The sequence below is a fragment of the Streptomyces sp. NPDC039465 genome, assembly GCF_055639315.1.
The window spans coordinates 1-56,541 of sequence record NZ_JBVKAP010000016.1 but is presented as its reverse complement, the minus strand read 5'-3'; the positions used below and the strand labels follow the sequence as shown (position 1 = coordinate 56,541).

46 protein-coding genes, 1 tRNA gene and 7 pseudogenes (1 of these 54 only partly in view) are annotated in these 56,541 nt (G+C 69.8%); 31 read left to right on the top strand and 23 right to left on the bottom strand.

The annotated features are described in order from the left end of the window. Positions 1-698, bottom strand: partial view of an IS110 family RNA-guided transposase gene (locus ACZ7LT_RS33395; protein ID WP_471239847.1) — the 5' portion only. It extends 559 nt beyond the left edge of the window; 698 of the gene's 1,257 nt are visible here — the first part of the coding sequence; it begins with the start codon at positions 696-698; the stop codon falls past the left edge of the window. Positions 699-1,415: 717 nt separating this feature from the next. Between ACZ7LT_RS33395 and ACZ7LT_RS33390 the strand changes: the two genes are divergently transcribed. Both ACZ7LT_RS33390 and ACZ7LT_RS33385 read left to right on the top strand, forming a co-directional pair. Then, positions 1,416-1,934 carry an SMI1/KNR4 family protein gene (locus ACZ7LT_RS33390; RefSeq protein ID WP_471239846.1) on the top strand — a complete coding sequence of 173 codons (519 nt, stop codon included), beginning with the start codon at positions 1,416-1,418 and terminating at the stop codon, positions 1,932-1,934. Positions 1,935-2,363: 429 nt separating this feature from the next. Next, positions 2,364-2,747 (top strand): hypothetical protein, encoded by a 384-nt coding sequence (locus tag ACZ7LT_RS33385; RefSeq protein WP_471239845.1) that lies wholly within the window; start codon positions 2,364-2,366, stop codon positions 2,745-2,747. Between the two features lie 86 nt (positions 2,748-2,833). Here ACZ7LT_RS33385 and ACZ7LT_RS33380 read toward each other — a convergent pair whose 3' ends face one another. Together ACZ7LT_RS33380 and ACZ7LT_RS33375 are read right to left on the bottom strand one after the other, a co-directional pair. Beyond that, on the bottom strand, positions 2,834-2,971 hold the full coding sequence (locus ACZ7LT_RS33380; protein ID WP_471239844.1) for a hypothetical protein: 138 nt from the start codon (positions 2,969-2,971) through the stop codon (positions 2,834-2,836). Between the two features lie 128 nt (positions 2,972-3,099). Further along, a complete protein-coding gene (locus tag ACZ7LT_RS33375) occupies positions 3,100-4,527 on the bottom strand; it encodes an aminotransferase-like domain-containing protein (protein WP_471239843.1) in 1,428 nt (475 codons plus the stop codon). Between ACZ7LT_RS33375 and ACZ7LT_RS33370 the strand changes: the two genes are divergently transcribed. The 3 genes from ACZ7LT_RS33370 (at position 4,526) to ACZ7LT_RS33360 (ending at position 8,195) form a co-directional block, all read left to right on the top strand. Next, positions 4,526-5,764 carry an aminotransferase class V-fold PLP-dependent enzyme gene (locus ACZ7LT_RS33370; RefSeq protein ID WP_471239842.1) on the top strand — a complete coding sequence of 413 codons (1,239 nt, stop codon included), beginning with the start codon at positions 4,526-4,528 and terminating at the stop codon, positions 5,762-5,764. The genes ACZ7LT_RS33375 and ACZ7LT_RS33370 overlap by 2 nt on opposite strands. Next, entirely contained in the window at positions 5,761-7,131 is a 1,371-nt protein-coding gene (locus tag ACZ7LT_RS33365) for an MFS transporter (RefSeq protein WP_471239841.1), read from the top strand. The genes ACZ7LT_RS33370 and ACZ7LT_RS33365 overlap by 4 nt, the downstream gene beginning before the upstream one ends. A 596-nt stretch (positions 7,132-7,727) precedes the next feature. Then, complete coding sequence (locus tag ACZ7LT_RS33360) at positions 7,728-8,195, top strand: RDD family protein (RefSeq protein WP_471239840.1); 468 nt, start codon at positions 7,728-7,730, stop codon at positions 8,193-8,195. A 384-nt stretch (positions 8,196-8,579) separates the two neighbouring features. Here ACZ7LT_RS33360 and ACZ7LT_RS33355 read toward each other — a convergent pair whose 3' ends face one another. Beyond that, the gene (locus ACZ7LT_RS33355) at positions 8,580-9,080 is read right to left on the bottom strand and encodes an alpha/beta fold hydrolase (protein ID WP_471239839.1); all 501 of its coding nucleotides are present in this window, start codon (positions 9,078-9,080) and stop codon (positions 8,580-8,582) included. Between ACZ7LT_RS33355 and ACZ7LT_RS33350 the strand changes: the two genes are divergently transcribed. Together ACZ7LT_RS33350 and ACZ7LT_RS33345 are read left to right on the top strand one after the other, a co-directional pair. Continuing rightward, positions 9,042-9,476 (top strand): pentapeptide repeat-containing protein, encoded by a 435-nt coding sequence (locus ACZ7LT_RS33350; RefSeq protein ID WP_471239838.1) that lies wholly within the window; start codon positions 9,042-9,044, stop codon positions 9,474-9,476. The genes ACZ7LT_RS33355 and ACZ7LT_RS33350 overlap by 39 nt on opposite strands. A 155-nt stretch (positions 9,477-9,631) precedes the next feature. After that, positions 9,632-10,135 (top strand): annotated as a pseudogene (locus tag ACZ7LT_RS33345) (transposase); the annotation flags it as partial. 328 nt (positions 10,136-10,463) lie between these two features. Here ACZ7LT_RS33345 and ACZ7LT_RS33340 read toward each other — a convergent pair. Both ACZ7LT_RS33340 and ACZ7LT_RS33335 read right to left on the bottom strand, forming a co-directional pair. Then, positions 10,464-11,108 carry a LysE family translocator gene (locus ACZ7LT_RS33340; protein WP_471239837.1) on the bottom strand — a complete coding sequence of 215 codons (645 nt, stop codon included), beginning with the start codon at positions 11,106-11,108 and terminating at the stop codon, positions 10,464-10,466. Further along, entirely contained in the window at positions 11,105-12,700 is a 1,596-nt protein-coding gene (locus ACZ7LT_RS33335; protein WP_471239836.1) for a DUF885 family protein, read from the bottom strand. The genes ACZ7LT_RS33340 and ACZ7LT_RS33335 overlap by 4 nt, the downstream gene beginning before the upstream one ends. Positions 12,701-12,796: 96 nt before the next feature. On the opposite strand from ACZ7LT_RS33335, the gene ACZ7LT_RS33330 reads away from it, so the two are divergent. Then, positions 12,797-14,272, top strand: a complete 1,476-nt coding sequence (locus ACZ7LT_RS33330; protein WP_471239835.1) for an aminotransferase-like domain-containing protein — start codon at positions 12,797-12,799, stop codon at positions 14,270-14,272. 213 nt (positions 14,273-14,485) lie between these two features. Here ACZ7LT_RS33330 and ACZ7LT_RS33325 read toward each other — a convergent pair whose 3' ends face one another. The 3 genes from ACZ7LT_RS33325 to ACZ7LT_RS33315 all read right to left on the bottom strand — a co-directional run bounded on the left by ACZ7LT_RS33325 (position 14,486) and on the right by ACZ7LT_RS33315 (position 17,742). Continuing rightward, entirely contained in the window at positions 14,486-15,271 is a 786-nt protein-coding gene (locus ACZ7LT_RS33325) for a hypothetical protein (RefSeq protein WP_471239834.1), read from the bottom strand. 20 nt (positions 15,272-15,291) lie between these two features. Beyond that, on the bottom strand, positions 15,292-17,031 hold the full coding sequence (locus tag ACZ7LT_RS33320; protein ID WP_471239833.1) for a hypothetical protein: 1,740 nt from the start codon (positions 17,029-17,031) through the stop codon (positions 15,292-15,294). A gap of 123 nt (positions 17,032-17,154) precedes the next feature. Next, complete coding sequence (locus ACZ7LT_RS33315) at positions 17,155-17,742, bottom strand: TetR/AcrR family transcriptional regulator (RefSeq protein WP_471239832.1); 588 nt, start codon at positions 17,740-17,742, stop codon at positions 17,155-17,157. A 58-nt stretch (positions 17,743-17,800) separates the two neighbouring features. Between ACZ7LT_RS33315 and ACZ7LT_RS33310 the strand changes: the two genes are divergently transcribed. Beyond that, positions 17,801-18,271 carry an SRPBCC family protein gene (locus tag ACZ7LT_RS33310; RefSeq protein ID WP_471239831.1) on the top strand — a complete coding sequence of 157 codons (471 nt, stop codon included), beginning with the start codon at positions 17,801-17,803 and terminating at the stop codon, positions 18,269-18,271. 255 nt (positions 18,272-18,526) lie between these two features. On the opposite strand, the gene ACZ7LT_RS33305 is transcribed toward ACZ7LT_RS33310, so the two are convergent. Further along, complete coding sequence (locus ACZ7LT_RS33305) at positions 18,527-19,051, bottom strand: PadR family transcriptional regulator (protein ID WP_471239830.1); 525 nt, start codon at positions 19,049-19,051, stop codon at positions 18,527-18,529. 120 nt (positions 19,052-19,171) lie between these two features. Here ACZ7LT_RS33305 and ACZ7LT_RS33300 point away from each other — a divergent pair, with 120 nt between their 5' ends. Then, entirely contained in the window at positions 19,172-20,560 is a 1,389-nt protein-coding gene (locus ACZ7LT_RS33300; RefSeq protein WP_471239862.1) for an MATE family efflux transporter, read from the top strand. 119 nt (positions 20,561-20,679) lie between these two features. Here ACZ7LT_RS33300 and ACZ7LT_RS33295 read toward each other — a convergent pair whose 3' ends face one another. Beyond that, a complete protein-coding gene (locus tag ACZ7LT_RS33295; protein WP_471239829.1) occupies positions 20,680-21,252 on the bottom strand; it encodes a PEP-utilizing enzyme in 573 nt (190 codons plus the stop codon). 468 nt (positions 21,253-21,720) lie between these two features. Here ACZ7LT_RS33295 and ACZ7LT_RS33290 point away from each other — a divergent pair, with 468 nt between their 5' ends. Further along, positions 21,721-22,716 carry a trypsin-like serine peptidase gene (locus ACZ7LT_RS33290; RefSeq protein ID WP_471239828.1) on the top strand — a complete coding sequence of 332 codons (996 nt, stop codon included), beginning with the start codon at positions 21,721-21,723 and terminating at the stop codon, positions 22,714-22,716. Positions 22,717-22,866: 150 nt separating this feature from the next. Here the strand turns inward: ACZ7LT_RS33290 and ACZ7LT_RS33285 are convergent, their stop codons facing one another. Together ACZ7LT_RS33285 and ACZ7LT_RS33280 are read right to left on the bottom strand one after the other, a co-directional pair. Beyond that, a complete protein-coding gene (locus ACZ7LT_RS33285) occupies positions 22,867-23,157 on the bottom strand; it encodes a TetR-like C-terminal domain-containing protein (RefSeq protein WP_471239827.1) in 291 nt (96 codons plus the stop codon). Between the two features lie 232 nt (positions 23,158-23,389). Beyond that, complete coding sequence (locus ACZ7LT_RS33280) at positions 23,390-24,991, bottom strand: TROVE domain-containing protein (protein ID WP_471239861.1); 1,602 nt, start codon at positions 24,989-24,991, stop codon at positions 23,390-23,392. A 462-nt stretch (positions 24,992-25,453) separates the two neighbouring features. Between ACZ7LT_RS33280 and ACZ7LT_RS33275 the strand changes: the two genes are divergently transcribed. From ACZ7LT_RS33275 to ACZ7LT_RS33260, 4 genes and pseudogenes are all read left to right on the top strand, one after another. Further along, the gene (locus ACZ7LT_RS33275; RefSeq protein WP_471239826.1) at positions 25,454-26,194 is read left to right on the top strand and encodes a VanZ family protein; all 741 of its coding nucleotides are present in this window, start codon (positions 25,454-25,456) and stop codon (positions 26,192-26,194) included. A 79-nt stretch (positions 26,195-26,273) separates the two neighbouring features. Continuing rightward, positions 26,274-27,014, top strand: coding sequence for a response regulator transcription factor (locus ACZ7LT_RS33270; protein WP_471239825.1), 741 nt, complete (start codon positions 26,274-26,276; stop codon positions 27,012-27,014). Further along, complete coding sequence (locus ACZ7LT_RS33265) at positions 27,007-28,086, top strand: sensor histidine kinase (protein ID WP_471239824.1); 1,080 nt, start codon at positions 27,007-27,009, stop codon at positions 28,084-28,086. The genes ACZ7LT_RS33270 and ACZ7LT_RS33265 overlap by 8 nt, the downstream gene beginning before the upstream one ends. 150 nt (positions 28,087-28,236) lie before the next feature. Further along, positions 28,237-28,378 (top strand): annotated as a pseudogene (locus ACZ7LT_RS33260) (IS5/IS1182 family transposase); the annotation flags it as partial. A gap of 76 nt (positions 28,379-28,454) precedes the next feature. On the opposite strand, the pseudogene ACZ7LT_RS33255 reads toward ACZ7LT_RS33260, so the two are convergent. After that, positions 28,455-28,884 (bottom strand): annotated as a pseudogene (locus ACZ7LT_RS33255) (dihydrofolate reductase family protein); the annotation flags it as partial. 66 nt (positions 28,885-28,950) lie between these two features. After that, complete coding sequence (locus ACZ7LT_RS33250) at positions 28,951-29,346, bottom strand: hypothetical protein (RefSeq protein WP_471239823.1); 396 nt, start codon at positions 29,344-29,346, stop codon at positions 28,951-28,953. Positions 29,347-29,531: 185 nt separating this feature from the next. On the opposite strand from ACZ7LT_RS33250, the pseudogene ACZ7LT_RS33245 reads away from it, so the two are divergent. From ACZ7LT_RS33245 to ACZ7LT_RS33235, 3 genes and pseudogenes are all read left to right on the top strand, one after another. Next, positions 29,532-29,793, top strand: a pseudogene (locus ACZ7LT_RS33245) (hypothetical protein); the annotation flags it as partial. A 53-nt stretch (positions 29,794-29,846) separates the two neighbouring features. Continuing rightward, positions 29,847-30,320: a GNAT family N-acetyltransferase gene (locus ACZ7LT_RS33240; RefSeq protein WP_471239822.1), complete on the top strand. Its 474-nt coding sequence runs from the start codon at positions 29,847-29,849 to the stop codon at positions 30,318-30,320. 304 nt (positions 30,321-30,624) lie between these two features. After that, positions 30,625-30,927, top strand: a complete 303-nt coding sequence (locus ACZ7LT_RS33235) for a hypothetical protein (protein ID WP_471239821.1) — start codon at positions 30,625-30,627, stop codon at positions 30,925-30,927. Positions 30,928-31,018: 91 nt separating this feature from the next. Here ACZ7LT_RS33235 and ACZ7LT_RS33230 read toward each other — a convergent pair whose 3' ends face one another. Next, positions 31,019-33,355 carry a WD40/YVTN/BNR-like repeat-containing protein gene (locus ACZ7LT_RS33230; RefSeq protein ID WP_471239820.1) on the bottom strand — a complete coding sequence of 779 codons (2,337 nt, stop codon included), beginning with the start codon at positions 33,353-33,355 and terminating at the stop codon, positions 31,019-31,021. Positions 33,356-34,259: 904 nt separating this feature from the next. Between ACZ7LT_RS33230 and ACZ7LT_RS33225 the strand changes: the two genes are divergently transcribed. The 5 genes and pseudogenes from ACZ7LT_RS33225 (at position 34,260) to ACZ7LT_RS33205 (ending at position 39,415) form a co-directional block, all read left to right on the top strand. Continuing rightward, positions 34,260-35,297 carry a PP2C family protein-serine/threonine phosphatase gene (locus ACZ7LT_RS33225; protein ID WP_471239819.1) on the top strand — a complete coding sequence of 346 codons (1,038 nt, stop codon included), beginning with the start codon at positions 34,260-34,262 and terminating at the stop codon, positions 35,295-35,297. 315 nt (positions 35,298-35,612) lie between these two features. Then, positions 35,613-35,896: pseudogene (locus ACZ7LT_RS33220) on the top strand (ATP-binding protein); the annotation flags it as partial. Between the two features lie 1,457 nt (positions 35,897-37,353). After that, a complete protein-coding gene (locus ACZ7LT_RS33215; RefSeq protein ID WP_471239818.1) occupies positions 37,354-38,391 on the top strand; it encodes a winged helix-turn-helix domain-containing protein in 1,038 nt (345 codons plus the stop codon). Positions 38,392-38,688: 297 nt separating this feature from the next. Next, positions 38,689-39,348 carry a transposase family protein gene (locus ACZ7LT_RS33210; protein WP_471239817.1) on the top strand — a complete coding sequence of 220 codons (660 nt, stop codon included), beginning with the start codon at positions 38,689-38,691 and terminating at the stop codon, positions 39,346-39,348. Continuing rightward, a tRNA-Trp gene (locus ACZ7LT_RS33205) sits at positions 39,339-39,415 on the top strand. The genes ACZ7LT_RS33210 and ACZ7LT_RS33205 overlap by 10 nt, the downstream gene beginning before the upstream one ends. A 623-nt stretch (positions 39,416-40,038) precedes the next feature. Here the strand turns inward: ACZ7LT_RS33205 and ACZ7LT_RS33200 are convergent. Beyond that, positions 40,039-40,377: a thioredoxin family protein gene (locus ACZ7LT_RS33200; protein WP_471239816.1), complete on the bottom strand. Its 339-nt coding sequence runs from the start codon at positions 40,375-40,377 to the stop codon at positions 40,039-40,041. A gap of 200 nt (positions 40,378-40,577) precedes the next feature. Between ACZ7LT_RS33200 and ACZ7LT_RS33195 the strand changes: the two genes are divergently transcribed. The 5 genes and pseudogenes from ACZ7LT_RS33195 (at position 40,578) to ACZ7LT_RS33175 (ending at position 46,600) form a co-directional block, all read left to right on the top strand. Further along, positions 40,578-41,114 carry a hypothetical protein gene (locus ACZ7LT_RS33195; RefSeq protein ID WP_471239815.1) on the top strand — a complete coding sequence of 179 codons (537 nt, stop codon included), beginning with the start codon at positions 40,578-40,580 and terminating at the stop codon, positions 41,112-41,114. Positions 41,115-41,702: 588 nt separating this feature from the next. Next, positions 41,703-42,062 (top strand): hypothetical protein, encoded by a 360-nt coding sequence (locus tag ACZ7LT_RS33190; protein ID WP_471239814.1) that lies wholly within the window; start codon positions 41,703-41,705, stop codon positions 42,060-42,062. 142 nt (positions 42,063-42,204) lie between these two features. Next, entirely contained in the window at positions 42,205-45,882 is a 3,678-nt protein-coding gene (locus ACZ7LT_RS33185; RefSeq protein ID WP_471239813.1) for a hypothetical protein, read from the top strand. A gap of 17 nt (positions 45,883-45,899) precedes the next feature. Continuing rightward, positions 45,900-45,998, top strand: a pseudogene (locus ACZ7LT_RS33180) (transcriptional regulator, SarA/Rot family); the annotation flags it as partial. A gap of 155 nt (positions 45,999-46,153) precedes the next feature. After that, complete coding sequence (locus tag ACZ7LT_RS33175) at positions 46,154-46,600, top strand: hypothetical protein (protein WP_471239863.1); 447 nt, start codon at positions 46,154-46,156, stop codon at positions 46,598-46,600. Here the strand turns inward: ACZ7LT_RS33175 and ACZ7LT_RS33170 are convergent, their stop codons facing one another. From ACZ7LT_RS33170 to ACZ7LT_RS33145, 6 genes are all read right to left on the bottom strand, one after another. Beyond that, positions 46,601-48,460 (bottom strand): peroxidase family protein, encoded by a 1,860-nt coding sequence (locus tag ACZ7LT_RS33170; RefSeq protein ID WP_471239812.1) that lies wholly within the window; start codon positions 48,458-48,460, stop codon positions 46,601-46,603. 66 nt (positions 48,461-48,526) lie between these two features. Then, the gene (locus tag ACZ7LT_RS33165) at positions 48,527-48,898 is read right to left on the bottom strand and encodes a hypothetical protein (protein ID WP_471239811.1); all 372 of its coding nucleotides are present in this window, start codon (positions 48,896-48,898) and stop codon (positions 48,527-48,529) included. A gap of 98 nt (positions 48,899-48,996) precedes the next feature. Beyond that, positions 48,997-50,160 carry a catalase family protein gene (locus ACZ7LT_RS33160; RefSeq protein ID WP_471239810.1) on the bottom strand — a complete coding sequence of 388 codons (1,164 nt, stop codon included), beginning with the start codon at positions 50,158-50,160 and terminating at the stop codon, positions 48,997-48,999. Beyond that, positions 50,157-51,578, bottom strand: a complete 1,422-nt coding sequence (locus ACZ7LT_RS33155) for a Dyp-type peroxidase (RefSeq protein ID WP_471239809.1) — start codon at positions 51,576-51,578, stop codon at positions 50,157-50,159. Before ACZ7LT_RS33155 ends, ACZ7LT_RS33160 begins: the two co-directional genes overlap by 4 nt. 46 nt (positions 51,579-51,624) lie before the next feature. Further along, positions 51,625-52,896, bottom strand: a complete 1,272-nt coding sequence (locus tag ACZ7LT_RS33150; protein ID WP_471239808.1) for a hypothetical protein — start codon at positions 52,894-52,896, stop codon at positions 51,625-51,627. Positions 52,897-52,959: 63 nt separating this feature from the next. After that, entirely contained in the window at positions 52,960-53,418 is a 459-nt protein-coding gene (locus tag ACZ7LT_RS33145; RefSeq protein ID WP_471239807.1) for a hypothetical protein, read from the bottom strand. Positions 53,419-54,610: 1,192 nt separating this feature from the next. Here ACZ7LT_RS33145 and ACZ7LT_RS33140 point away from each other — a divergent pair. From ACZ7LT_RS33140 to ACZ7LT_RS33130, 3 genes and pseudogenes are all read left to right on the top strand, one after another. Next, positions 54,611-54,817, top strand: a complete 207-nt coding sequence (locus ACZ7LT_RS33140; protein ID WP_471239806.1) for a hypothetical protein — start codon at positions 54,611-54,613, stop codon at positions 54,815-54,817. 209 nt (positions 54,818-55,026) lie between these two features. Further along, positions 55,027-55,407: pseudogene (locus ACZ7LT_RS33135) on the top strand (transposase); the annotation flags it as partial. A gap of 263 nt (positions 55,408-55,670) precedes the next feature. Continuing rightward, positions 55,671-55,862, top strand: coding sequence for a hypothetical protein (locus ACZ7LT_RS33130; RefSeq protein ID WP_471239805.1), 192 nt, complete (start codon positions 55,671-55,673; stop codon positions 55,860-55,862). Positions 55,863-56,541 lie beyond the last annotated feature (679 nt).

The window sequence follows — 56,541 nt, the reverse complement described above, 5'->3', positions numbered from 1 at the left end:
GGAACGGTGACGGTCTGCTCGTCCAACGCGGCGAAGATCTCCTCGACCAGCCGCTCGGCCATCCTCGGAGCCTTCGGGCGTAACAGGGTGACCAGCCGTCGCCGTCCGGCCTTGCGGATCTGGGCCGGGGACCCGAACCGTTCCAGCAGCATCAGGACGGCCGGATGCTGCAACCGCGGCCCCAGCACCCGTTCCAGCGACGGGTGGATCTGGGTCAGCAGGCCGTGGAGCCGGTTGGCGACCCTGGTCGCTTCGCCGGCCAGGTCATCGTCGAAGCCGACGATCATCTCCAGCTCGGCGATCGTCTCGTCCTGGCCGTCGATCGCCCGCAGTGTGTGGGGCATCGCGCGGGCGGCGTCCGCGATGATGAACGCGTCTCTCGCGTCCGTCTTTGCCTCGCCCGGGTAGAGGTCGGCGATCCGTCGCATCGTCAGGCCCGGAAGATAGGCGACCGGGCAGCCCATGTCCCTCGCGACCGCCAGCGGCAGGGCACCGATCGAGGCCGGCTGGTCGACCACGACCAGCACCGTTCCGTGCTTGGCCTGGAGTTTCGCGAACAGTTCGCGGAGCTTGGGTTCGGTGTTGGGCAGGCGCTTGTCGAAGGCTTTCTTCCCGGCCGGGGTGACGGCGGTGGCGTGGTGTTCGCCCTTGCCGACGTCCAGGCCGAGGAAGACGTCGATGTCGCCGGTGTCGATCACGTGCAGGCCCCTCCATCACGCTTTCGTCCGGCCTTGCCACGGCATCGAGCTGCCACATCCACGTTACGGAGAGCTCTTCTGGCCTGGGTGAAGCCGGTGCTCAAGCCCCTCATCAGCGGTCCGTCGATGCCTCCGGACCCGGTGACACCACCCCCCGGATCATCAACAACAAGGGGGGAAGTCATACCGGACCCGAAGGCCGGAGGCCCCATTGCGGAGCCATGGAAAAGGTAACCGGGGGGGCCATCTAAGGGCGCCGACGAGGTCGTGGCGGGGCAGGACCCAGCCGGCTCAGCCATGGGGCCGACGGTCGTGCCGAACCGGTCAGGGATCCCGGTGTGCGTGGCCTGCCTCCGGCCGGAGGACTACCCCGACACCCCGCCGCCGCGGGATGCCCCATCGGCTCCGGCAGTGTTCACGTCACACCGGGTCCCTCCGGTCGGACACGCCGATGCTGAGCTGCCTGCTACGACCGGCCGTCGGTCAACTGGCTGGCGGTGTTCTCGATCCACAGCAGCGTCCACTCGACCCTCGGCTTGCCACCCGGGCCCCTCGCCGGCGTACCGGCCTTCCGCGTTGGCCCGGATGTTGGCCGCGAGGGTGCACACGTCCTTTTGCGGGCCCCGCTGCTGAGCTTGGACACCGGAGAATACGAACCCTGGGCGCCGACCGGGTCACCCTCTCCGTCTGAAAGGTTGCTGTATGTGGGTTCAGCGAGTGCTCGAACTGACCGGGTGGGAGCCGCTCGGGATCTCCGTCGACTGGGCGGCGATCGAGGCAGAGCTGGGGGTTCCGCTGCCGGCGGACTACAAGGAGCTCTACGAGGCGTTCGGTGGCGGCGTCTTCAGTGATTCCGTCTACTTTCTGGGGCGCGGCGAGGACGTCTCGTTCGACTTTCTGACACAGTGGCGGGTCTCCCTGTCGGTCGACCAGGACAGCAAGCTCGGAAGCGTCTCCGCCGTCGATCCCTATGCGATCTACGCGCCGGGCGGCAAGGGGCTGGTCGAGTGGGCCTCCACCGAATGGGCCGACGAGTACTGCTGGCTGATCGATGCCGAGCGGCCCGGCGATTACCCCGTCCTTGCGCGGTCCGATGGCGGCGAGTGGCGCCGGTACGACATGTCCACCTCTGAGTTCCTCTACCGCATCCTTGCCGATGCCGATTTCCGGCCTTTCGGGATCGCGCAGTACGACCTCGGCACGACGTTCAAGCCCGGCTCCAGCAACGGTGAGTGACGGTGCGTTAGGCGGGCGGCAAGGCGACGGTGGACCTTGACGGCGCACTCGTCGTCGCGCACTCGGAGAAGCAGGACGCGGCCCGACCTGGAAGAAGACCGGCGTTCGCTCAGAGCGGCGAGTCGGCTTCCACCGCCGGAGAGCAGCAGGCCGGCGGCGGGCCATCCGAGGCCGTAGCCGACGACGCGCAGGACGCCGAAGGCCGCGGCGTTCGGGTCGCCGGTGGAGCCGATCTGGAAGCGGGCCACCTAAAGGGGATTGACAGATTTGTCCATCGGCGGAGGCACCATCCCGCGCCGAAGGTCAGACTGCCGACCGAGACCGGCAGAGCTCAGCGGACATTGCGGTTGCCTTCGTCTTCCTTCAAGGTCCTTTCCAGCGATCCCGACAACGAACCGGTCGAGGTCAGAGTCATGATGAGGAGACGACATGCGCGTCCGGCAGTTCTCGTACCTGCTCACCACGGGAGCCATATGCCTGCTACTCGGTGCCTGCGGATCCGACGATGGGCAGGAACAGAGACCCAAGAAGGCCACGGACATGATGCCCTGCACCCTCACGGTGATCGACATCAAGCAAGGCGACGATCTTCGAGGCGGTAACCACAGCTACTTCGTGCGCTATCGCGTGCACGTTCCCGGCAAGCCGGACCGCGAGGGCTCGCGAGAACCGGTACTGAACCCCATTCAGGTCGCCCAGATCGTCGCGGTATCCAAGAACTATCCGTGCCAAGTCAGTCGTAGCGACCCAGATCAGGTGCGGATCAACTGGGACAAGCCCCTCCCTGCTTCTCCGTCCCCTACACCCAAGTGACCGCGGTAGCACCGCACTCGGCGTTGGTCCCACACCAGGTCGGGATGGTTTGAGGGCCCGAAGGCGCTACGGCTGGTTCAGGGGGATCAGTCGTGCGGCAGGCCGCCGGACCGGTCATGGCCCGGCAGCTCGGCGAGATGCTCGAGGTGGACGTCAGCGCGGGCCAGGCTGGAACCGCTGCGCGGGAAGCTGATCAGGCTGGCCGACCGCGGCTGGCTGCGCAAACAGCCCGACGCCCGGTTCACCACCCGCCTACGGCAGGCAGAAGTCTCCGCCCAGCTCGCTGAGCGACGGCCGGGGAATCAGCCGTGCCGCCGAGGGGCGGGGGACGGACCATCATGCGGCTCACGCCTCACCCGTCCTGTGGGCCCAGGTCGGCAAGCGCGGCTCCCAGCCGACGCGCACCCTCCGTCAGCTCGGCGTGATCGGCGGTCGCCGCGAACCCGATGCGCAGGTGAGCCGCCGGCGGCTCGGTGGCGAAGTAGCGACTGCCGGCGCTCACGGCGACGCCGCGTTGCCGGGCGGCGCCGGTGAGGATCGTGTCGTCCACGCCCGACGGCAGGCGAACCCACAGGTGCAGTCCGCCCGTAGGCAGCCCGGTCAAGGTCGCACCAGGGACCTCCCGCGTGACCGCGGTGGCCAGTACGGCGCACCGCTCCCGCAGCGCCGTACCGAGAGCGCGGACGTGCCGGTCCCAGGACGGGGAGCTGAGCACTTCCAACGCGGCCTCCTGGAGTGGGCGCGTGACGAAGAAGTCGTCGACCAGGCGCACCGCCCGCATGCGCTCCATGACCGGTCCGCGGGCCACCAGCGCCCCGATCCGCAGGCTCGGTGCGGCGGGCTTGGTGAGTGAGGTGATGTGGACGACCGTGCCGTCGCGGTCGTCGGCGACCAGCGGTCGCGGTACGGCGCCGCCGTGTCCCAGATGCCGCGCGAAGTCGTCCTCGAGCACGAACGCGCCCGAGGCGCGCGCCACATCGAGGATCTGGCGGCGCCGGTCGTGCGCCAGCACGGTGCCGGTCGGGTTCTGGAAGGTCGGCTGGCAGTACAGCAGTCGCGCGCCGCTCATCGCGAACGCGTCGGCCAGCATGTCGGGCCGCAGGCCGTCGGCGTCGAGCGGTACGGGGACGGGCCGCAGCCCGGCGGCGCGGGCGGCGGCCAGGGCCCGGGGATAGGTGGGGGACTCGACCAGGACCGGGCTGCCGGGCCCGGCGATGGCGCGGAACGCGATCGACAGGGCGCTCTGCCCGCCCGCGGTGACCAGTACGTCGTCCGGCGCGACGCTGCCGCCGACGATCCGGGCGAAGACGGTGCGCAGCGCCATCAGGCCGCCGGCCGGGGCGCGGTCCCAGGCGTCCGGACGGCGCGCCGCTCGCGCGAGTGCCGCGCTCAGGGCCCGGGTGGGCTGGAGCGAGCGGTGTACGTAGCCGCCGTCCATCGTGATCGTCCCGGCCGGTGGCGGGCCGAGCGGGTCGGCGATCAGGTGGGTGTCGACGGCGCGGTCGGTGAGGGCGACCGTCTGCCAGTCGGTGTCCGCGTCGCTGCCGCCGACCGTGTCGCGGAGCCGGGTGCGCTGCGCCGCGAACGTACCGCTGCCCGGACGGGTCACCACCGCGCCCTCGGCGGCCAGTGCGGCGATGGCCCGCGCCACGGTCGCCGGGCCGACCCGGTACTGCTTGATCAGTTCCCGGCTGCTCGGCAGCCGGTCGCCGGGCGACAGCCGGGAGACCAGCGCACGGAGACTGTCGGTCAGCTCGACAGAAGTGCTACTGTCATTCATGAGAGACAACAGTAGCGCTTTTGGTCCTGGTCGGGAAGCACTTCAGCTGGACGTCGCCGCCCTGCGCGCCGACACCCCGGGCTGCCGCCAGGTCATCCACTTCAACAACGCCGGCTGTGGACTGCTGGCAGCGCCCGTGACGGACGCGATGGTCGGCCATCTGAACCTCGAAGCCCGGATCGGTGGCTACGAGGCGTCGGCCGCCCGGGCCGCCGAAGTCCGGGAGTTCTACACGGAGATCGCCGCCCTCATCAACACCAGGCCCGACAACATCGCCTTCGCGGGCAGCGCCACCCACGCCTATGCCAACGCCCTGTCCTCGATCCCGTTCGAGCCCGACGACGTCATCCTCACCACCCGCGACGACTTCGTCTCCAACCAGATCGCCTTCCTCTCCCTGCGCAAGCGATTCGGCGTACGCATCGTCCACGCGCCCAACACCCCGGAAGGCGGGGTCGACGTGGAGGCGATGGCCGCGCTGATGCGTACCCACCGCCCCCGCCTGGTGTCCGCCACCCATGTCCCCACCAACTCGGGTCTCGTCTCGCCTGTGGCCGAAATCGGTCGCCACTGCCGTGAGTTGGACCTGCTCTACCTGGTCGACGCCTGCCAGTCGGTGGGCCAGTTCGTCATCGACGTGGAGGAGATCGGCTGCGATTTCCTCACCGCCACCTGCCGCAAGTTCCTCCGCGGCCCGCGCGGCTCCGGATTCCTGTACGTATCCGATCGCGTCCTGCGCGCAGGCTACGAACCGCTGTTCATCGACATGCACGGCGCCCGCTGGACCGAGCCGGGCGGCTACGAGCCCGTAGGGACGGCGGCCCGGTTCGAGGAGTGGGAGTTCCCGTACGCCACGGTGCTCGGCAGCGCCGCCGCGACGCGCTATGCCCGCAAGGTCGGCATCGAGGCCATCGAGCAGCGCACCCCGGCGCTCGCGGCCCGGCTCCGCGACCGGCTCGCACCGATCCCGGGGGTGCGCGTGCTCGACCGCGGCCCGCGTCTCGCCGCGCTCGTCACCTTCGGCATAGCGGGCTGGCAGCCGCAGCCGTTCAAGGCGGCCATGGACGCCCGCGGCATCAACTCGGCGCTCAGTTTCCGTGAGTTCGCACAGTTCGACTTCGGGGACAAGGACGTCGACTGGTGCCTGCGTCTGTCGCCGCACTACTACAACACCGAGGAGGAAGTGGACCACGTCGCGGACGCGGTCGCGGACCTCGCCCGCCAAGGACGGCGATGACCGCCACGCAGACACGGACCGACGAGCCGTCCATGGAGTCCAAGGAACCCACGGAGTCCAAGGAGTCCAAGGAGTCCGAGGAGTCCAAGGAGAGCCTCTGGCGCAATGGCGACTTCCTCAAGTTCTGGCTCGGCGAGACCCTCTCGCTCCTCGGCACCCAGGTCACCAACCTCGCCCTGCCCCTCACCGCCATCATCGCCTTCAACGCCACCGACGAGCAGGTCGGCATCCTGCGCTTCCTGCAGCTCGTCCCGTACCTCGGGCTCGCCCTGGTCTTCGGGGTGTGGGTGGATCGGGCCCGACGGCGGCGGATCATGCTCGGAGCCAACCTCGTCCGCATGATCCTGCTGGCTCTCGTCCCCGTCCTGTACTGGACGGACGCGCTCGGCATGGGCTCGCTGCTGGTGATCGCCTGCGCCGTCGGCGTCGCCTCGGTGCTGTTCGACGTGAGCTGGATGTCGTACGTACCCACGCTCGTACGCGACCCCAAGCACTATGTGGAAGCCGGCGCCAAGATGGGGGTGAGCTCATCGGCGGCGGATGTGGCGGGACCCGGACTGGCGGGCGTCCTGATCGGCGCCCTGACCGCGCCCATCGCGCTGATCGTCGACGCCTGCTCCTATCTGGTGTCCATGATCTCGCTGCTGCTCATCCGCACGCCCGAGCCCCGTCCCGAACCGCCGGCCGCACGGCGGCACCTGCCGACCGAACTCCGGGACGGCTTGCGATGGGTGCTGAAGAACCCGGTCCTGCGGTCGCTGGCCCTGATCGGGTTCTGCTGCAACTTCTCCATGATCACCGTATGGACGATGTTCCTGCTGTACGGAACACGCGACCTGCACCTGGACTCGACGACCCTGGGCGGCATCTTCGCCACCGCCTCCGTGGGCGGCCTGATCGGCGCGGCGATCTCCCGCAAGGTCATCCGGCGCTTCCGGCTCGGCCTTGTCTATCTCGTCGCGCAGTCGGCCCTCCTCATCGGCCCGACGCTGATCGTCCTGGCCACCGGCCCCCGGCCGGTGATGGTGGGGATGTTCGTGCTCTCCTTCTTCACCACCTACCTCGGACTCGGCGTCGCAGGCGTCGTCATTGTCAGCCTGCGCCAGGCCAGTACCCCGCAGTCGATGATGGGCCGGATGACGGCGGTCTTCCGCACCCTGCTGTTCGGCGGCGGTGCACTCGGCGGCCTGTTCGCAGGCCTGCTGTCCGGCTGGATCGGCGCCCGGGGGGCACTGACGGTGGCGGCGATCGGCTCCGCCGCCGTGCTGATCGCGCTCGTCCTGTCTCCGGTGAGCCGACTACGTGACCTGCCGTCGGCACCGGACGAGCCCGTCACGGCGCCAGCGGGCCGGCCGGCCGCCGGCTGACACGGAGAACGTCGAAGGGTCCCACCCCTGTAAGCGGTGGGGCCCTTCGACAGAGTGCGACGCCGCCGAGGAGTGACCGGCCGCCGCCGGGGCAGCCAGCCCCGGCGGCGTCCTCGCTCAGCGACGCCGCGCCGTCCGCTGGACGCCGGGGGTCGGGCACCGGACCCTGCCCCATCCTCGACGCGAGCTCCGGCCCGACGGGTTACGCCCGCCGTTGAGCACGCGGCCGCCACCGACGTCCACTCGGCCAAGCCCCTTACCCCAGGAGGCAGGCCCGCTGGTGACCTCGGTACCGGGGCCTGTGCGCTCGACCTTCCCAACATCAGACGGACGTTCTGTAGGCTCAGGCCCCGGGCCCGTCTGGCTCCGGCGCGGCATCGGCGCAGCTGGGGCGGCCGATGCGGCATCATGCAGGCATGAACACGTCACGGGGGAACCAGTCTTACCCGTCCTACCAGCAGCCGCAGCAGTATCCGCCTCAGGCGCCGCAGCCGCAATCGCCGTACAGCCAGGGTGCGTACGGGGGTCCGTATCCGCAGCAAGCCCCGTACGGAACGCAGCCCCCGCCGTACGGTCACCCGCCCACAGCGCCCACCGTGCACGGGCATGCCTGGGTGCGGGTTCCGCGGCCCGCAGGGGAGGGACGACGCCTCCTCGCCGTCACGGTAGACCTGTTCGCCGTGGTCGCTCCGGCCTATGTGGTCATGCGCGGTGAGGACGGCCGCCCGCTCACCGCGCTCGTACTCCTTCTCGGCCTGTCCTTCGTCAACCAGGTGCTGCTGACGTACGCGCTCCGGGCCAGCATCGGCAAGCTGGTCACGGGGATCCGGGTGATCCGTGCTGCCGACGGCAGGCGGCCCGGGTTCTGGCGGACGGTGTACCGGTGGCTGTCGGGGCTGTGCTGGCTGCCGCTCCAGCCGTACTACGGGCTACGGGCATTCTTCCGCGGCGTGGGCGGCGGCGGCCCCGCCCGCGGCACGGTGGTCGACAACGACGACGGCGAGCTCTACCACGGCGACCTGGCCGGACTCCGGTACGCCCGCCGCAGGGATCTGGCCGGCTGAACCCCGTGCGGCTGGGAGCGGCTTGCCGAGCCGGTCCAGATGCCGGCGGGTGAAGCCGGGACCGTTGGAATCGTCGGGGGCGCCGAAGCCGCCCAGGCGCCGGCCGTCACCGCCGGATGCAAGCTCACCGGCGGGGCCTGGGTCGGCAGGACAGGGTTGGCCGCGGCATGCAGTGCCGAGCCGGGGATCGTGAGCCGGCGGAGGAGCTCCTCGGAGGGCAGCCGAGGGTCTCGTAGCACCATGTGCCCACGTGCGGCCTCCGGCTCATGGGCCCGAGGCGTTGCACAACGCCGGGGGCCTGTCGGCCGGTTCTCAGGTCGAAGCGCGCGATCCTCCAGCGGAATATCGCACGGTCATTGTTGTGAATCGTTGATGGTCCGCGTGTCAGGGCAGGTGTGACAGCAGTAGCTTGGTGAGACGTTCGGGTGTACGGAGTGGCAGGTAGTGGTCGGCGTCCGGGATCGTCTCGCCGCAGGCGCCGGGGATGTCGGTGACAAGTCGTTCGGCGATCACCGCAATCTCTGGGTGGTCGTGGTCGCCGTGGATGACCAGCGTCGGCGCGGCGATGTCTCCGAGGTGTGGTTCGGCATCACGGCCCGCGGAGACAACGCAGTGCTGTTCGCTCACAAGTCGCCGCTCGGCGTTCGAGGCGACCATCGTCTCGATGAGCTCTCCTCCGGGAGCCGTACGGCCCATGGCTGCCCAGATCGTCAGTTCCAGCTCGGCCAGAGTGGCCGTCTCACGCTCGCGCCGGGCCGCGGCATAGGCCGACAACTCGGGACTGTGCGGCCAGACGTGACCGCTGACCGAGGCACCGACCAGGGCCAGTGCGGTGACGCGCTCCGGGTGGGCGAGGGCGAAGTCCAGGGCGGTCTCCCCGCCCATGCTCAACCCGACCAGGGAACTTCGATCCTGCGCCAAGTCCGCTGCATCGAGGCCGACCTGCGGGGCGCACGCCTGGTCAAGGCCGACTTGCGTGAGGGGGATTTCTCCCGCACGGACCTGCGGGAGGCAAATCTGCGTAAGGCTCGTGACCAGGGCGCTGTATTCGTCGGTGCGGATCTGCGGTTGGCCGACCTGCGGGGACGCGACCTCAGCGGTGCCGACTTGCGGCAGACGAAGCTGGAAGGGGCGCTGGCGAGCGATCGCACGGTCTGGCCGGTCGGCTTCGATGTCCAGGGGGCCGGCATCGTCATCACCGCCGATCCTGGCGCCGAACCGGACAATCTGCTGCCGGCTGCCGCGATCACCAGGGACGTGCCGCCTCTGCAATCTGCCTGATGCCTTGACTGGACAGGCACGCCGATGTGATCAGTCAGGCTGCGTGGACGATGGACGTCCTCCCCGGCGGACGCGTTCCACGCATGTGGGCGTGCTCGCGGTGTTGGGCGGCCAGCGCACGGGCTGACCGGCCCCAGCACTAGGGCGTGTCCGATGGGTCCGTGGCCCGACGCCCACCTGCCCTGCTGGTCACCCCGGGTCAGTGGGGTGACGGCCCGCAGATGATTTCCGTTCTGGGACAGCTGCGCGTGCCGAGACCTGCTGGCGGACACCCGCGCACCCGCCCCGACTCCCTGAGCGCAAACATGGCGTATTCGTCGCGTCTCAACCGGCGTTACCTGCGACGACGCCAGATCCGGCACATCATTCCCGAGCGTCGCGACCAGCGGACTCACCGCCGCAACCGCCGCAACCGCCGCAACCGCGGCAGCGCAGGCGGCAGGCCCGCTGGCTTCGACCGTGAGGTGTACGCACGCAGGAACGAAGTCGAGAGGTGCGTCAACGCACTCAAGAACTTCAGGGCCGTAGCAACCAGGTACGACAAAAGAGCGTACGTATTTCAAGGAACGGTCACGGTCGCAGCGATTCGTCACCCGGCTGCGCCTGGCCCATTGAACACGCCCCCGGGAACCGAGGGGGCGGACCCGCCCCCACCGTGACCTCGCAGCACCACCACACAGCCCCCGCCGGCACGGCCCAGCAACGGTGCCGCCGCCTCCAGCTCACGCGCCGCCGAGACACTCCGAGATGTCTGGTGAACCCATTGGAGGCGAGAGCGACCGCCGTGGGAAGGTCCCCTTCCGCGTGTGCAGCCCACACGGCCTCCCCCTGCTCCCGGTACTCCTTGGTTGCGAGGGTGGCAGACAGGCCTGCGGACTCCGGGGCCGGCTCGCGGGTCAGGGGCGACGGTGGTGCGCTCGGGGTGGCGAGCGTGTAGTGGACGGGGAGGCCGGGTCCGGGCGCTGTGTTGGCGCCCGACGGCTGCCGTCAGCTGAACACGGCGGCGGCCGCGAGCCCGAGGTAGACCAGGGCGACGAGGTACCGGGCCCTGCCTCGGCCCGGCTCTGCGCGGCCGCGCAGCCTTCTCGCGAGTGCGCCGGCGGTAGCCGCGTACCCCAAGTCCATAGCCAGCGCGACCGTGAAGGTGATCGCGGCGAGTATCAGCAGTTCCGTGCGGGCCTGTGCACCGCTGGCATCCTGGCTCACCCACTGTGGCAGGAAGGCCAGGAAGAAGAGCATGACCTTCGGGTTGAGGACATTGACGAGGATCCCTTCGCGGTAGACGCTCCAGAGCCTCCTGGGGACGGGCTGGGCCGAGTTGCCGGGCGGGCCGGTGCCAGTGCCGGTGAGGGAACGGATTCCGAGGTAGAGAAGGTAGGCGGCGCCGAGCAGGGTGAGGGCTTTCAGTGCTGCCGGTTCGGCGGAGACGAGTGCCGCGACTCCGAAGGCGGTGGCGAGGGCGTGTATCAGGGTGCCGGTCTCCACCCCGAGTGCCGAGACCATCCCGGCGCTGGTGCCTTGGGCGATGCTGCGCGTGCAGATGTAGACGAGGTTCGGTCCGGGTAGGCCTACGAGGGCGGCGGACGCGCCCACGAAGAGCAGCAGCTGCTGTGGGTCGGAGAGGACGCTCATCGCTGGTCCGCTTCGAGCAAGGCCGGCAGCAAAGTCAGTGGTGGCGCGCCCAGGTTGAGCAGCGCCGTGTGGAAGCGCGTGTGGGTGAATCCGGGCCCCCAGCGCTGTCGGGCCTGGTCACGCAGGTCGAGGATCGCGAACTTCCCCCGGGTGTAGTCGCCTGCCTGGGGGTCGAGCAGGCAGCGCGTGGCCTGCTGCGTGGCGAGTGCCGGAGGGGTGTGCGCCTCTGCTTCGAACCGGGCGGCCGCCTGTCGGTGGGTGAGTTCTCCGGTGTGCAGCCCGATGACGCAGGCCAGGCGTGTCAGGCGCAGCAGTGCGTCGCGGGCGACGGCCGCGGTGTGCCGGGGGTCGCCGTCACCGAAGCCCGCCTCCAGGACCATCTCCTCGCTGTAGTGTGCCCAGCCTTCGCTGGTCGCGTACGACTGCAGGCTGCGGCGCACTTCACTCGGGACGTGGCGCAGGATCCGGCGGTGTGCCAGGTGTCCTGGGGCGACCTCGTGCACGGCGATGTTCAGCAGCTGGTGGCGGCTGTACGTGCGCAGCCAGGCGTCGCGGTCCCGGGCCGGCCAGTGCTCTGGGGGAAGGCGGACCCGGAACCAGCCCGGCCTGTCCGGCTCCCCTGGGGCGGCGGTCGTCATGGTCGCGACCTCGTGACTCTGTGACTCGGGGAGAAGGCCGACCCGGCATGTGAAGTGCCCGCCGGGTATCAGTTGGGTCCTGTCGGCCCAGTCGGTGACGGTCTTGACCGCCTCGCGGGTGGCGGCCAGCAGGTCGAAGGCGGTGGGGTGGTCGTCGTCCAGGTGGTGCAGTGTCGTGGCCACGTCGGCGCTGGGGTCGATGCGGCGGCAGGCCTCCTCCAGCAGCTGTGTGAGGCGCTCTCGTTCCGTTTCGGCGCGTACGGCCAGGCTCTCGAGGTCGACCTCGCTGCCTTCGGTGGCCGCCAGCATCCGGGTGAGGCCGTCCTTGCCCAGTACCTGTGAGGCGCGCTCGGCCTGAGTCGTTGTCCGCAGGTGGGCTTCGAGGCGCTCGAGCGCTTCAGCGGCCCGCCGTTCTCGGGAGGTCGTCTCCTGTTCGGGGCGGGTCAGCTGGTGCCGCAGGCCCTGGACTGCGGGCAGGGCGGCGCGGGCCTGCTCCGCGGGGACGAGGTCGAGTGTGGTCACGGCGGCGGCCACCAGGTCGGGCCAGGCATCGAGGTGGTCCCGTCGGGCGCGCGCCCGCTCGGTCTTGGGCGCGTAGTCGTTCTCGTAGCCGCTCAGGTCCAGGTTGTCGATGTGCAGGTACGGGTCTCGGCGGTGCATTTGGAGGTCGCCGAAGCGTAGCGACAGTGCGTACTCGAAGGCCTGGAGCGTCGCCTCGTCGAGCGGGTCGTGCGCCTGTGCCGGGGTGTCCGGGCGGTTGGGCTGCGGTGCGCTGGGGTGGGCGGCGGCGGCGATGGCCGACAGTGCGCGGCGTATGCCTGCCTCGGTGAGGTCTTGGGGGCGGCCGTCGTATTCGTGGCGTCCGGCGTCGTTGCGTGCGGCCGGCACGGACGCGTCGAGGACGGCACGGAGGCGGGCCGAGGTGGCCGGAGTGACTGAGGTGACTGGCGGCATCGGGGCGTTCTCCTCGGGGCGGATAGGGTCAAGTGGTAGGCCTGGGACCAGCCAATCCGGGGTTGGGGAAGGCCACACGATCCAATGGGGGCTGAAGTGGACCTTTCGCGGAATCCGGAACTGCTGGTGGAGCTCTTGCCGGACGGGTGGGCGGGGAGCGGGGCCCTGTTCCGCGGGCTCGCCGCCGCGCTGCGCCGCCTCGTCGACGAAGGTGAGCTGGCGCCAGGCGTCCGACTGCCTTCGGAGCGCGGGCTCGCTGCCGCGCTCGCGTTGAGCCGCTCGACCGTCGTGGCCGCCTACGACGAGCTGCGGGCCGACGGCACCCTTGCCAGCAGGCGGGGCAGTGGCACCCGAGTGGCCAGAAGGGCGGGGGGCGGGCGCCGCTTGGGGCACGAACTGCGGCGGGGGCAGGCCGATTCGGTCTTCGCACGGCTCTCTCACGGTCCGGGCAGCGTGATTTCCATGGCGTACGCCGCGGATGCGGGCGCACCCGAACTCGCCGAGGCTCTGCGCGACGTGGCGGCGGATGACCTCCCCCACCTGCTCTCCGACGCCGGCTATCACCCGCGGGGGCTGTACGCGCTGCGTGAGCAGATCGCCGTCCACATCAGCATGCTGGGGCTGCCCACCTCGCCCGACGAGGTGGTGGTGACGACGGGGGCGCACCAGGCCATCGCCCTGACCGCCCAGATGTATCTGCGGCCGGGCAGTACTGTCGTGGTCGAGTCCCCCAGCTGGCCCGGCTGCTTCGACCTGTTCTCCGCGCACGGCGCCCGGACGGTCGGTGTGCCGCTCGACGAGGAGGGAATGCGGCCGGACCTGCTGGCCGCCGCTCTGGCCGAGCACGAGCCGGACCTGTTGTTCGTCATGCCGAGCTTTCACAACCCCACCGGCGGGCTGATGAGCGCGTCCCGTCGCCGCCGCATCGCCGAGCTGGCCCGGCAGCACGAGGTGGCCGTCGTGGAGGACCTCGCCTACTCGGGGCGCATCGGCACCCGGGGCGAGCTGCCGCCCCCTCTGGGGGCCTTCGTTCCCCGGGACGGTGAGGTACTGACCATCGGTTCACTGTCGAAGTCGGTGTGGGGCGGGCTGCGGGTGGGCTGGCTGCGCGCGGAGGAACCCGTCGCAGCGCGGTTCGCCCGCCACAAGGCGCTGGCCGATCTCGGCACCCCCGTCCTCGACCAGGCCGTCGCCGTCCGGCTGCTGCCCCGCCTCGCCGAACTCGAGCAGACACAGGCCCAGTCCGCCGCCCGCCGGCTGCGCCACCTGACCGGACTGCTGGAGCAGTCGCTGCCGGACTGGAGGTGGGAGCCTCCCGTCGGGGGGTCAGCTCTGTGGATCGAGCTTCCCGGAGCCGATGCCGGCGCGTTCGCGCAGGTCGCGCTGCGCCACGAGGTCGAGGTGGTGGCGGGACGGACCACCGACCCCAGTGGCCGCCACGACTCCTTCATCCGTCTCCCCTTCACCTACCCGCCGGACGTCCTGACCGAAGCGGTCCACCGGCTGACCCGGGCCTGGGCCGACTTCCGCCGACACGGCCCCGCCCCTGAACAGGGAGCCCCGCTGGTCTGAACCCGTTCCCTGGAGCCTGGAGCCTGGAGCCGGTCGAGCAGCGCTTGATGTAGCCATGCCGAACGCGCCGGCGCTGAACGCCAGCTGTAGCGCCCCACAAACGTATGGGGACGTCGCTGCCCCCTCCCCCGCCTCCGCTGCCGAACACCGTGTGGATGGTGGCTGGTGCGCGCGGGCTCGGACAGCGAGCCACGCATGCGCTGCCGCCTGCCCTCACAGCGCCACGACGATGACAGCGTGCTCGTCGGGTACGCGGTCGCGGTGCCAGGTGGCCGCGCGGACGGCGGCTCGCAGTCGGTCTGATTCCCAGGTTCGAAGCGACGCCCCGGACACGGCCATCCACCAGCCGCTGAGGGTCGGCGACGGAAGCCTCGGGATCTCGTCAAGGATCTTCACCCGTATCAGCCGCTCGACCGCCGCCCGATCGCGGTCGTCGAGCGCGTCGGCGCCGCCGCCCGCCACCAGCGCCGCCATCGCGCCCCGCCGGATCCTCGGGGACGCGGCCGGGTCGCGGCGCAGGGAGCGCAGCCGCGGTCGGAAGGAGTCGTGCAGCAGGCGGGCGTAGTCGGATGCCTTGTAAGGAATGAGGCGGCCGCCGGCGAAGCGGCCCACCAGGGCCGTCAGTCCGGCGTCGGAGTCCACCCGCAGCCTGACGAGCCCCTGGAAGCCGTCGCCCGACTTCCCGTAGTTCGGATCGGCCGCCAGGGCCGCGTACTGGTCGGCGGAACGCTCGTCGAACACCCCCAGGAGCCGGCCCGCCGCCCAGTCCCGCACCTCCTTCCGACGCCAGGCCGCCAGTAGGGCGTCGAAGGCCGGCGGGCCGATGCGCCTCAACACCCGCATGACCGGCTCCAGATCAGCGGTCCGCTGCGTATCGGCCAGACCCCGCAGCAGCGTCGGCACCACGCTGTCGGCCTGCTCCGCCAGCCGTGCGGCGGCTGCCTCCACGCGCACGTCGTCGTCGCTGTCCAGGTCCTCGAGAAGGGATTCGATCTTCATGCGTTGCTCGCCCCACGCCGTCACAGACCCAGCGGCGGCAGCTCGCGGGAGGAGTCCGCGGGGTCGTCGCGGAGCGACTCGCGCAGAGCCGAGCGCAGGGAGCGCTTGGCGACGACTCGCGCCTTGGGCACGCCGGCCAGGATCTCGTACCCCTCGCCGTACTCCGCGGGCAGCGCCGGCAGGCCGAGCGCCGCGAGAGTGGCGTCGAGCGGGGCGCGGTCCGTGCCGGGGTTGCGCAGTGCGGCACAGACGAGCCGCTCGTCGGCCTTGGGAAAGGCCGACGAGAGGACGGCGGCGGTCTCGGCGGCCTCCTGCTGTGCCGGGATTCCCTCAGGTCCTTGCCACGAGTGCGTCGTCAGCACTTTGCGGTTGCGCACCAGACTCAGGCCGTACCGGTCGACGTACCGGGACACAACGAGTACGGGCCAGGGCTCGCCGGTCGTGAACGACCGGGCGAGACGCACGAGGTCGCCCTCACCGAGCAGGGCGCGGCGCAGGCCGCGCCGCCCGCCGCGCTCGCTGACGTCCGGTTCCTGCGAGGGGGCGGTCTCGACGAGCGTGATGCCGGTGCCGGGCAGCGGCGCCATGCGGTAGGCGACGCCGGTGAGCAGCACGGCCTCGGCGACCTGGGCGACCGTCGCCGGCACCAAGGCGAGCTCCCGGCGCGCGCCGCCCGCGTCCGCGGCGGTGACGGCGGCCTCGGGCTGGGGCACCGTGCCGCCGAAGAAGGGGGTGTCCTGGGCCACTTGGGCGCGGACACCCTTGCGGAACTCCAGGAACGCCGGCAGTCCGCCGAGGTACGCCCACGGGAAGGCGGTGACGTGCCGTCCGATGGCCCGGAAAACCTCCAGGATCTCGTCGGCGGGCCGGCCATCACGGATCAACGCCCAGGCCAGGTGGTTGCGTACGGAGGCCAGGTGTGGATCGCCGGCGGGGTGCGCCGCCGAGAGGGCGCGGGAAGCGGCTATGGCGGCGTCCACGCGGTCTTGGCCGATCGGGCCGTACTTGGTTGCCGCGTCGCCGTCCAGGCTTTCGTCCAGAATGAGTTCGGAGAGGGCCACGACCGTCAGCCCGCGCAGCCGGTGGCCCTCCGGACTCGCGGCCGCGACGCGCTCGGCGTACGCGAACATCTCCTCGTGGGAGCCGTACCACTTCGCGGCGAGGAACTGCACGGCGCGTGCGTGGGCTGACCAGTTGTGGGGGTCGATCGCCAGGGCGCTCGCGAGATGGTCCTCGAAGTCCTCACGGGCCGCCGCGGCCCCGGTGTCGTGCGCGAGGACGGCGGCCCACGGCGTGGGGTCACCCTGGTTCAGAGCGACCGCCTCCTCCAGGACCGGCACGGCGTCGGCGAGGAGCGCGCGGAAGCCGGCGAACTGCTCGGCCGAAACCTCCGAGGCCCGCGCCGCGGTCCGTACCGACCAGGCCCGGGCGACGGCCGCCTCGGCGCGGACGAGAGCCAGGTCGCGGTCGCCGGGTTTCCGAGCGGACCAATCCTCCAGCTGGCCGGGGCTGTCGAGCAGGACGTCCGCGAGCGCCCGGGCGGCCTCGGCCCTGGCGCTCCAGTCAGCCTCCGCGCGCGTGGCCGCGAGCAGCTCCTCCGCGGGGGCGTACCGGCCCTGGCGGACGGCATCGCAGGCCGCCCGCACACGCGGGCCCGGGGCGTCGAGCGCCACCTCGTCGTCGGCCGGAAGACCGACCGCGGTCGCGCCGTAGTGCCGCAGCATCCGAGGCACTGCCAGCAGACCGGGAAGACGTCCCATTGAGGTTCCTCACAAGATCGGACACGACGATCCGGCAAGGGTACGGGGCCGCCAGCTGCGGATGCGGATGCGGATGGGGATGGAGGGAGGGGCTCGGCGCCCAGACCGCCCTCGGCAGGGCCGCTACCCGGTGTGGAGCATGCTCGCGGTGGATTCCTCGGCGAGATCCTCGGCGTGCGGCGGCAGTGGCTGTCCGGCGCGCAGGTGGCGGCGGATCACGGCGAGCGGCAGGTCGATCAGTGCGAGGGCGATCAGGTCCGCGTCCTTGGGCCCGCTGAGGCCGAGTGCTTCGCCGAGCTCGCCGAGGCGCGCGAAGACGCGCTGGTTCCCCTGGTCGGCGCGGTTTCGGTGCTCCTCGGACCAGTTGGCGCGGCCGAACTCCTCGGGGCCGTGCAGGAGTAGCGCGGCCTCCTGCGGATGGGCCCGGCTCCAGGCGACGACGTGCCGGGCGGCGGCGCAGGCGGCCCGGCGGGGGTCGGGATCGGCGTCGAGCGCGTCGAGGTAGCTGTGCTGGAAGCCCTCGACAGTACGTAGCCACACCTCGGCGAGCAGGGCGGGGCGCCCCGGGAAGCGGTGGTAGACGGATCCGCTGGGCGCGCCGACCGCTTGGGCGACGGCGGACATGGTCACTGTGGCCGGGCCGCCGGAGGCGGCGAGGCGGACGGCGGCGTCGAGGAGCAGTTCGGCGTCGAAGCGGGGTGGTCTCGGCATGAATCAGAGAGTACTCTCCATATCAATTAGAGATTGTTCTCCAATTGAAGGAGCGGCTATGCCCGTCCACAACGTGCACGAACGCCTGCTGCCGATGAAAGCGGCCGAGGTCGGCAGCCTCCTCGACACACTGGCGGACGGAGACTTGGACCGACTCTGGCCGCACGAGACATGGCCCGCGATGACGTTCGACCGCCCTCTGTCGGCGGGCGCGACCGGCGGCCACGGCCCGGTCCGCTACACGGTCGCCGCGTACGTGCCGGGCACCTGGATCCGATTCACCTTCAGCGGACCGCGGGGCTTCCACGGCTTCCACGAGTACGCCGTGCTGCCGGTCGACGAGGAGCACACGATGCTGCGGCACACCCTCTCGATGCGTGTCACCGGAATCGCCCGCCTCAGCTGGCCCTTGGCCTTCCGCTGGTTCCACGACGCCCTCCTGGAAGACAGCCTGGACCGCGCCGATCCCCGCCCCGAGCGGGCCCACTGGTCCACGTACGTCCGCCTCTTGCGCGCCCTGGCCCGCTAAGGGCTGCGCCCCAACACCCCCGGAACACCACCTCATGGGCGACGCCGGATGGCCGCCCAACCTCTACGTCGTCCAGAGCGCGAGCGACTTCCCGCCAGGAGCTGACGTCCGGGCCATACCCGGGGGAGGGTTACTGACGTCGCCGGGAAGAAATCGACCAGTCCGGGAACGTCATCCGTCTTCCCTGCCCCGCGCCGACGGACCTCTCGTCGTTGACCATCCTTTAGCGGGATGGGCGCCGCCATCGGTCCGCGCTTAGCGCTCCAGGCTGTCGATGGCCTCGGCCAGCCACTTCTTCTCCTCGGTGCCGGTGGCGCGAGCGATGCGCAGCATGCCCTGCCGGAAGACGCTGGGCGCCGCCTCGGCTCGCACGGGCTCGCCATCGCGGTAGAAGAAGCTCGCCGGGATGTCGAGGAAGGTCTGCCGGCGACGCAGCACCGCAGCCTGCTCGGCGCGGTCCGGGAGATGGTGCAGGAACGCCAGCAGAGTGAAGAAGCGCTGCCCGTCGGTGATTTCGGCCTCCTTGGGGTGCCGCAATCGGGCCAGCAGTTCAGTGCGGCCCGCCTCGGTGAGGGACAGGATCCGGCGGGGCGCGGCACCGCTTCCAGGCTCGGTGCGCTGCTCGACCAGACCTGCTTTCACCAGCCGGGAGATGGCCGGATACAGCGCTCCGTCACTTACCGGGCGGATGTGGCCACTGAGGCCCTGAATACGGGCTTTCACCTCGTATCCGTGCAGGGGCTCCTCGAAGAGGAAACCCAGAATCGACAGCTCCAGCATGCCCCGACCTCCTTCCTGCGCCTGTCGGCGCGCTTGCCCGTCCCGTCCCGTCATGCTATCTCTTTTCGCTGTACCTCGATTAGAGGTACAGCGAAAAGAGGGGCAGTCATGGGGGCGGTCATGGGGGCAGCGGAACACCGGCGCAGGCTGGTGTCGCTCGCGTATCCGGTCTACTTCGAGCTTCTCGCGGGGGTCGCGGCCGGGATCATCAACATGGCCTGGGTGGCGCGGCTCGGCGGGGGCGCCGTCGCCGCGGTGGCTGTCGCCACGAATGTCGAGAACCTGCTGCTCGGCGTCATCCTCGTCGCCGGCTCGGGCACGACTGTGCTCGTCGCGCGAGCCAGGGGAGCGGAGGATCCGGCAGCGATGCGCTCCGCCGTGCGCGGCGGATGGGTCCTGTGGGTGCTCGTCACCCCCTTGGTCGCCATCGGTGGATACCTGTGCCGCGACCCGCTCGCCCACCTCGTACTCGGCGGCAGCGGCAGCGACTCGCTTCCCCTCGCCACTGGCTATTTCTCGATCGCGTTGCCGGGAATCGCGGTGTTCTTCGCCACCAACGTCGTCGACGGCATTCTCAAAGGTGCGGGCGACACCCGCACCCCGATGAAGCTCGCGATCCTTGCGAACGGACTGATTCTCGGGCTGGATCCCTTGTTCATCCTGGGATTCGACCTCGGGGTGCGTGGGGCGGCGATCGCCACAGTGCTGGGCCGGGCGGTCGCGCTCATGTGCGGTTTCGTGGCGCTGCACCGCAACGGCGTGCTGCGACAGGCAGCCCAGGCGGCCCCGCACCGGGCCGGTTCGCTCAGTGCCGATGCGCGCAGGACGGCTGCGACCGGGCTTCCCATGTCGGCTGACTTCGTCGTACGGATGGCAGGGGCGCTCGCACTCGTCGCCATCGTCGCCCGGATCGGCGTCAGCGAGGTCGCCGCGTACGGGATCGCGACGAAGGCGATGTACGTCGCGACCATGGCCTTCTACGCGATTCGCCAGGCTGCCGCCATCCGCACCGCCCATCTGCTCGGTGCCGGACGCGACGAGCGGCGGGCCATCGGACGACAGGTGTTGCTCCTCGCCGGATCGCTGGGGCTCACGGCTCTGCTGACACTGCTCACCGTCGGGCCGTGGATCATGCGGGCCTTCGGCAGCGAGGGAGAGGTGGCCGAGGCGGGGGTACTCTATCTGCGCTGCCTGGGGCCGTACTTGGTGCTTCTCGCTTGCTTCATCGCGCTGGGCGGGGTGTTCGAGGGCAGTGGTGGCAGCGCCGCCCTTGCACGGATCACCGCGTGCGGCGTGGCACTCCAACTCGTGCTTGCATACTGTCTGTCGGGTTCGGGGCTGCCTGGCATCTGCCTGGCCCTGGCGCTGTCCATGGCACTTCAGTGCGCAGCCATCGCCAGGATGTATCGGCGCACGGAACATCCGACAGCCACTGACTGCGACAACAGTGGGCTGAAGATCTCCGTCACAGAGCTCAAGAGCCCTTCACCCGACAATCGACTTGCCTAATGAACCGCCAAGGCGTGCCAGGTGTTCCCGGCGTAGGCGGAATCCGGATGTCTCAGTCCGAGCAGGACCCGCCCGTCGCGCTCCAGCTAGAGGTGGATGCACGTCAGCGTCGGGGCAGGTCACGCGTCGGGTGCGGGTGCGGGTGCGGGTGCGGGTGCGGGTGCGGGTGCGGGTGCGGGCTTGGGCTCGGGTTCGGGCTCGGCGAGAGTGACCGTGCCCGCCGCGCCGTCGACGGTGATCAGCTGGCCCGTGTGGAGGCGCTCCGTGGCGCCTGGGACGCAGATGACGGCGGGGATGCCGTACTCGCGGGCCACCGTCGGTCCGTGTGCCATCACGGCGCCCGTCGCCGTGACAAGTCCACCCGCCGTGAGGAACAGCGGCGTCCAGCCCGGGTCGGTCGTCGGGGCGACGAGGATCTCGCCCGGTTCGATCGACGCGCTCGCCGGGTCGCGGACCACGCGGGCGCGGCCCGTGACCCGGCCGGACGCGGCTCCCATGCCCGTGAGCGTCTGCCGTTCGGAGGACTGGGCCGGCAGGAGTGTCTCCACGTCCGTACCGTCCGAGAGGTGGGCGACCGGGACGGTGCGGCGGCGCAGCTCGCGTTCGTACTCCGCGCGCCGGCCGGCGACCGTGGCGCGCCGGCCGGCGGCGGTCTCGACTGCCCTGCGCAGCTCGGGCAGTTCGAGGAACATGACGTCGTCGGGGCGGTCGACGAGCCCCTTCGCGTGCAGCTCAGCGCCGATCAGGAGGAGGCGGCGACGACGGTCGCGCAGCGTTCACGTCCCCGGCCCCGCCTTGGCAGTGGTCGTACGCAAAGGCGGCAGCCGTCGGGGCGGGAGCGTCGAACTTCTCAGCCCAGCGGGTGAAGTCCATGGCCTCAGTGGTCACGCGATCAACTACATGCCGGCCGGACGGGTTCGTTCCCTGGCCGAAGCCGCATAGCTTCTTGCCGTCACCCGTCTTCGCTGGCGACAGGCGGCCAGGATCCCAAGCCGGCCTTGCCTGGCCGATCCTTGGCGCTCAGAAGTCCACGATCTCCGTGTAGGGGCGCCTCGCCACCGACGTGCGAGGTTCGCTCGTCGGTGGTCTCATCGAATGAGGGGGCGGTCTCGGCCTACTGATAGGCCAACGCGATTCCACCCCAATGCAGGGACACACTCATGTCGCACGCCGAAATCCACAGCCACCGATCTGCGGAGCTTCCCTTCAGCTGGGAGGAGCGACGGCGCCAGCCGGACGAGCTGGCCTCGGCAGAGGTGCCAGCAGAGCTCGCCGCGATCGGACACCTCAATGATGAACCGCCAACGAAGAAGATCAGCCTTCTGGACCGGAAGGCCGTAGCCCAGGAGTTCGCGGACGTCGTCGAGACTGAACCGTACCGTCCCCCCTGGGTCAGCGAGCTTCGAACCCCTCAACGGGCTGTCCGTACACCGCCGCTCCGGGTGACACACCACGACGCCGACTTGAGGCCGCTCACCGTATGGGGGGCTGAAGACCGCAAGACGTACAACGACCCTGGTTCGAATCCCTGGGGACTGGTATGCCTCATCACCAACGCCAACGGTGGGGCGGGCTCGGGGGTAATCATCGGACCTCGGCATGTCCTGACAGCCAGTCATGTAGTGGCATGGAACACCACCGCTGCGGAGCGGATTGAAGTCCACCGAGCCGGTACCACGCAGTCCGCCACGACGTTCAGCACCCTGGCCATGGCCTTCACCCAAGTTCACGGCTCACCCACCGTCACCACGTTGGACGAGGACTATGCCGTCCTGGTGACCCGAGACCGCATCGGCGACCGGTTCAGCTGGCTCGGTGCCAAGACGTACGACAGTGCCTGGGACGGTGACAACATCTGGGACACCATGGGCTACGCCGGTGACATAGCCGGTGGCGTCTTCCCGACCTTCCAGCAGCGCAAGAATCTGGATGAGGACGAGTGGGATGTGGGCAGCGCCCGCGCGATGACGACCTCAGCCGACGTCATGGCCAGGCAGTCCGGATCCCCCATCTTCGCCAAATGGGCCGACGGGAACTACGTGGTGGCCGTCGTCTGCGCCGAGGGGACGGTATGGGCCTCTGGCCTGGAGAACTGGTGCTCCGGCGGCAGCGATCTCCCTCGCCTGGTGAACATCGCGCGGGCCGAAAACCCCTGACACCCTCGCGGCACATCCGCCTCTCTCCGTCGCAAGCGTGGCCTTCGGGCGCAGCCGGCGGGTAGTGAAGTCGGCTTCGTCGCCATCGAATGCAAGGGGCCGCGAGACCGGCTCTGCCTCACAGAAGCGCCGGCGTTGCCCGGCAACGAACTACCGGCCAGACCGGCCCGGCCGGAAGGTCCCGGCCTCCATGCAGGCGGTCACTGCGGCGACCGAGGCGTCGAACGCCGTCTCGGCGACAGCAAGGGACTCGGTGCTCGGCCGGAAGCCCGCAACGGTCTGCTCGAACATCACCCGGTAGTAGGCCGGCTCAGCCAGCGCGTGCTTCCGATAGGCCATCCCCAGATTCGACAGATGTGTCAACGGGTCGTCCACGCACAGGACGTGCTCCTGCACCCGGCGCAGCCGCGCGAAGCCCTCCCGGTACAAAGCGTCGATCACCCCTTCCTTCCCCCGAACATGGTGTAAAGGACCTTGGTCGACAAGCCGACGTCGGCGGCGATCCGCCGCATGGTCAACACGGCGGGCCCTCAGCGACCAGCAACTTGATGGCGCAATCGAGGATCACGGTGCGCACGGCGTCTTGGTAGCGCGTACTCATGGTGGTAACGACGTATTCCGCAGGAAACACTGTTAAGCATTACCCGCCCGAGCGCGCGCCGTGTCTTTCGGATCAGGCCGGATCGGCGGTCCACGGCCAAGCTGCCTCGCGGCCGGCCTCGATGAGGCCGACCATCCGGAACGCGGCGTCCGTGAGGCCAGCGAACGTGTGCCGGTGCGGGCCCGTGGGGCCTTGGGCGGGCCGGTAACCCGCCAGGTTCCACGTGTAGACGGGGATGTCGGCCGGGACTGGTTCGGCAGGCCCGCCAGGGCCGGAGGGGGCGGTCTGCTCGTCGGTGACGATCAGGACCCGGTCGTGCTGCTGGTAATGGGTCCGTACGGCCTTCGCGGTGTGGGTGCCTCCGAGACTGTGGAACCGTTTCAGCACCTCGAGCACCGGCTCGCCCGGCTCGAACGGCACCTCCGCGCTGCGCCAGCCGAACTCCACCAGATCCGCCTGCTCGGCACGCATGGCCAGCGCGGTGCCGAACACGGCCGCCGCGTCCGCCCGGGTCAGCTTGGACCGCTCGGAGACGGTGTCCCAGAACATGGAGTCGGACCGGTCCACCAGGATCAGGGTCCGGCCGGGCAGGGGCGGTACGTTGGCCAGGGAGTGGCCCAAGGCCCGTTCCAGCGCGGCCGCCCAGCGCTGCGACGGCGCGTGCCGGTGGGCGGCAAGGTAGCGGAAGGGGAACTGCCGGGACCGAGCCACCTCCGAGGCGTCCGCGAGCCGTGCGGCGACCCGGGCAGCGACTTGGTCCGAGACCCCCGCTTCGTCGAAATTCCGCAGGTTCCGCAGGAGCGCCATCGGCGCCATCGAGGGGATCACGGCTTCCCAGATGGCGGCGTCCATCGGTCCGTGGAGCCAGCCCGCCAGGGCCTCCCATGTCATGCCCGCCGCGGCCAGCCGCTCGGGGCCGCCCGGCCCGGTCACCACCGCCCGCCGCTCGTCCGCCGCCGACTCCATCAGCGCACGGTGGGCGGTCAGCAGGTGGTCGGAGGCCGGCGGAACGGCCTGCTCCGGGTGGTGGCGGCGGTCCAGGGCGTACCGGAAGAGCGCGCCCTGCCAGGGCTTGTCCGGGTCGGGGGAGGCGTGCACCAGGTTGAGTACGTCGCCGAAGCGGAAGCCCTTGGACGCGGTGTCGTACTTGAGCAGGGACCGGGACGTGTACAGCCGGCGTACGCCGTCGGCGATGCCGCGCTTCACGGGCTGCGGCACGTTCCGCCCGTACGCCGAGATCCAGTGGGCGAGCAGTTCGCCGGGTTCGTCGGCGCGCTGGAGCACAGAGTCGATCACGGACCGGTTGGAGGGGCCTCCGGACGCCCCGGCCTCGAGCCGGTCCCGCACGTACGCGGCGGCGCCCACCAGGGACGCCGTGCGCATGTTGCCCTCGCCGCGAAGCCAGCGCAGCAGGCCGGCTGTCCACACGGGGTCCTGGACAGCGAGTTCACCGACGAGACGGGCGTACCGGTCGTCCCGCTCCTCACCGCTCTCGTAAAAGGTGCGCTGAGAGACGAAGTTGCCGACGGCAAGGAGGAAGAGCTCCTCGCGGGGCTCCCGGACGAAGGCCGCGCCGCCTTGGTAGGTGCGAAAGCCCGGCCGGGCGGGTCCGTGGTGGAGTCGTGGCGGGGGCAGGGAGCGGGCGGCCGCCGAGACGTGCGGCGCCACGAGCATCTGGGACCAAATCTTGGACACGCGCGGGGTGTAACGAGGCAGCGAATCCCCCCGGATTCAAAGGATGGGACGGCCCCGGCCAAAAGGCCCTACGGGGCGAAGACGCCCGCGCCTGCCGAGATCAAAGGGGCGGCGGCGTCACTTGGTTGTCGGAAGGAAGTAGCCGCTGCCGGGCGCATCGGAGGCGCGGTCGCGAGGCGAATCTACAAGGGCCACCGGGCCGCACGCCAGCGATTAACGCAGGCCCGCTCTTGGACTCCGACGTGGGTGGGTCGTGGGCCGGGGGCCGGGGGAGGGAGTACGCGCCGGTTGCCGCCGGCCGGGAAGGTACGAGCCAGAGCCGTGCGCCGATCCAGGCCGCACCCAGCGCTGGGAATCTGTGCGGACAAAGAATTCCGCGTATCGCGAGCGTATCGAAAATCGCATACGCCGCCGCAACGGCCCTCCGTCTCCAATAGGGGCATGAACCGCAACGCATCCCTGTCGGCACCGCCCCGCCGCACGCGCAGGATCGTGCTTCTCAGCCTGGCCATCCTCGGCCTGGCGAGCGCCCTGTTCGTCGTGCGGGGGCCGCTCATGATGTCCGCTCCGAGGTGCATGGCCGGGCGGTGGCACGGCTGCTTCGACACGTTCAACGGTGTGGTGCTCATGACGTTGGTCGCGCTGCCGTTGGCCGGGCTGGTGGTGTGGGCTCTGGCGCGCCGTCGGCGTGCCTCCCGCGTCACATCGGCGTGGCGGATGTCGCTGGCCGAGGTGGGCATGGTCCACGGGACGGTGCCGTTCCTATGGATGACCATGATGCCGGGCGCCGGGGCCGGCATCGTCCCCGGCCGGGTGAGCCTGGTGCCGCTGCGGGACCTGGTCACGATGGGGCCGCTCGGGATCGTCGGCAACCTGCTGGTCTTCGCGGCGCTGGGGTTCTTCGCCCCGATGCGGTTCGCGGCGCTGGCGTCCGTGCCGCGGATACTGGCGCTCGGGGCGGGCTGCTCGGTCCTGGTCGAAATCGCACAGTACGTCCTGCGGCTGGACCGGGTGTCCTCCGTGGACGACGTACTGGTCAACGCCGCCGGCGCCGTGCTGGCCGGGCTGGCGTCGCGCCGCTGGTGGCGCACTACGGCGGAAGCGCCGTCGGACCGGCCGTCGGACCAGCTGTCGGACGAGCCGTCGGATCAGCCTCGCCCCGCGCCGGCACCGGCAGGCTGAGTCGCGTATCCGGTGTGCACTGTCTATGCGCACGTCTTCGCATACGTCGGCGATATGTTGTGCTGCTTAGGCTTCAGACATGCGCGTACTGATCGTGGAGGACGAGCCGTACCTGGCCGAAGCCGTCCGTGACGGCCTTCGGCTGGAGGCGATCGCCGCCGACATCGCCGGCGACGGCGACTCCGCCCTGGAACTGCTCAGCGTCCACTCCTACGACCTCGCGGTCCTCGACCGCGACATCCCCAGCCCCTCCGGAGACGAGGTCGCCCGGCGCATCGTCGCCTCCGGCAGCGGCATCCCGATCCTCATGCTCACCGCTGCCGACCGGATCGACGACAAGGTTTCCGGGTTCGAGCTCGGCGCCGACGACTACCTCACCAAACCGTTCGAGCTGCGGGAGCTCGTCCTGCGGCTGAGGGCGCTCGATCGTAGACGCGCGTACGCCCGGCCCCCGGTCCGCGAAATCGCGGGCCTGCGGCTCGACCCCTTCCGCCGGGAGGTCTTCCGCGACGGACGCTACGTCGCGCTCACCCGCAAACAGTTCGCCGTGCTGGAAGTCCTGGTCGCCGCCGAGGGAGGGGTCGTCAGCGCCGAAGAGCTGCTGGAACGGGCCTGGGACGAGAACACCGACCCCCTCACCAACGCTGTCCGCATCACCGTCTCCGCACTGCGCAAACGGCTCGGCGAACCATGGATCATCGCCACGGTGCCCGGCGTCGGCTACCGCATCGACACCGGGAGGGACACCATCGCCCCCGGCAGGGACACCACAGGCGCCTCCGGCAGGGACACCACCCGCCCCGGCAGTACGCATGCGTAGACGCCCAGGGCTCAGCGCCCGACTGAAACTCACCCTCAGCTACGCCGGATTCCTCGCCGTAGCCGGCGCTCTCCTGCTCGCCGTCGTGTGGGTCTTCCTGCTGCGCTACGTACCCGACAACCCCCAGGGCCTTCTCGGGATTGCGCCCAACCGCTACCTCCTCGTGCGTACCTTCGCCCCCGCCGCGGCCGTGGCGATGGGCTTCCTGCTCGTGTTCGGCCTCGTCGGGGGATGGATCCTCGCCGGCCGGATGCTTGCACCGCTCACACAGATCACGGCCGCGGCACGGATGGCCGGGAACGGATCGCTGGCCCACCGGATCCGCATGGATGGCCGCCAGGACGAATTCCGTGAACTCGCCGACGCGTTCGACACCATGCTCGAACAACTCGAGTCGCACGTCGCCGAGCAGCAGAGGTTCGCCGCGAACGCCTCCCACGAACTGCGCACACCGCTGGCCATCTCGCAGACTCTGCTCGACGTCGCGCGCAAGGACCCCACGCGGGACCAAAGCGAACTCTTCGAACGCCTGCAGGCCGTCAATACGCGCGCGATCGACCTCACCGAGGCCCTCCTGCTGCTCAGCCGCAGCGACCGCGGGAACTCCACCAGCGAGAGTGTCGACCTCTCCCTCGTCGCCGAAGAGGCCGCCGAAACCCTTCTCCCCCTGGCCGAACAGCGCGGGATCACGCTCGACGTCACCGGCGGAGCGACACGGACCAGCGGCTCCGCGGAGCTCCTGCTGCGGATGACGACGAACCTCGTCCAGAACGCCATCGTCCACAACGTCCCCGCCGGTGGCACCGTGACGGTCCGCACCGAAGCGCAGGGCGACGCGAGCGTGCTGAGGGTCGAGAACACGGGCCATCCGCTCCCACCGGAACTGGTACCGACCCTCACCGAACCCTTCCAGCGCGGAACGGAACGCGTACGCACCGACGAGCACGCCGGCGTCGGCCTCGGCCTCGCCATCGTGCACAGCATCGTCCGCGCCCACGACGGCACCCTCGACCTCGCCCCCCGCCCCGCCGGCGGCCTCCTCGTCACGGTCCGGCTTCCCGGCACGCCGTAGGCCTCGTCCCCGAGCGGTGCCCACTGAGGGCTGTCCCGTAAATGATCTTCGGGTACGGCCTGGACGTAGCCGTTAGTGCGGCCTGTCCGCCTATCCGGCGAGGGCTTCGAGGCGATCGCGGGCATGCCTGACATCGTCGAGGGAGTGCGCGTCGAGCCCGGTTCCATCCGATATCACCGCCGCCCGGCGCCACGCGCTACCCGCGCTGTACAAGGCACCCGCCGAGGGGATGCCGACGTTGGCGGACAAGGGCTATATCGGTGCGGGCATCGGTGTCTGGGTCCCCGTCCGCCCTCCCAAGGGCCAGTCCGAGCAAGCCCTGCACGCCAAAACCCGCACAATGTCGGACTCGGCGGACGAGCCGGCAAACGCACCGCGCGGTAGCGGAGGTAGACGACTCTCGAGCTGAAGGTGCGTGTCTCGACGAGCTCGAGATCCACCCGGCGCTCGCTTTGGGGGAAGAACGGAATGCCACCGCCGACCAACACCGGGTAGACCATGGCCCGGTACTCGTCGATCAGACCCAACGCGGCTGCCTCCGCGGCGAGAGTCCCGCCACCGATCGCGATCTCGCCCTCCCCCCGGCTCGGCTCGCAAACGCTCGATCTCCTCAGCCAGGCCGCCGGAGGCCAGGCGGGCATGGCCCTGCACCGCCGACAGCGTGGTGGAGAACACCACCTTCGGCAGCGGCTTCCAGAGCGCGGTCCACTCGCGCATTGAGTCGTCGAGCGATGGATCCTGGTCGGCGGTCTCCCAGTACAGCATCGTCTCGTAGAGCCGTCGTCCCAACACGTGCAGCCTCGGCGTCGTTTGCCAACGAGTGTGCAGATTGGCCAACTGTGATGCGTTGCCACGTACGTCAGCTCAATTCGTGAGGTGCCGTCGGACAAAAGGCGCTGTTCCCAGGACAAGTGCGGTGAAGGCGACCAGTCGCTGGAGGCCGGGCTGCGCGGCGAGGCTGCTTTGCTGGATTTCGTAGGTCGCGTACCAGTTGGCGGCAAGGTCGGTCGTCATGATGGCGCAGGCGAGGTCCGTCCCTCGGCGCTTGCCACTGATCAGAAGCGCCGCTGCGAGCGGGTCGAGGATCGCCAGCGAGGACCAGTAGAGGTTGAGCCACCTCGGTGCCCAGTCGTAAGGCTGAAGGCCGTGGTGAAGAAGGTCGGTGACATGGGCGACGGCGCCAACGAGGAGCAGGCCGGCTGCAATAGCGCACACCACTATCACCACCCGGAGTGGGGTGCGGTGCATCCAAGCGATCACGTCACGGATCGTCCCAGCCACTGGTGCATCCCGTCAGGCAGTCTGCCGAGAGATGGTCTCCCTTCGTCAGCCGTGGGGACCTGACCGATGCTCGGTCGGCCCGGCTGGAGCCGTTGTTGCCCACGGGCAGGAGGCCGGGACGGCCGCCGATATGGACCCGGCGGCAGCTGATCAACGGCATACGGTGCCGGGCCCACCAGCACGCCGCCGGAGCGCGGCGGGCAGCGTGGGGACTCCCCACAGTGTGAGCCCGTACCCAAGCGGATCCGGGTACGGCGTCTGGGGCCCGGCAAGCCCCGCACCCGCCCCGACCGAGTGCGGGCCGACGAGGCGTACGCCTCCCGCAAGAACCGTACCTACCTGCGCACGGTAGTCCCCCGCTACGAGAAACGCGCCGTCCGCTACGAAGCCACCGTCCTCGTCGCGGCCATCAAGGAATGGCCGTGACCAGTTCGGAAATCAATTCGCCCCCGCCGCGGTGCAGTCGGGAGACTCGCCCCATGACCACAGACTTCACCGTGCGCCCGGCCCGGCCCGCCGATGCGCGTCGCCTGGCCGAACTGCGCTGGACGTTCAAGCAAGAGGACTACGAAGGGCGGCCACCGGCTCCGGCGCGGCCTCTGGAAGAGGCCGAGCACTGGATTCATGACCGGCTCAGCAAAGGCCACTGGCTGGCCTGGGTCACGGAGACCGGAGACGATATCTGCGGCCACGTCTTCCTCTGCCTGGTGGAGCGGATGCCGGATCCCTACAGCGACAACAATCCGATCGGCTACGTCACGAACTTCTACGTCACACCGTCGCAACGCAACAAAGGAGCAGGCTCGGCGCTCCTTGAGGCGCTCGAACAGCACTCACGCGACGCCGGATTCGACGCTCTGATCGTCTGGCCGTCAGACCGCAGCAGCCCCCTCTACCAGCGCTCCGGTTTCCAGCCACCCGAAGAACTGTTGGAACTACCGCTCGACATCTGATGAGCTCCACTTCCGACACACGCTCTGCATCGATGACGGGAATCGGTGCAGGCAGGCCAGGGTGACCCGTGGCAGCGATTGGTCAGCGGAGCTTGGAGAGGCTTTTTGGGTTCGTTCCGCAGTTTCGGAACGGCCTGAACGATCTCGTGCATGGTTGGGGGTCGGGCATCGTGTCGAGTACGCCCTGTTCCGGATGGCTGCTCCGAATGGCTGCTCCGATGTGCCCGGCCGGCCTGACCTGCTTAGCGTCGTACTGCCGTGCCGCACAGGCTGCGGCGCACCGCGGCGATTGAGAGGAACTCCCATGGCAGTCGTGATGACCTTTGTGTGGCCCGAGATCACGCGAGAGGTGTACGACGCGGCGCGTAACCAGGTGGGCTGGGAAGACGACGCTCCGGACGGGTTCGTGATGCATATGGGCTGGTTCGCCGACGACGGCTTCCACGTGGCCGACGTCTGGGAGACGGAGGATCACTTCAGGCGGTTCATCGCCGACAGGGTCGCACCCGTGGTCAAGGGGCAATTGGGCATCACGACTGAGCCCCAGGTGACGTTCGCCCCCCTCTACCGCCGCTTCATCGCCCCGGACGCCAGCGGCGCCGCCTGAACGGACCTCGAACTTGTCCGGGCGACGCGTTCGAAGCTAGTCATGCCCGTCAGACCCTGCTGGCCGCCCGGACTCGTTGGTCGCGGCGGGCTCAGTCGACGGGGATCTCCCAGACGCCGCGGTTGCGGGTTCCGGCCCGCAGTACGCGGGCGGTCGGGTGCAGCACGATGTCGCCGACGAGCACGTTGGGCAGCCGGTCGGCGAAGGTCTGCCAGGTGGCACCGCCGTCGGTGCTCCGGTAGACGCCCAGGTCGGCGGCGACCCAGACCTGGTCAGGGTCGAGCGGGTCGACCTCCAGGGCGTTGAGCGGCAGCGGCGGCAGTCCGGCGGAGCGGTCGGTCCAGGAGGCGCCGCCGTCGGTGGACTGCCAGATGCGGCCGCCCCCGATGGTGCTGTGCGTGACCCAGATGCGGTCGGTGTCGGCGGGATCCACGTGGATGTCGCTGATCCAGGCCTCCGGCCGGGGCGTGGCGAGGGCGGTGAGCGCGCTCCACGCGCCGGCCTGCCACGTGGTGCGGTACAGCCTGCCCTTGATGGTGCCGACGAGGACCTGATCGGCGTGCGGGATGTACATGGCGGAGGCCACGCCGGCGGTGGGGAACGCCCGCCGGGTCCAGTTGGCGGCGTTGTCGCGCGAGACGTACAGGGCCCCGCCGCCGAAAGCGACGGTGCGGCCGGAGGTGGCGCTGGTCTCCAGCGGCGGATAGAACAGGGACCCCTCGCCGGGCGACAGCGAGGGCGACACGTCGGTCCAGGTGCCGAAGTCGCCGCGCTGGTCGGATCGTTCCAGGTTCATCTCGAAGAACGTGTGGAAGACGGTGCGCGGATCGGTGCGGTGGACCGCGCAGTCCCCTCCGTCGCCGTCCTGGACGTGGGTCCATTTCGGAGAGCCTGTCCAGCGGTTGGTTCCGTTGTCCTGCGTTCCGCCGAGCAGCCAGGTGGAGGGGCCGTTGACGTCCTGTGCAAGGTACTCGAACTCGGTGATGACCAGGCCGTTGTTGAGGTCCTCCCAGGTGGTGCCGCGGTCGGGGCTGCGGAACAGCCCGCCGTCGTTGCCGACGTACACCACGTTGGCGTTGCCGGGCTCGAAGGCGATGGCGTGCTGGTCGGGGTGGATGGAGTCGCCGCCCGTTCTCCTCGTGGAGATGTTGCGCCAGGTCCACGTCGTCCCCGACAGGTCGCCGCGGTAGACGTCGATGGCGCCGAGGTAGACCTGGTCCGGGCGGTCGGGTGCGGCGGCAAGGAACCAGTCGTACCAGGCCTGCCCGGTGTCCAGGCCCGTCGGCGGGGCCACCTTCGTCCAGGCCCCGTCGGCCCTGCGCCACAGCCGCGCCCTGTCGTCGGCGTCGGCCCCCCACGCGTACGCGACGGTGGGGTCCGAAGGGGCGATCGCCACGGCGAACCGGGCGTACGGGAAGGTTCCGGGGGTGGGCAGGACGACGGCGGTCCAGGTGGCTCCACCGTCGGTCGAGCGGTAGAGGCCGTCCGAGCAGGCGGCCAGTGCCTCGCCGCTCGCCGCCGACACCGACCAGGTCTTGAAAGCCCTGCGCCGGATCCAGTCGGCACCGCCGTTGGCGGAGGTGTAAAGGCCTTCCTCCGTCCCGGCGAGGACGGTGCCCGTACGGGTGGGGGTGGGATCGAAGACGAGGTCGTAGAAGCCCTGCCCGACGAACGGGTCGGTGCACAGGGGCGCCCATTTCGTGCCGCCGTCGGGGGAGTGCAGCACTCCGGTGCCGAGACGGGCCCAGAAGTTGCCCTCGCCGGTGCCCGCGAGCACGGTGCCGGAGTCGGCGGGGTCGAAGGCGATGGCCCCCACGGTGAGGGTCGCCGCGTCATCGGTGCGGGGGTCCCAGCTGGCACCCCTGTCGGTGCTCTCCCAGATGCCGCCGCCGCCGGCCCCGACCAGCAGGTGCGTCGGGTCACCCGGGTCGATCGCGACCGCGGAGACCCGGCCGGATACGTTGACCCTGCTCAGGCCGTACGTCTGCCCGTTCGGGACGGTCCAGGGGCCGAGGGAGCGCCAGGTGGGGCCCGCTTCCGCGGGGGGCGCGGCGAGGTGCTCCGCGACGGCGCCGTACTCGGCGGCGAGGCTCCTCGCGTCCGCGGCGGGGCGCATCTCGGCCGGGGCGGCTCCCGGGGCCGCCGGCTCCTGGGGCGCACGGGCGCGCGGAGGCTCGTCCTGCGGGGACGGCCGGACGTCCGGCGGTCCCACGGCGCGGGTGATCAGCTCCTCCTGCTGCTGTTGCTCGAGTCCGGGTACGGCCTTCTCGACCGCGGTGGCGGCCTCCTCGCCGCGTCCCCGGCGTTCGAGCTCGTGCACCAGTCGGATCAGAGCCTTGCCGCCGGGCGGGCGGGGGCCGCGCCCCGGTCCGTATTCCTCGTCCTGCGGTTCGCGGTCGCGGTCGTCGGAAGCCTGCGGTCCCTGCATCACTGCACCTCTTTCGGCGCGCGCACCGGCGCACCGGGGTCGTCTCCCGGCTCGGCGTGTGCGGATCGGGCACCCCGAGGGTTCCGCCGCGGGCGCTTCGGAGCGGCCGCGGGCACGCCGCGCCGGCGCTCAATCGGCGTCGGGGCGCGCGGGCCGCGATGAAGCGGAGTCCTGAGGTGTGGTCGGCGAGGGCGCGGGCTGGTCCCCGCCCTCTTCGTCGGCACCCGACCCGGGTGCCTCGGAGGGCTTCGGCGCCGGCTCCCGGGCGGCGAGGAACTCCTTCAACCGCCGTGCGGCCCGACCGCCTCGGCCGCCCGGCTCGGGTCCGCCGGCGGGCTTGTGGGACCGTCCCTCACTCACATCGCCACGATACTGCGGCGGCATGTCACCCGCATGCCGGAACGCCGGCGCCCGGGTGTACGGGAGCCGGAGGACCGGAACGAAGGGCGGGGCGTGCTGCACGGGCAGCGCTCCGGCCCCGCCGGCCCGCTCCGGGGGGACGGACCCGGGTGGCCTCGGTGATCGGGCGATGCGGCCCAAGCCCTCGCCTCCCGCACCACCTCCACCGATCGGGCGAGAAGACCCCCAGCTGTCTACCCTGCCCCCAGGCCGGAGGGACCCCGTAGCGCGCAGAGGGCGACCGGACTCTGAGCATCGAAGTTGTGCATCCGGGCCAGGCAGCGTCGCGCTCAGTCACAGTTGTCCTGTGCCAGCAGTGGTTGGTCAGTGACAGCCGAGTGTGAGTGGCGCGGGCCATTCGGGCAGTCATCGAGCGTTGAGGGGGAGGGGCGGGCAGCCGACTCTGTTCGTCAGAGCGCTATGTGCTCATTGCGCAGATAGTCTGGGAAGTGTGATCGAGTCTGGACGGCCGCGGCTCCGTCGGCGCCCCGGCCCGGGAAGACTTGTGCGACTGTCGCCCGTCATCCTGACCGTCGTCATCGCCAGCCTGGCCTACGCCACCCCGCCGGAAATGGCCTTCAGTCGCCTCCTGCCCGCGGCGCCGGCCCTCGCCGCCGCCATGTGGCCGGTCCTCCCCACCGTCCTGCTCGGAACGGTCTGCCTCTTTCTGATGATCGGCCTCAGTCTCGTCTTCCCCGATCTGGGGACGTGGTGGACGGCCGCCGGGATCATCGCGGTCACCGTGGCCGCCGCGTACGGCAGCCACGTCCGGCTCCAGCGGGAGCGCACCCTCTTCCAGGTGCGGCTCGTCGCCGACGCGGCGCAGCAGGTGGTGCTGAGCCCCATGCCGCGCCGCTTCGGGAGCATCGAGATCGAGTCGCTGTACATCGCGGCCGCGGCGGAGGCCCGCATCGGCGGGGACTTCTACGAAGTGGTCGACACGCCATACGGGGTCAGGCTGCTCATCGGTGACGTGCGGGGCAAGGGCCTGCCGGCGGTGGGGGCGGCCGCGGCGATCGTCAACGCCTTCCGGGAGGCGGCCTACGGTGAACCCGACATGGTCAACGTCGCACGCAGGCTGGACGCCAGCAGCACCCGCTACAACGCCGCCTTTCCCCCCGAGGGGCCGATGGAGCGCTTCGCCACCGCCCTTCTCGTCGAGATCCCGCACGAGGGCACACGTATCGACATCCTCAACTGCGGACACCCCCCGCCGCTGCTCCTGAACCGCGGAAAACTCCGCGTCCTCGAGCCCAACACCCCCTCGCCACTGCTCAGCCTCGCGGAGCTGATCGGCGATCACTACAACGTCGACACCTTCGACTTCGCCCCCAACGACCTGCTGCTCCTCTATACCGACGGGATCGCCGAGGCCCGCGCCCGCGACGGCGAGTTCTTCCCACTGGCAGCTTGGATGCGCCGACAGCCCCCGACACCACCCCGCGAACTGCTCTCGGCTCTGCACCGCGACCTCCTCCACTACAGCAGAGGACGCCTTGACGACGACATCGCCGCCCTCGCCGTACGCCTGTCTGAGCCCTGAGGCACACACACTCAAGGTTCGCCCTGGAGCGCACCGCTGGTGCCATCGCCATCTCCGGTGATCCGCGAGCGACTGGTCGCGGAGTACGGGGTCGCGGTCAACCACCAGCGGGTGAAGATCTATTTGCAGGAGGCCCGGCCCCAAGATCGCGGAGGTGTTGCGCAATCAGCTCAGGCGAGCTGGCGCGCCTGCACCGGCGCTTCGAGGTGGTGCCCGGTGCTCAGGCCCAGGTGGACTGAGGAGGTGAGGGCCAGATCCTCGCCCATGCGGGCATCCCGAAGGTCTACTCCTTCCACATGACGCTGTCGTACGCGCTTGAGCGAGCTGACCAGCACCCGCATCCGCACGACCGCCGCCCGGCGCGGCCTGCCGCACGTGGCCGAGGCCTGAGCCACTACATTCAGCGGGCTGACGAGGCGAAGAGGGGCTACCTCGACCTGCTCGACCTGGTGCTGTCGGAGGAACACGCGGTCCGTGACGACCGCCGCTTCCCCAACGGCCTCAGGTTGTCGAAGCTGCCGCACCACAAGACATTGGGGGACTACGACTTCTCGTTCCAGCCCGAACTCGACCCGCGCAAGGTCAAGGACTCCTGCACCACGGCGAGGCTCCGTACTTGGTGGAGCAATCTCACCAGTACGCCGACAAGGGCTGGCACCTATCTGTGCGGGACTGGCGGGATGACGTATCTCGCCCCCCGTTCACCGCCCGTGGTATCACGGTCGCCCCGTCCCTGCCCCGGCCGTCGGCGTCTGGACCTGCGCCCTGCGCGTTGCTTCCCTGTGGGCCATGGCCCCCCTGGGACCCGCTGGTCTAGCGCGGTATGTGCGCCAAGGCAGGGATGCACCCCGCGCGGCAGCAGGAGGGTGCAGACATCCGGAGCCCCTGCCGGGGCGTTCCGGCAGGGGCTTGCCCATGTCCGGGTCTACCCGGCAGAGGTCTGCGGATGATGGGCTGTCAGCAGGGCGCGGTTACGTTCCCGCAATAGATCCAGCCCCACCTGGGAGAGTCGAGCTCGTACCAGCGGTTGCCGGCGCTGTTGACCCTTGTGTTGTACCACCAGAGAGGTTGACCCGCGTAGGACGTGCGCCAGAGCACGTCGCAGGAGGAGCTGGGGCATGACCTGACCGGAAGGCCTCCGGAGAGAGCCTCGGTCCAGCCATCAGCAGCCCGGGCGGGTGTCTGGTCCGCCGCAGCGCCGGAGGACGGAGCCGCCGCCGTGGTGGCTGCGGGTGTTGCCTGTGCTGGGGCAGCGATCCCCGTAGTGAGAAGCGCGGTGCCAATGGTGACACCGGCGAGAAGGGTGCGAATGCGCAAGGACATGTCTCAGCACTCCTTTTTCGTGGTCCGTCTTGTGGCGTCAAGATGTGTGGTTTGCGATGGTCGGTCAGCCGCTTAGGCGGCCCCGCCGCACCAGACACTCGAAGCCGCCAGTCCCACCCTCGGATTCGAGTGCCGCTTCGCGCTATTCGATTCGGTCGTAGCCGAATCGAGGTCCTGGGGAACCTGACCGTTCACCAGACCAGGGCGGCTGAGTGCTACGGGTGCCTTTTCCGAGGACGTGCTCCATGTGGCGTTCGCCGGCGAGAGCCGGCAACAATGGGGAGCTGACGCTCGCCCTTTTCGCCTACAGCGACCGGATGCGTTGTTCGCCATGTGGGGCACTTGGCCTGACCGGCATCGGCGTCCCCCAGCGCTACGCACTGCGTGGGCACCTCGCCGATGCGTTCCCGGCCAGCGGCCCGTGGGTGTCAGGGCGGCAGGCGGCGCCGGCGGTGCCCGAAGCCGTGCCGACCCAGACTCCTGCTGTGGCCATCATGACGACGGCCGCGCTGGTGGCGAGTACGGAAGGCCCTTTTTCGTTGCTGTATACGCGGTTTCTTCCTTTTCCCGGGGGTCTACTGAGTCCGGTTCCCGGCCGGCGGACGCTCAGCGGTAAGTGACGGTTCGACGAACAGAAATCACCAGGCCTGCAGGTCAAATCGACTTGTTTCGGTCTGCCCTCGAACGACGGCAGCGTGAAGCATCCGGCCCAGGAAAAGAGGAGGCCGGTGTGATGCGATTGCACTTCACCGCGGAGGACCTGGCGCGGGTGAAGGTCAATGTGCTCGGTCCGCTCGCGGAGACAGCACTGTGCTTGTGGAACCTCCAGCGGCGTGACGGCGGGGCGCTGTTCGGCGGCTGGCGCGCGCGTACGAGCCCACTTGTCACGGGTGACGGGCCGGACATCGCGAGGTTCCTCAGTTCACCGGGCGGGGGGCTGGTGGATCTGTTCACCCTGGTGGGCGCTGCGGACAGTATGGGTGAGGGCCTGGAGCGGCTGATCAGTGCGCGAGGAGGCCGCCTGCGTGCGGAGTTCGCCGTGCGAGGTACGAGCAGGCCGCGGGCGCAGTGGCTGTCCGGAGTGATGGCGGCTGACCGGCGGTCCGTGCAACGGCTTGCCGCCGCGCTGCACGACTGCCACCGAGTGGGAGTCTCCTCGTACTGGGATCGTATCCACCACCACCTGGACGGGGAGGTGGCGCGCCGAGGGCGCCTCATGGCGCAGGGTGGGGTGAGGGCGTTGCTGGACAGCATGCGCCCGATGGCCATATGGAAGTCCCCCGTGCTCGAGATCCCGGGTTATCGGCCGCTCATCCACGCCTCAGTCGACTTTCACCTTGCAGGTCGCGCGCTGGTCCTGGCTCCATCTGTGTTCTGCGGGCCAGTTCCCCAGCTGTTCGCCGACCCTCAAGCCGATACCGTGGTCATGGTGTATCCGGCTCTGAACAATCCGATCGACGCGGCCGGCCTATGGGTTCTCCCCGCTGATACACGCCACGTCGATGCTCCAGTGCCACCGGCTCTGTCCGCGCTTCTCGGCCGTACCCGGGCAGTCGTGCTGTGTGTGATAGCCGACCATCCCGCGTGCACTACGACGCAACTCGCGCAGAGGGCAGGGATATCACCAGCCAGCGCCAGTGAGCACGCCACTACGCTGCGCAGCGCCGGACTGACCACCCTCACCCGGGAGCGGAAGGCTGCCCTTCACACGCTGACCCATCTCGGCCTCACCCTGCTGAACACCAACGGTTCAGCTCCGGCCACCACCTGAACATGGACCCTGAGGGGATGTGGCGCCGGAACCGCCGGTGCGTGCACAGGGCAGCAGACGGCGGAGGTGTGATGACCGCGCCGTGCTGGCCCCCCTTTCTTTTGAGCGTGTCAATGACGAGCCGGTCATCGGGCACCGTGTTTTTAACGAGTTCAGGCCAGACGTTCACGACTTCGGGTTCTGGCTCAGCTTCTGTGACGCGGCCACGCTGAGTGACGGCTGAGCCTCTCCGGGCGGTAGGTGAAGGCGCCCGAAAATGATCCGTGGTCAAGGCGATTGGGATGACAGTTCGGGGCCGTGGAAGAGATCGTGCTCCGGTTGAAGGAGCTGTTGTTCCCGTCGATCGCGGACGTCGCGGTGCTGTCGGTGGACGTGAGCATCGCGATAGTGCAGGTCGACGCGGAAGGGACTGCGAACGGTGCCGCTTGCTCGGCGTGCGGGGTTTGGTCGAACCGGGTTCATGGTTCCTACCTGCGGTTTCCCGCTGATGTGCCCAGCGCCGGACGAAGCGTTGTTCTCCAGCTGAGGGTCCGCCGGTTCGCCTGCGGCAAGTCCGGGCGCACCCGCCGCACCTTCGTCGAGCAGATACCCGGCCTGACCCGTCGGCACGGAAAGCGGACCGAGCGGCTACGCGCGACGCTGGCTGCCTTCGGTCTCGCCCTGGCGGGCCGGGCCGGCGCCCGCCTGAGCTCCGTGCTCGGGGTCTTCGTCAGCCGGAGCACCGTCCTGCGCCTGGTCGATGCAGTGGCAGAACCGGTGGGCCACCTGCACCGGCAGACCCCACCTTGGGTGGCACAGCCGCTGCAGGAGCTGGTCGTGCCAAAAGGCCCGCAGCCCGGCGCTTGGTGGCTTCGACGATCGCAGGGGGCGCTGACAGCGTCACAGTCTCGGGTCGGCGAAAACTCGGTGGTGGTGCGCCCGGCCGGCTGGCATGCTGGCGGCCGCAGAGGGGTGTAGCTCAGATGGCCAGAGCGCCGGTCTCCAAAACCGGATGCCGCAGGTTCGACTCCTGTCACCCCTGCCACGGCCCAAGGCCACGGAGAAGCAGTGCAGTGCCCCCGCCAGTTCGCGGGGGCACTGCACGTCGCGGGGGTTGCAGCACCGCCCGTCGCCGCTGGAGCGCAGCACATGAGGTAGTCGGCAACGAGGCCGGCGAACTCTTCGACGGTAAGGACTCGGACGCCGAGCTTCTGGGCGGCGTGGCTTTCGAGCTCGGCTTGCCGGGGGAGGGGCGGCTGCCGCCGACCAACCGGTCCCGTAGCCGGCCGCGCCTTCGGGGCCGGTGAAGACCCGGGTGACCGCGTCGGCCAGCTACCGCCGCGCGCTCGAAGCCCACCGCGCGGCCGCCGCCCTTCACCAGGAGGACCCCGTCCTCGCCGCGGCCGGTCAAACAGCAGGCGCAGGCCCTCCGCGACTCGCCGCGCGTGCCTGCCCCGACACCGACTGACCAAGATGAGACACCGGCGCCGATCGACTAGGTCCGCACCCAGAACCGGCAGGCCGCCGAAGCCGTCCGCGCGGCTGCAATCCGCCGGGCCCGAGCCCAGCGCGCCGCCGAGCAGAACGGCGCCGCCCGTTTTGGAGCCGAACAGCACGCCCACGGGTTGCGTGACAGGCTTCGCGGCCGCAGGGCCGCGGCGGCCGCCCTCAGAGGCGGCCGTCCAGGAAGTCCCGGACCTCGGCGGTGGTCATTGGCCCCGTCCCGTGCGCTACCGCCTCTCCCTCCTTCAGCAGGACGTAGGACGGGGCTCCAGTGATCCCGTATCGCTCGGTTGCGGCCGGACAGCGGGTGATGTCGGTTCGGACGGCCGTCAGGCGGCCCGCGTACTCGTCGGCGATACCACCCACGACGAGGTCCATCGCCCGGCAGGGCTCGATTGCCTTGGGCCATGTCCCGATGAAGTATGCGAGGACCGGGACTCCGCTCATCCGGAGGATGAAATCGAACTCTGCATCCTCACGGGGTTGGTGAACTCGCTTCGCCATGGAAGCTCCTGACCTCGTGTTCCGTCTTTCCATCCCATCATCCCCCGCGCGACCGCGACCCGGGGCGGTGGCTGCTCGGGGCGCGGCCCTGCCCTCCGGTGCAGGGAGAAGCCGCGGGCTGCACGGTCAGCTTCTGGACGTATGGCGGGTGTTCGCGGCACGACGCCGCCCCGGCGCCCGCGGCCACGCCCGTCAGGCCGGTGAAGACGCGGGAGACGGCGTCGGCCGGCTACCGCCGCGCGCTCGACGCGCACCGTGCGGCTGCCGCATCCCGGCAGGAGGCCCCGGCCCTCGCCGCGGCCGCCGCAAAGCAGGAGCAGGGCCGCCGCGCCTTTGCCGAGCCCGAGCCAGTTCCCGACTGGGGGCCCACCCCGCTCGAGAACAGCCGTGCCGAGCGCCGCCGCGAGGCCGACGCCTCCCACGCGGCCGCCCTGTGCCCGGCCCGAGACGAACGAGCCCGGCTCACCTCGGCCCTGCTCCGGGGCCTGCGACAGGAACTGGGCGCAGTCCTAGTCCCGGGCGACGCTGGGCACGCATGGGCCCATAGCCGTTTCTCGTCAGGCTGGGGCAGTAAAGAGCTCCTGGCCTTCGCCACTGTCGATCCTGTGATCATCGTCGAGATCCGCGCTGACACCTCGGTTGATCACGATCGGTACCGACATCCGGTCCGGGTTCTCAGGAGGCGGACCGATCTTGAGCTCGCCGACGTGCCACAAATGGGTGGCGAGGGTGCGTGACACACGCCTGTCGGGGTGGTGCCGGGCGCCCGGTAGGGCCGACCCTCGATGAGATCCAACGCCCGCGTCGTCGGCGCCCGACGTGGCCTGTGTCGCATACCGAGGTCCTCACTCGCAAGCAGCACTGCGTACGCCGCCGTACGGCTGGCGCCCTAATCCCCCGCGCGGGGCCGGGCCGGCAACAGGTTCGTCTCGTACCCGATGGCAACGGCGTGCGCGTTGTTCCTGGCTCGAAGCGCTCCCCACGCCCTGGAGATGAGGAGCTGGCGGTCTGGGGGCGCACCCGGAGCCCGGTAGCAATCTCGGTGTACGAGTGACCCCGCGACAGCAAGTGAAGGACTGCGGCTTCCTGCTCCGTCAGCTGTGGATTCACGATCGCAGGACGGTGCGCTCAGCACAGTCCCGGTACTCGGACTGCTCCTCGTCCCGCGCGCAGGCCGGTCGGCGGAAGGAACCCGCTCTCCCGAGCAGCTCGTCCGCTCCTGGCGCCACAGACGATGAACCGCACCCATCCCGGCCATCGCTCCTGAAATGATCGGCGGCGTGATGCGATAGACACGCCAGGCTTCGTGGTGGGTGGTGGCCCTGGTGGTCCTCTATGTCGTCGTCCTGGTCGTCGTTGGCGCTGCTTCACACATCGCCGACCTTTTCCGCATCGGCCTGTACCCGTATGACTGGGCTCCGGACTGGTTGAACCTGTACTGGTCCTCGCTGGCGGTGTTCGACCTGCTGGCCGCCGTGCTTCTCGTCGGCGGAAAGCGAACAGGCGTGGACCTTCTGTGCATTGTCATGGCGACTGACCTGACGGCGAACTGGTACGCGGCGTACTGCATCCAGCACGCCGAATTCGTCGCCCAGCCCGGCCTGCAACGACTCACCGCCTTCACCCTGCTCGTACTCACGACAGGCACCTTCGTGCGCTCCCGTCTCGGCACCACCACGGACTGAACCGCGGGTCTCTGCCCGTTTCGACCGGCGGAGCCGCAGCGTCACGGACCGCGCGCAAGTGGGCAGCCCCCGACCATTGTCAGTGGCGCGTGCTGAGATGTTCGACAACGCCTGGCACATGATCGAACGGGGGATGGGCGCGATGTCTCGTACTCGGGGGGACGCGGCCGGACTGCGCCGCGCCGCGCTGGAGTTGCTGACGCAGGGCATGTCCGGCCAGGAGCCGGCTCCGGTGGAGCCGGGGCACGCCGCCGCGGCGCTGCGCGCCGCGCTCAGTGCGCGGAAGGCGTCTGGGCTCGCGCGGCTGGCTGTCGCCGCTCGCCTGGCGGGTGAGCTGGACGACGACCTCGCCGTCGAGCTGGTGCGGCGGGCACGCCCTGCCCGCGCCCTCGCCGCACACCTTCTCGGCAGCATGCAGCAGAAGAGCGCCCCGGCCCTACTCCTGGGCGAGCTGACGGAACGGCATCTGGCCGGAAACCCCGCCCGCTGGCGTGCGCTCCACGACGCGCTCGCGACGTCCAGGGACACCCTGCCGAAGCTACTCGCCGCAGGCCCCGCGCCGGCCGGCGGTGAGGCGCTCCTGCCGCCGAAGTCCGTCTGCGACACGCTGGAGCTGCTGCTGGAGCAGGCCGCGCCGGAGCACGCCGCCGCCGCGCTGACCGCGCTGCCCGACCGGACGGTGGGAAGGCTCCTGTCAGAAGGCTCGCTGCCGGGGCCGCGACTGTCGGCCGCCGTCACCCGGAACGGCGACAGCAGGGCGCGGGCCGCCCTCGCCCGTCATCCCCGCCTGGACGCGCGCCTCCTGAAAGAACTCGTGGCCGCCAACGACCCGGCGGTGAACGCCGCCGTGTACCGCAATCCGCGCTGCACACCGTCCCTACGGCGGACCATCGTGCACACGATCCACCGCGTCCCGCTGGACGACGGGCTGCGGGCGGAACTGCTGTCGACCGCCGTCGACGACTCGCGCAGCCGGACGGCACCGCTGCTGGGCAGCGGTGATCCTGAGCTCGCCGCCAAGGCCCTGGCATGGGGCACACGCAAGGTGGCACAGCGATACGCCCTGCTGCGCGTGTGGGAGTGCCAGGGCCCCGACGCCGTCCGCGCCATGCTCGCCGACCCGACCGTCGCCCGGCACGTCCACGCGGACATCCGGGCGGAGGTCGCCGCCGCGCTCGACGAGCCCGACGGGATGACCCGGCTCCGTGCCGAAGGGGAGCCGTACGAGGACCCGGCCACGCTGCCGCGGCTGCTGAGCGCCAGCCGGGGCACCAGCACACTCCGCGACCTTCTCAACGAGCCTTACGTGCACGACATCCGCGCCCTCGCCGCCGCCAACCGCCGCGCGCCGTTCATGCCGAAGGCCGCGGAGGAACTGCTCCGGCATCAGGACGCGACGGACGGCGAGCGCGCCGACTTCCTGCTGACCGTCCTGAACGCACCGTGGCGGGCCGGCGGACGCATCGCCGGAAACCTCACGCCGCCCTCCCGACGGCTGGCCGAGGAGGATCTGGACGACGCAGCCTCCGAATGGGCCACCGGCGTGGTGCGAGCCGGCCTTCTCGACCCCGCCGAACTCATCACCTCAGCCCGGCCCGCCGTCCGCGCAGTGCAGGCCCTGGACGCCCTGACCGAACGCGACCTGTGGGGCGGTACGGCCCGCGATGAGCTGGCGGCCCTTGTCCGGGACAATCTCGAAGGCCGTCCCGAGGCCTGGGAGGCGCTGCTGGAGATGCTTCCCGAGCACCCCGGCACGCTGGCGGAGGCCATCCAGGAGGCGGCGCGGACGGCCGGTGAACTTGCCGCAGGTGAGCCGAGCGCCGGTGAGCCCGCCGCGGACGAGCCCACCGGCGATGAGCCCAGTCTCGGTCAGCCCACCACGGACGAGGCCGCCGCGGACGAACCGGCCCCGGAGCCCGTCGGGGAGCGCGGGCGCTCCGCGCTCGGCGCGATCGACCTGCTGCTGTCGTTCGCCCCGGCCGGGGCAGCCCCGCTCCCGGACGACCCGGCGGTACTGCGGTATCTCACGGCGCACAAGGCGGCGGACGCGCCCGGCTGGCGCCACCCGGACTGGCTGTGGCAGGCGTGCCTGGACCGGGGGCTGGAGGACATGGCCCATCGGTGCGATGCGACGCCGACCCGCGCGGAAGTGCTGTCCTGGATCGAGGAGGCCGAAGAAACCGAGTCCGTCGCCCGTGCCGCCGAGCGGGCGTACCAGCACGGCGTCCTGCAGGCAGACGACCTGCTGCGTCATCTGCCTGCCGCCTGGCTGCTGAGCCTGCCGTACGGCTGGAAGGACTTCGCCTTCACCGCGGCCTGGCGGCGGGCGCTCGTCGGGTTCCTCGAACGGGAACTCGGGACCGACGCGGACGCCTGGCTGCGGCTCGCCGCGACCGCGCGGGACGCGGCAACGATGGACGGCGCCCCAGGGCGCCAACATGCCGCTCCCTGGCCGGAGTTGCTCGACCGCTCGCGCCGGGAGGGCCCGTACGACACGGACACGCTGAGGACGCTGTGCGCAGGGATCGACAGGCACTCGGCCTTCTCACCCACCGTCGCGCCCACCACTCCCGAGGCAGCACTGGGTCTGCTCGCCCGCGGCGACCATCTGTGGGCGTGGCCGCTGGGCACTCTGCTGTGCGCGGCCGGCCCGCGGGCTCTGGCCGCGGTGCTGCCTCGCTTCGGCCCGGACGGGCCGTGGATGCTCGCCGCGTTCCTCCTGCGGTACGAGCCGACGCCGCCCGCGCCTTTCTCGTATCTGCTCCAGCTGCGTGACCGGGCGGCACTGCGGGTGCTCTCCCAAGAGTCCAGGTGGCTGAGCGACGACTGCACGGCCCGCCTCCTCGACCTGGCCGACCCCGAAGTCGATCTGACCATCCTGCGCACCACGGCCGACCTGGGCCTTCGGCGGCGCATCGCGGCCCGGCCAGGCCCGGTGGCGGAACGCCTGGTCGCGGAGCTGCGCGCCGATCCCTTCGCCGAGTTGCCGGGTGGGCCCGTGTGGCTTGAGTCGGCGGAGCCGGAGCTGGTGGAGCTGGTCTTCGAGCGGTCGGGCAAGCATCTCAACCTGGCGCAGCAACTGGTGGGCTGTCTGAGCCTTCTGCGTCACGGCGGAGGTGAGCGGCTGGCGGCGCTGGCGGCAAGCGGCGTACTCGGGCCCACCGCGACCCGGTTGTGCCAGAAGGCACTCGCGGCCGACGACCCGGCGGCGCCCCTGGCGGCGCGCGCCCGTCGGGAGCTGTCGGCGGACCGCCTGGTGAAACGGCTGCGTCGTGCGCGGGGCCACTGGATCACCCGCGAGATCCTCAACAGCACCCCGGGCACCCCGGACTGGGACGCCCTGGAAGCCGCCCACCGCGAGGAACCGATCCCCGGCTGGGGCCAGCTCGTCGGGCATCCCGACGCCCCACACGACTTCAGGGTCCGGAACGCCGCGTACCTCCATACGCCGTCGATCCGAACCGTCCCGCTAGGGCGCGAGCTCACCGTAGCCCGGGCCAGGCACGGGGTGAGCGGACACTACCGCGGGTCCGTGGACGCCCTGCTCGACCATCTGCAGGAGACAGGACAGCTGACCGGCCGGGACCTGATACACGACACAGCGCCGGCGGCCGTCGTGCTGAGTTACCTCAATCGCGCGCGCCGCCGCTCCGACGCCCCCAAGGAGGTGCACACCGCCCTGACGGAAGCCGCCAGCATGGTGCGCGACCAGCTCGGCGGTGACAGGGCCGCTTGGCACCGTGTTTTCACCCGGCTCACCGAACGGGCCCCGGGCTGGGAGCCGGTGGGAACGGTGTCGTCACTGGTGGCCTTGCCGTGACGGACTGGCCTCACAGGACCCCGCTGTTCAAGCAACTCGATTCGGCGGGTCTGCTGCGGCGCGAGCGAAGCGCCGAGGACGAGCGCTCGGTCACCGTACGACTCACGGAGAAGGGGAGGCGCTGCTCGAACGGCTCACCGACAACCTCGACGCTGCGTAGAACGGGCGGTCGAAGTAGCTCCACAGCCGAGACCCGGAGACGTGGGCAGATACCGCCGATTCGCCGGAGTGGCGGATATGCTGCCCCGGACTCCTTCGAATTGGGTAGCGAATGCCGACCTCGCTCGACAAGAAATTCTGGTCGCGGCTGTTTCTCGCTGCGGCGCTGTTCAATTATGTCATCGGATTCCCTGTCCTGCTCGCGAGCCGATGGTCGTACGACCTCACCTACATGTCGGACGTCACCCGTGACCCGATGGCGCTGCGCCTCTGGGCGGACTTCGGATTCGCGGTGCTGCTCATCGGCTTCGGGTATCAGATCATCGCGCGCGATGTGACGCAGAATCGCGGCATTGTTCTCCTGGGAATCGCGGCCAAGCTGTTCGACGTCGTCAATCTGACCACTCTGTATGCCTGGGACATCGCCAGGCCGCTGGTGCTCGTGCCCGCGGCGATCGACGGGGCATTCGCGATCGCCTTCGTGAGGTTCTGGCTGCTGAGCGGGCCACCGACGAAATTGCGAGGCCACGGCCCAGCACCCGAGGGGCGCCGAGCGTGATCACCGCGCGGGTGAGGACGCCTTCCAGGGGGCGAACGCGTTGTTCACCGACTTCATGGACGAACGCAGCTCGGGGAAGTGCCGCAACAGCACGCTGACCATGCTGTTGTTCTCGATCCAGTCCAGCCCGGTCTGCGTGTACACCTGAGGCGTGTAGTCCTTGGTGAGGAAACGGTCGCTGTTGAGCCGGCGGGACGCCATGAGGACGAAGATCCGGAAGGCCGTGTCGCTGAAGGCGAAACCCTTCGGCCGGGGCTCGGCGAACATGCCCACCATGAGGTCGACGCGTTCGATGTCGCCCTCGTACACCCGACGCAGCTCCTCGGCCCAGACGGGGTTGTCCGTGAGCGAGTCGAAATCCTTCGCCGGGGGAAGATGCAGCAGACGTCTGAATTCGTTGTACCGCGGTACGCCGAGTTCCCGGATTCGCAGGATGTCGACCGCCCCGAGGTCCATGAGCTTGCCGTCGGGGCGCTGGAACTCCTGTAGGAACTTGGGGTAGTTGTGCAGGGTCACCAGACCCGGGTGCGAGGTGCCGAAGGAGTAGAAGAGATCCGGCAGGGTGTGTTTGCCGAGAATCTCATAGGCCTGCCGCCCGGCCAGCTCCCGGAACGTCGCCTCCTGCAGCAGGGAGTCGTCCGCGACCGAGCGGAAGCTCCAGTCGTCGGGGACCAGGGGATGCATCCGGTAGACGGCCACGAACTCCTCGGTCAGGGAGTAGGGGACGCCGAAGTGGTCGGTAGGCCCGCCCACGATGCCGCTGAGCACCTCGTTCGAGCTGATCCGGCCGAGCAGCCGGTGCACCCGCTCACCGAGCACGCCGAACCAGTTGACGCGCATTCCGGTAACCATCGTCGGATGGCTGATGACCGCCGGAGTCCATTCGATGGTGTGAATCTTGGCGATGAGTGCCGCCGTGATCAGGCGCGCCCGCTGGAAGATCTCCTCGTCCGACCAGCCGGGGTATTCGCCGCGCAGCCTGTCGCAGATGGCGTTGTGCTCCAGGATGAACAGGGTGTGCATCATGGCGAGGCCCACCCAGAACCCGGGCACGCTCGCCGGGTCCCGTTCGGGGTCGTCCGAGAACAGCGATCCGTTCCGGGGGACCTTGAGTTTGCCGTCCTCCCCCGTCCGCAGCTGCCGCTGGGCGGCCAGGTCGTCGCCATAGAGCTGGGACGCGTCCCACCAGTGCGATTTCTCGTTGATGAACGTCGGCGGCAGCCCGTCGTCACTGTCCGGGCGGGTCGGGTCGGCGAGCGTCCGCGGCACGAGCATCGGCCGGGCGGGCCAAGGGTCGTCGTCGACCAGCTCGATGTGCCAGGAGCGGTCCACCATGCCCTGCCCATGGCTGACCCAGTCCCGGACCATGAACTGCAACCACGCCGCGACCAGGGTGTTGACGGACTCCGCGGGGACGAACTCATGCCTCGTGAGGACGGCTCGACTCACCTCACGTGGGCTCGGAGACATGATCTGCGGCTCGGTTTCGGGGAAGCTCCGCTCCGGCGGGGCGTTGCGGCCGAAGCGCGAACCGGCCATACCCATACGAGGGTTCGCCAGGTCGTTGTACGTACCGTCGGCTGTGCGCTCGATGAGGTGCCGCGGTTCCGACGGCCCGATCGGTGGCAGGTTTTGTGTCGGGTAGGTGCTGGTGTCGAAGAGGTTCTTCCGGCGCAGATTGTTACGGAGACCGATGAGGGTCAGTATGCCGAACGACTTCGGCAGGTTCTGCCAGCCGACCTTGTGGTCGACGGCCAGCGCCAGCCTGTTGTGCAACTGGACGAACCAGGAGGCGGTTCCGGTCTCGCCGGCACTTCGCGGTGTCGTGCGGCTCGCTGAGCCGTCGTGTGCTCTGGCCATCGTGGAATTCCCTTCCGGCGTCCGGTGCGTGTGTTCATGAAGGCATGGTCAGCGGGTAGCCGGACGTCAGCAGTTCCGCCGCTGGGCCAGAAAAGTGAGGGCCACGTTGACCGTCGAGATCGCCGTGGCGGCCATCGCCGGCCGCCGGGCGAGCGTCCCTTCCTGCCCGGCCCAGGTGGCTGACAGCGCATCGCTCGTATGGATGAGCGTGCCGACGCGCAGTGCCCGGTCGAGTTCGTCCGGGTCCTTGAGGAAGAGCAGCTCGGCGCCCAGGACCACGGTTCGCACACCGAACATCCGCAGCGCGTAGATCAACGCCGGCCGACTAGGGTCCGCCCCCAGTCGGCGGGCCACCACCTGGGGGGCCAGGAGTGCCGCCACGCCGTTCACCAGCCGGATTCCGGCGAGGCTGTATCGCGCGACTGTGTGGCCGTCCATGGTCATCGCCCCTTCCCAAGGGGTAGTGCATGCCACGTATGACGCTAGGGCATGTCCCGTCGGTACGCGCGCCGACTGCTCCGCGTGGCCGAGCCGTGTCAGGTGCCGTCACCGGGGTCCTCGTGCGGTGTGCCGTTCATCGATTGCCGGAGCCCGGAGAGCCGGAGATAGATGGCGCGGCGGGCGCGGTTCTGGTTGCCCAGCGGCCGGTGCTCGGGCAGCGCGTGCCAAGGGTTGAAAGACAGCCGGTCGGCAAGGGCGAACTGTTGCGGCGCGTCGAAATCCTGTCTCGGCAGCCGCAGCGTGGCCACGGGGATGAACGGCGAGAGCCGTTCGGGCCAGACTACCGAGGCGTTCTCGATCGGCATCCGATGCGGATCGGTTTGCAATTGGATGAGGAAGTCGAAGGTGACGTCGCGTTCCCGCAACGTCGTGGCCAGCGCCTCCCGCAAGTAGTCGTCCGGCGGGTTCCACGGCGCCCGCGTGCGGGTTCCGTCGCGCGGGACCACGGAGTACTGCATGGCCTGGCCCTCACCGAGCAGATACGGCGTGCAGCTCCAGTACCGGGCCTCCAGCGGACTTGAGTGCGTTTTGGCGTACAACCCCTGCATCACCATGTCGCACAGGTGCGGGTCGCGAGGGCCCAGGAAATACAGGAGGGGGGTGCCGTCGAAGACATGCCGCTGCAGCTTGAGGTTCTCCACGACATTCGGAGTGGTGAAGGTCGGCGCGCTGATGCCCGTGAAGTCCTGGGTGCTCCGTTCGTCGTCGAGCAGCTTCTCGCCTTCGACACCGAGCAGCTTGACGCCGATGCTGAGGATGCCGTTGTCCTTGATGTCGGGCGGCGACAGGGGGCCCGGCCCGGCGAAGCGGACCCAGGCCCGGAAGGTGGTGGGACGGCTGAAGACACCGTGACGCAGCTGCTCGGGCAAGTCGGCGGACACGGTGAACTCCCCGCGCACGACCCCGTAGGTCTTGGTGTTCCCGGCCCGCTGCGCGCACCCCGGCGCGTACTCGCGTGCGATGAAACGGGCCATCTGACGTGTGATGTCCTCGGCGATCCCGGCCTCCTCGGGCCGGACCATCTCCTCGGCGAGACGAAGGTGTTCGTCGCGGCGGCGGACGTTGATGAGCCACTGCACCAGAGCCTGTACCGGTCGGCGCAGCAGCCGGTCGAGCAGCGGGCGGATGTAGGGATCGACGCGCCGTTCGAGCTGGACGCACCACAGGATCGCATTGTTGACCCGCTGCGCCGCGGTCACCGCTGCTCGCCCTTGCCGGTGGCCGAACAGAGGAAGCGCAGCGCCCGCAGCCCGGGAAGGAAGAAATAGGCGCCACCTCGTACGGAGACGAACTGCGGAAGGTCGAGGTGGCGCGTGCGTACGGGCCTTCCCTGTTCGGTGAAGGTGGAGCGATGGTTCGAGCGGGGTGCGACGAGCGGGTCGGGGGAGTCGTATAGTCCGTTGAAGTTCGGATTGTTCAACCAGGTGTGCTGAATGAATTCGAACTGGCGTGAGATGTTCGCGTTGAGACAGAGGAAATGCAGCCCGCGTTCACCCCCGCCCCCCGTCCCACCGTCCGCGTAGGCCCGGCCCCGGCGCAGGATCCGGTGCCGTCTGCCGATCGCGATCGATTCGGCCGATCCCGGCCGGGGGTCCAGCGAGTCACGCGGGTTGGCGCGGCGGATGTGCGCCCCGAGGGGGCAGCTCAAGCCGTCCCGATCGGTGGAGAAATAGCCGAAGTCGTTGTCCGTGGCAAGGGCCGGGTCGTCCTGCCGCGGCGCGTGGACCAGCGGTGCGCCGCTGGGCCAGCGTCCCACCATGCGTGCGGCGAGCGCGTCGCGCGCGGCGGGATCGCCGCTGCCGTCAGGGCGCCTGGTCGCCTCGTCGAGGTAGCCCCAGAACGCGTCGACGTCCTGATGGAGCTGCCGGAAGACCAGATAGCTGCCGTTGTACCCGAGATCCGCGTCGGTGCCACTGGGGCCGCGGGGCAGCAGACCGGCGGGGTCGTGCAGGAGCGGCAGCAGCGGCCGGTCCGTCAACAGGCCGTACTCGTTGGGGTAGCCGAGGACGAACTCCCCCGCCTTGACCACCTCGTCACCGGCTGTGCCGTTGGCACGAGCGGCCGTGGCCTTGGGCATCCCCTCGATGAGCGGCTGTGAGATGCCGTCCCGAAAGCCGAAGGGTTCGCGTTCGGTCAGCTCGGCCGTTCCCAGCCGAACGAGCTCGGTGAGACCGCCCGTGGCGAGGACGACCTGGCGCACCTCCGCCTCGAGCCGTCCCAGCCCCGCCTCGTCGCGCGCGTACAGCAGGGCGAGAACGTGCACGGGAGGGGTGGCCGGGCCGCCCCATCGCCAGTGCCGCGGGGCGTTCTCCCTGGTGTCACCGAGGAAACGACTGCGGTTGGGGTCGGTCATCCCCGAGACGAATTCCTCGGAAAAGCCGTCGGGGCCGGGGATTTCCAACCCCAGAAGCCGTATGCCGTCCGACGTGAAGGCGAGGTTCACGGCGGTGTCCGGGGGCTCCGCGCGGCCGCTCGTCACCCGTGGAGTCAGCTCACCGAGAGCGGCGCGTGCGCTCGCGGGGTCGTTGATCGTGAGCATCAGGAAGCTCGCCCAGCGCAGGGTGCTGTAGCCACGGGGGATGAGGCCCTGCATGTCGTTGAGGTCCAACGTCGCCACCGTCACGTCCCCTTCCCTCAGTTTTCCTCAGATTTCCTCAGTTTCCTCAGAGCAGGGCGAGCCAGGCCTCGGTCTCGGCCGGGCTGAGTGGGCCGAACAAGCCTGCGCGTATACGAGCATTGGTACGGAGGTTGTGCGTGGTCAGGGTGTCGTACGCGGAGTACCAGACCTGGGTCGGCAGCTGATGGGAGCGGAGGTAGTGCTTGAACGCCAGCTCGTCCTTGGCGCCGCCAAGCACGAGCCACCGGGTGCGCGGATAGCCCAGCCCGTTGCTGAAGACGGCGTTGAGGCCCCAGGCGACCTTGTCGATGAAGTCGTCCATGTAGCTTTCCAGGCTGCCGTCGTAGTTACTCGCGAAGATCACCCGGCGTTTGCCGTCGATGAACAGCCAGCGCGCGAAGTGGATGGTTTTGACCCCGGCGAGATTCCCCCGCTTGAAGAAGTGGCGGACTCCGTAGTCCACGACGAACAGGATCGCGGTCATGGTGATCCGCCTGAACCGGCCGGGCTTGACCAGGCCGACGGCGGTGAACGGGTTCTGTGCGACGAAGTCCTCGTAGGAGGCGAGCTCGCGCACATGGTCGCGGTCGGGACGCTTCCGGCTGGGAACGTCACGACGTTCGTGCCATCTCACCAGCACGGCCCAGACCGGCAGAGCGACCGCGAGGAAGGGCAACAACACCAGCCCGGCCAGCGGTACACCGACGAGATGGGCCGCCTGGCGGATCCGCCAGCGCAGGGCGGGCCGCGCAGGCCGCGAACGCGCCCAGGCCAGGTCCTCGCGACCGGTGACGTATTCCTGGACGGCGGCGCGTATCCGGGTGGGACTCCTCCCCGACAGTTCGGCAGCGTGCCGGTCGAGGAACTCCTCGATCGCCTCGCGCAGCCGGGCCTCGTTCAGCATCTGCCGCCGCCCCCTGCCGACGGTATTGACGTAGAAGGCCGCGCACGGCACGCAACGCGACCGCAGCCAAGCGATCCGCTCGCCGTCCGAAGCCGCGCCCGCCGGATATCCGTCGCAGTATCCGAACACCTTGTCCAGCTCATCGCCCGCTTCACGCACAAGGTCGGCGAGGTGGGCGGACGGCGATACGTCCACCTCACTCATGTAGACGACGCTGGTCGGCAGCAACGCCCCAGCGCTGTCGGAACCTTGGGGAACAAGGACCAGCCGCGCGAAATGGACCCCCTCCACCTCGGCGAACCGGAAAGCCTTACCGGCTCCCTTCCGGTTGGCTTCGTCGAGCGCCTCCCGCACGTCATGGACCCGGGCCGGGGGCACGGTGGCCAGGACGGTGACTGCCGACTGGTGCGGCATATCCAGCACCTCCCACCTGCCTCGCGGCTGACGGGCCGTCGCCGCGGTGTGTGGCAGGACGTCTCAGGTATGCGGACCGGCGAAGTGCAGGGAGAAATTGAGGATCCGGCGCCGCCCCCAGTAGACGATTCCCAGATAGAGATGGGGGCCGACCTGGCGGATCTCGTCACGTATCCAGTGCGCGACAAGCGAAGTGCGGGAATAGTCCAGGACGATGCATTCGCCGCCGTCCAGCAGGCTCTCGTCCAGGTAGACCTTCGCGCGTATCGCCCGGATCCCGAAGGGCGTGACCCTGTTGCGCAGACCGCCGCCGTCGCGGTCGAAGACCTTCCCCTGCCATGCGAGGAGACGCGCGAGCGCGGCCACTGCCTTGGACACCTTCGCACCGCGCGCCGTAAGCACGGTGCCACGTCCCTCGCCTCGAGGTATCTCCCCGGGATGACTGGCGCGGAACAGCCGGTCGAGCTCCGGCCGCGACATGGTCAGCAGCTCGTCGACGTCCGCACCCGTGCCGTGGCTCATCGTGCACCTCCAGGGCGGTCCCATGCGTCACACCATCGTATTTCGGCTGGCTTTTCCCGGCATCTCAGGGCCACGGCGAGGCCGGTGCGACCAGCCGGTGGGACCAGCAAATGCGACCAGCCGGATCCGGCCGAGGTGTCTCACGCCGCAGAGTCATCCCGCCGGCGGTCCCCGACCCACGCGGAACCGGCCTGCATCAGGGGAGGGCGGCCGGTGAGCGCGGCCGCAGTCTCACCCAGCACCTCGGTACGTACCTGGCCGACCAGAGGCTCGGCGCGCGCCCTGTTCCAGCCGGACAGTCCAGACAGAAGTGAGGCCACGGCGTCGCTGGCCGTGCGGGTGGCACCGCACAGGGAGCAGATCAGCGCCCGTATCGTCCCAGACGTGCCCGAAGGGGTCGAGCGGACATATCCGCGTGGGGCTGGGCTGTTCAGACGTGGAGTTCTCCGTCGGTATCGGTGTGATGTCCGGGCCCAGCAGGCAGCGGGGTGATGGCCGTACAGCTCTTGTGGTTCCCGGTCTTGACGCAGGGGGCCTGGGGCGCGTGGCGTGCGCCCCAGACGCGTGTGCGCTCGTGGCAGGTGCACCGTGGCCTGGGTGGGGGCAAAACAAGCAACCTGCTGGCTCAGCTGCCGTGGTAGGCCCCGGTGCGCCTGCTGCGCAAGTCCCGGCTGGCGTACGGCCGTTCCGGGGCCGATGCGTGCGGAGGGCTAAAGGAGCCAGGGCGATTGCCGTTCCCCCGGCTGGAAGCATCGGCAGGAGTGGACCGCTGGTGGCCTGTTGCGGGCCCGCTCCAGGGCTCTTTCGAGTCTGGTGTCCGCTCTCAGCTGCTCAGTCGGGCTCCGGCCGACGGATTTCGCAGAAGGAGTCAGCGGCGCTGAGGAGCCGGCTTGCCGACTGCTCGCTCCGGGCAGTGCGGTGCTGGTCGATGACGCCTTCCAAGGCGCGGCCGCGCAACATCGTTGCGCCTTGGCCGCACGTCGGAACCACCCGGCGCGCGATCCGGCATCTGACCACCCTCGCCCAGAAGGCGTAAGCGGCACGCGTTGTACGGCATGCCGACAGGCGGCGCGCGACCCCAGTGCGGCTGTGGCGCGAGTGACTGGACAATCGCCTCAAGCACATTACGCTGACATTTCGGTACATTCGTAAAGGGTCCCGGTATTTTCGGTTCCTCTGGAAAGGGTGGTCCATGTCCTTGTCAATCGATGAAGCCCGCGACCTCAAGCAAGCCCGCAGTAAGGAGCAGGCCGCAGGCGCGACATGGCGGGCGGTCACCGGCTTCTCCAGTTGGCAGGAAGCCGTTGACTTCGCCAATCTCGAGCCAGCCCAGGCTGCGGGCGAGTTCATGGCTAGTCACAACTCCGATGGAACAGTCGACGGCTCGTACCTCTTCTGACGTTCCGTCCTCAACGAGGGTGCCGCCGTCCCTGAGGCCGGCGGCACCCGGCGCACCATGAACAGCCCGGCAGCTCACCCGCTGCGCATCACCACCGCGCCTTGGTCCGGCCTCGAAAAAGGGAAGACGCGGAATCCACCACACGAGTGGTTGAAGCGGTGAGTCGCAACCAAGGACACGGCCGAGCCATCCCCCACGGCGCTGGAAGGCCCAAAGCGGTGGCCACCGTGATCGACTCCCAGTCCGTGAACGCCGCTGAGACCGTCGGCAAGGACTCCCGCGGCTACGACGCGGCAAAAAGGATCAACGGCCGCAAGCGGCATTCAGCGGTCGACACGCGCGGCCTTCCGCTGCTGGTCATGGTCACCCCCGCCGATCTCAGCGACCGCGATGCGGCCAAGGAAGTCCTCTTCCGGCTCCGCCTGATGCACCCCGAAATCACCATCGTCTGGGCCGACTCCGCCTACGCCGGAAAGCTCGTGGCCTGGGGGAAACAGCACCTGGGCCTCACGATCGAGACCGTCAGCCGGCCCAAGGACTCTTCCGGATTCGTCGTGCTTCCCCGCCGTTGGGTGGTCGAGAGGTCGCTGCTGTCGGGATGGCCGTCGACGGGCATCGAGCTCCAGTGCTCGGCGTGCGAAGTGTCGGTGTGGCGCCGGCGTCGGGGCGGACTCTCGCACGAGAGCAGTCGGCGGCCTTCGTGCGAGGGGCTGGCCGGCGAGTTGATGAGGTACTGGGCGAAGCGGTGAGTCCACCGTTGCGGGCTGCCCGCCGGGGCGCGCCTTGCGTCGGCGCGCAGCGGCGGGGTGAAGGAGTGGTACTCGTCGGTGCGCCAGAAGTCCACGCTTTGGAGGTGTTCGTCGACAACGGCGGGCAGCACTGGCCGCGACAGCGGGGGGACCAGCAGTGGCGAACGGGCACTGAACACGTACAGCCCTGGCTGGTGGCGGTCCTGTATGTCCAGGGACAGGCCCGCCCGCGTGCCGTCGTCCCGCGTGACATCGCTGCGCTGCATGCCGAGAGCGTGGACGGCTGCTGGGTGTGACCCCGATGGGGTGGTGGGACGGTGAGGCGGAGGCGTTTGCCCTTTGGGAGGGCTGATGCTCCGCTGGGTCGCGGCGTCGATGGCTGACCTGCTGCCGCTGTCCTGGGCGGAGGACGTCATCCGGCTGCACCACTCTGACGGAGACAAGCGCGGGCAGCGTTGCCGAAACCGCGCTGGGGGCGCACGCGTGCTGCCGCCCCTGAGCGTCCCTCGGCTGGCACGTCCGTCCGCCCGCGTACGCCGAGTCTCCCGCCCCAGCCGACTGTTCTTGGGGTAGCAGCGCACCCACGCCGGAGGGGGTGGAGGAGATTGAGCAGGTCCTCAGGGAGCAGGGCGAGCGGCTGGAGGGGGTCGCCCATGAACGGAAGCTTCCAGCAGGAATGGGGCGTCTGGGCAAGGTCTTTCCTGAGGGGGGCGGAACTCGGGGTGTTCAGCGTCATTGAACTGCAGCGGCCTGCTGATCAGGGCCTGTTCACGCTGGTCGGCGTAGCGGCGGGTTTGTGGTGGTTCTTGGTGTCGTGTGGAGGCTTACGCGGCGCCCGGGGGCGTCGGTGGTGTGGTGCCTGTGTGGCCTGTTGTTATGCGGGTTGGGGGGTGGGGGTGGGGGTGAGGTGGTGGTAGGTGTAGGCGGCTGAGACGAGGGTCATGTGGTGGTGCCAGCCGGGGTAGGAGCGGCCTT

Bases quoted from the DNA above. Each gene is read 5' to 3' on its own strand.
- ACZ7LT_RS33385 (WP_471239845.1), top strand. From the start codon at position 2,364: ATGCGCGTCCGGCAGTTCTCGTACCTGCTCACCACGGGAGCCATATGC.
- ACZ7LT_RS33370 (WP_471239842.1), top strand. From the start codon at position 4,526: ATGAGAGACAACAGTAGCGCTTTTGGTCCTGGTCGGGAAGCACTTCAG.
- ACZ7LT_RS33375 (WP_471239843.1), bottom strand. From the start codon at position 4,527: ATGAATGACAGTAGCACTTCTGTCGAGCTGACCGACAGTCTCCGTGCG.
- ACZ7LT_RS33365 (WP_471239841.1), top strand. From the start codon at position 5,761: ATGACCGCCACGCAGACACGGACCGACGAGCCGTCCATGGAGTCCAAG.
- ACZ7LT_RS33355 (WP_471239839.1), bottom strand. From the start codon at position 9,080: ATGGGCGGGGAGACCGCCCTGGACTTCGCCCTCGCCCACCCGGAGCGC.
- ACZ7LT_RS33340 (WP_471239837.1), bottom strand. From the start codon at position 11,108: ATGAGCGTCCTCTCCGACCCACAGCAGCTGCTGCTCTTCGTGGGCGCG.
- ACZ7LT_RS33335 (WP_471239836.1), bottom strand. From the start codon at position 12,700: ATGCCGCCAGTCACCTCAGTCACTCCGGCCACCTCGGCCCGCCTCCGT.
- ACZ7LT_RS33325 (WP_471239834.1), bottom strand. From the start codon at position 15,271: ATGAAGATCGAATCCCTTCTCGAGGACCTGGACAGCGACGACGACGTG.
- ACZ7LT_RS33320 (WP_471239833.1), bottom strand. From the start codon at position 17,031: ATGGGACGTCTTCCCGGTCTGCTGGCAGTGCCTCGGATGCTGCGGCAC.
- ACZ7LT_RS33315 (WP_471239832.1), bottom strand. From the start codon at position 17,742: ATGCCGAGACCACCCCGCTTCGACGCCGAACTGCTCCTCGACGCCGCC.
- ACZ7LT_RS33310 (WP_471239831.1), top strand. From the start codon at position 17,801: ATGCCCGTCCACAACGTGCACGAACGCCTGCTGCCGATGAAAGCGGCC.
- ACZ7LT_RS33305 (WP_471239830.1), bottom strand. From the start codon at position 19,051: ATGCTGGAGCTGTCGATTCTGGGTTTCCTCTTCGAGGAGCCCCTGCAC.
- ACZ7LT_RS33300 (WP_471239862.1), top strand. From the start codon at position 19,172: ATGGGGGCAGCGGAACACCGGCGCAGGCTGGTGTCGCTCGCGTATCCG.
- ACZ7LT_RS33295 (WP_471239829.1), bottom strand. From the start codon at position 21,252: ATGTTCCTCGAACTGCCCGAGCTGCGCAGGGCAGTCGAGACCGCCGCC.
- ACZ7LT_RS33290 (WP_471239828.1), top strand. From the start codon at position 21,721: ATGTCGCACGCCGAAATCCACAGCCACCGATCTGCGGAGCTTCCCTTC.
- ACZ7LT_RS33280 (WP_471239861.1), bottom strand. From the start codon at position 24,991: ATGCTCGTGGCGCCGCACGTCTCGGCGGCCGCCCGCTCCCTGCCCCCG.
- ACZ7LT_RS33275 (WP_471239826.1), top strand. From the start codon at position 25,454: ATGAACCGCAACGCATCCCTGTCGGCACCGCCCCGCCGCACGCGCAGG.
- ACZ7LT_RS33270 (WP_471239825.1), top strand. From the start codon at position 26,274: ATGCGCGTACTGATCGTGGAGGACGAGCCGTACCTGGCCGAAGCCGTC.
- ACZ7LT_RS33265 (WP_471239824.1), top strand. From the start codon at position 27,007: ATGCGTAGACGCCCAGGGCTCAGCGCCCGACTGAAACTCACCCTCAGC.
- ACZ7LT_RS33240 (WP_471239822.1), top strand. From the start codon at position 29,847: ATGACCACAGACTTCACCGTGCGCCCGGCCCGGCCCGCCGATGCGCGT.
- ACZ7LT_RS33235 (WP_471239821.1), top strand. From the start codon at position 30,625: ATGGCAGTCGTGATGACCTTTGTGTGGCCCGAGATCACGCGAGAGGTG.
- ACZ7LT_RS33230 (WP_471239820.1), bottom strand. From the start codon at position 33,355: ATGCAGGGACCGCAGGCTTCCGACGACCGCGACCGCGAACCGCAGGAC.
- ACZ7LT_RS33215 (WP_471239818.1), top strand. From the start codon at position 37,354: ATGCGATTGCACTTCACCGCGGAGGACCTGGCGCGGGTGAAGGTCAAT.
- ACZ7LT_RS33200 (WP_471239816.1), bottom strand. From the start codon at position 40,377: ATGGCGAAGCGAGTTCACCAACCCCGTGAGGATGCAGAGTTCGATTTC.
- ACZ7LT_RS33185 (WP_471239813.1), top strand. From the start codon at position 42,205: ATGTCTCGTACTCGGGGGGACGCGGCCGGACTGCGCCGCGCCGCGCTG.
- ACZ7LT_RS33175 (WP_471239863.1), top strand. From the start codon at position 46,154: ATGCCGACCTCGCTCGACAAGAAATTCTGGTCGCGGCTGTTTCTCGCT.
- ACZ7LT_RS33170 (WP_471239812.1), bottom strand. From the start codon at position 48,460: ATGGCCAGAGCACACGACGGCTCAGCGAGCCGCACGACACCGCGAAGT.
- ACZ7LT_RS33165 (WP_471239811.1), bottom strand. From the start codon at position 48,898: ATGGACGGCCACACAGTCGCGCGATACAGCCTCGCCGGAATCCGGCTG.
- ACZ7LT_RS33150 (WP_471239808.1), bottom strand. From the start codon at position 52,896: ATGCCGCACCAGTCGGCAGTCACCGTCCTGGCCACCGTGCCCCCGGCC.
- ACZ7LT_RS33145 (WP_471239807.1), bottom strand. From the start codon at position 53,418: ATGAGCCACGGCACGGGTGCGGACGTCGACGAGCTGCTGACCATGTCG.
- ACZ7LT_RS33140 (WP_471239806.1), top strand. From the start codon at position 54,611: ATGTCCTTGTCAATCGATGAAGCCCGCGACCTCAAGCAAGCCCGCAGT.